This window comes from Dyella sp. LX-66 (genome assembly GCF_018599165.1).
GTDB classification, from domain to species: Bacteria; Pseudomonadota; Gammaproteobacteria; order Xanthomonadales; family Rhodanobacteraceae; genus Dyella_D; species Dyella_D marensis.
This window is the reverse complement of record NZ_JAHFVJ010000011.1, coordinates 1-54,664: the sequence shown is the minus strand read 5'-3', so window position 1 is coordinate 54,664 and position 54,664 is coordinate 1. Positions and strand designations below refer to the sequence as shown.

Annotated in this window: 59 protein-coding genes (1 of these 59 cut by a window edge); 33 read left to right on the top strand and 26 right to left on the bottom strand. The window is 65.6% G+C overall.

The features are described from left to right. The 4 genes from KK141_RS18460 to KK141_RS18445 all read left to right on the top strand — a co-directional run. Positions 1-28: the final stretch of a hypothetical protein gene (locus KK141_RS18460; protein WP_214572578.1), read on the top strand. The gene continues 395 nt to the left of window position 1, outside the view; only the last 28 of its 423 coding nucleotides appear in the window; its start codon lies off the left edge, out of view; the stop codon is at positions 26-28. A gap of 52 nt (positions 29-80) precedes the next feature. Beyond that, on the top strand, positions 81-1,052 hold the full coding sequence (locus tag KK141_RS18455; RefSeq protein WP_214572577.1) for a LysR family transcriptional regulator: 972 nt from the start codon (positions 81-83) through the stop codon (positions 1,050-1,052). A 102-nt stretch (positions 1,053-1,154) separates the two neighbouring features. Continuing rightward, entirely contained in the window at positions 1,155-1,865 is a 711-nt protein-coding gene (locus KK141_RS18450) for an SDR family oxidoreductase (protein WP_214572576.1), read from the top strand. Positions 1,866-1,916: 51 nt separating this feature from the next. Continuing rightward, positions 1,917-2,153, top strand: coding sequence for a 4-oxalocrotonate tautomerase family protein (locus tag KK141_RS18445; RefSeq protein WP_214572575.1), 237 nt, complete (start codon positions 1,917-1,919; stop codon positions 2,151-2,153). Between the two features lie 40 nt (positions 2,154-2,193). On the opposite strand, the gene KK141_RS18440 is transcribed toward KK141_RS18445, so the two are convergent. The 7 genes from KK141_RS18440 to KK141_RS18410 form a co-directional block, all read right to left on the bottom strand. After that, a complete protein-coding gene (locus KK141_RS18440) occupies positions 2,194-2,940 on the bottom strand; it encodes a DNA-binding domain-containing protein (protein WP_250901872.1) in 747 nt (248 codons plus the stop codon). After that, on the bottom strand, positions 2,940-3,785 hold the full coding sequence (locus KK141_RS18435) for a DUF692 domain-containing protein (RefSeq protein ID WP_214572573.1): 846 nt from the start codon (positions 3,783-3,785) through the stop codon (positions 2,940-2,942). Before KK141_RS18435 ends, KK141_RS18440 begins: the two co-directional genes overlap by 1 nt. A gap of 240 nt (positions 3,786-4,025) precedes the next feature. Further along, a complete protein-coding gene (locus KK141_RS18430) occupies positions 4,026-4,310 on the bottom strand; it encodes a hypothetical protein (RefSeq protein WP_214572572.1) in 285 nt (94 codons plus the stop codon). 45 nt (positions 4,311-4,355) lie between these two features. Then, positions 4,356-5,111, bottom strand: a complete 756-nt coding sequence (locus KK141_RS18425; protein WP_250901861.1) for an alpha/beta hydrolase — start codon at positions 5,109-5,111, stop codon at positions 4,356-4,358. A gap of 52 nt (positions 5,112-5,163) precedes the next feature. Beyond that, entirely contained in the window at positions 5,164-5,595 is a 432-nt protein-coding gene (locus KK141_RS18420) for a DoxX family protein (protein ID WP_214572571.1), read from the bottom strand. After that, entirely contained in the window at positions 5,592-5,885 is a 294-nt protein-coding gene (locus tag KK141_RS23005; RefSeq protein WP_250901860.1) for a DUF2282 domain-containing protein, read from the bottom strand. The genes KK141_RS18420 and KK141_RS23005 overlap by 4 nt, the downstream gene beginning before the upstream one ends. Positions 5,886-5,920: 35 nt before the next feature. Next, a complete protein-coding gene (locus tag KK141_RS18410; RefSeq protein ID WP_214572570.1) occupies positions 5,921-6,334 on the bottom strand; it encodes an organic hydroperoxide resistance protein in 414 nt (137 codons plus the stop codon). A gap of 304 nt (positions 6,335-6,638) precedes the next feature. Here KK141_RS18410 and KK141_RS18405 point away from each other — a divergent pair, with 304 nt between their 5' ends. The 4 genes from KK141_RS18405 to KK141_RS18390 all read left to right on the top strand — a co-directional run bounded on the left by KK141_RS18405 (position 6,639) and on the right by KK141_RS18390 (position 10,181). Continuing rightward, positions 6,639-7,178 carry a thioredoxin family protein gene (locus tag KK141_RS18405; protein WP_214572569.1) on the top strand — a complete coding sequence of 180 codons (540 nt, stop codon included), beginning with the start codon at positions 6,639-6,641 and terminating at the stop codon, positions 7,176-7,178. A gap of 26 nt (positions 7,179-7,204) precedes the next feature. Continuing rightward, positions 7,205-7,945 (top strand): response regulator, encoded by a 741-nt coding sequence (locus KK141_RS18400; protein WP_214572568.1) that lies wholly within the window; start codon positions 7,205-7,207, stop codon positions 7,943-7,945. Beyond that, positions 7,942-9,258 (top strand): ATP-binding protein, encoded by a 1,317-nt coding sequence (locus tag KK141_RS18395; protein ID WP_214572567.1) that lies wholly within the window; start codon positions 7,942-7,944, stop codon positions 9,256-9,258. The genes KK141_RS18400 and KK141_RS18395 overlap by 4 nt, the downstream gene beginning before the upstream one ends. Positions 9,259-9,377: 119 nt before the next feature. Beyond that, positions 9,378-10,181 carry an SDR family oxidoreductase gene (locus tag KK141_RS18390; RefSeq protein ID WP_214572566.1) on the top strand — a complete coding sequence of 268 codons (804 nt, stop codon included), beginning with the start codon at positions 9,378-9,380 and terminating at the stop codon, positions 10,179-10,181. A gap of 65 nt (positions 10,182-10,246) precedes the next feature. On the opposite strand, the gene KK141_RS18385 is transcribed toward KK141_RS18390, so the two are convergent. From KK141_RS18385 to KK141_RS18370, 4 genes are all read right to left on the bottom strand, one after another. Then, positions 10,247-11,215 (bottom strand): omptin family outer membrane protease, encoded by a 969-nt coding sequence (locus KK141_RS18385; protein WP_214572565.1) that lies wholly within the window; start codon positions 11,213-11,215, stop codon positions 10,247-10,249. 144 nt (positions 11,216-11,359) lie between these two features. After that, positions 11,360-11,725 (bottom strand): DoxX family membrane protein, encoded by a 366-nt coding sequence (locus tag KK141_RS18380; RefSeq protein ID WP_214572564.1) that lies wholly within the window; start codon positions 11,723-11,725, stop codon positions 11,360-11,362. Positions 11,726-11,813: 88 nt separating this feature from the next. After that, positions 11,814-12,416 (bottom strand): GNAT family protein, encoded by a 603-nt coding sequence (locus KK141_RS18375; RefSeq protein WP_250901859.1) that lies wholly within the window; start codon positions 12,414-12,416, stop codon positions 11,814-11,816. A 114-nt stretch (positions 12,417-12,530) separates the two neighbouring features. After that, positions 12,531-13,046, bottom strand: coding sequence for a hypothetical protein (locus KK141_RS18370; protein ID WP_214572563.1), 516 nt, complete (start codon positions 13,044-13,046; stop codon positions 12,531-12,533). A gap of 143 nt (positions 13,047-13,189) precedes the next feature. Between KK141_RS18370 and KK141_RS18365 the strand changes: the two genes are divergently transcribed. The 5 genes from KK141_RS18365 (at position 13,190) to KK141_RS18345 (ending at position 19,854) form a co-directional block, all read left to right on the top strand. Next, positions 13,190-13,819 (top strand): TetR/AcrR family transcriptional regulator, encoded by a 630-nt coding sequence (locus KK141_RS18365; protein ID WP_214572562.1) that lies wholly within the window; start codon positions 13,190-13,192, stop codon positions 13,817-13,819. Continuing rightward, on the top strand, positions 13,819-14,352 hold the full coding sequence (locus tag KK141_RS23000; protein WP_250901858.1) for an AAA family ATPase: 534 nt from the start codon (positions 13,819-13,821) through the stop codon (positions 14,350-14,352). The genes KK141_RS18365 and KK141_RS23000 overlap by 1 nt, the downstream gene beginning before the upstream one ends. 211 nt (positions 14,353-14,563) lie before the next feature. Beyond that, positions 14,564-17,506, top strand: coding sequence for a GGDEF domain-containing phosphodiesterase (locus tag KK141_RS18355; protein WP_214572561.1), 2,943 nt, complete (start codon positions 14,564-14,566; stop codon positions 17,504-17,506). A 283-nt stretch (positions 17,507-17,789) separates the two neighbouring features. Continuing rightward, positions 17,790-18,416 (top strand): hypothetical protein, encoded by a 627-nt coding sequence (locus KK141_RS18350; RefSeq protein WP_214572560.1) that lies wholly within the window; start codon positions 17,790-17,792, stop codon positions 18,414-18,416. 10 nt (positions 18,417-18,426) lie between these two features. Continuing rightward, the gene (locus KK141_RS18345; RefSeq protein ID WP_214572559.1) at positions 18,427-19,854 is read left to right on the top strand and encodes an XVIPCD domain-containing protein; all 1,428 of its coding nucleotides are present in this window, start codon (positions 18,427-18,429) and stop codon (positions 19,852-19,854) included. A 135-nt stretch (positions 19,855-19,989) separates the two neighbouring features. Here the strand turns inward: KK141_RS18345 and KK141_RS18340 are convergent, their stop codons facing one another. From KK141_RS18340 to KK141_RS18320, 5 genes are all read right to left on the bottom strand, one after another. After that, entirely contained in the window at positions 19,990-21,246 is a 1,257-nt protein-coding gene (locus KK141_RS18340) for a DUF4785 domain-containing protein (RefSeq protein WP_250901857.1), read from the bottom strand. Between the two features lie 6 nt (positions 21,247-21,252). Further along, positions 21,253-22,098 (bottom strand): hypothetical protein, encoded by an 846-nt coding sequence (locus KK141_RS18335; RefSeq protein ID WP_214572558.1) that lies wholly within the window; start codon positions 22,096-22,098, stop codon positions 21,253-21,255. A 372-nt stretch (positions 22,099-22,470) separates the two neighbouring features. Beyond that, positions 22,471-23,097 (bottom strand): DNA-3-methyladenine glycosylase, encoded by a 627-nt coding sequence (locus tag KK141_RS18330; protein WP_345777616.1) that lies wholly within the window; start codon positions 23,095-23,097, stop codon positions 22,471-22,473. Further along, complete coding sequence (locus tag KK141_RS18325; protein ID WP_214572556.1) at positions 23,087-23,590, bottom strand: hypothetical protein; 504 nt, start codon at positions 23,588-23,590, stop codon at positions 23,087-23,089. Before KK141_RS18325 ends, KK141_RS18330 begins: the two co-directional genes overlap by 11 nt. A 5-nt stretch (positions 23,591-23,595) precedes the next feature. Next, positions 23,596-24,204 (bottom strand): PadR family transcriptional regulator, encoded by a 609-nt coding sequence (locus KK141_RS18320; RefSeq protein ID WP_214572555.1) that lies wholly within the window; start codon positions 24,202-24,204, stop codon positions 23,596-23,598. Positions 24,205-24,296: 92 nt separating this feature from the next. Here KK141_RS18320 and KK141_RS18315 point away from each other — a divergent pair, with 92 nt between their 5' ends. Then, positions 24,297-24,884 (top strand): GrpB family protein, encoded by a 588-nt coding sequence (locus KK141_RS18315; protein ID WP_214572554.1) that lies wholly within the window; start codon positions 24,297-24,299, stop codon positions 24,882-24,884. Between the two features lie 11 nt (positions 24,885-24,895). Here the strand turns inward: KK141_RS18315 and KK141_RS18310 are convergent, their stop codons facing one another. Both KK141_RS18310 and KK141_RS18305 read right to left on the bottom strand, forming a co-directional pair. Further along, positions 24,896-25,684, bottom strand: a complete 789-nt coding sequence (locus KK141_RS18310) for a LytTR family DNA-binding domain-containing protein (RefSeq protein ID WP_214572553.1) — start codon at positions 25,682-25,684, stop codon at positions 24,896-24,898. Further along, a complete protein-coding gene (locus tag KK141_RS18305; RefSeq protein ID WP_214572552.1) occupies positions 25,681-26,766 on the bottom strand; it encodes a histidine kinase in 1,086 nt (361 codons plus the stop codon). The genes KK141_RS18310 and KK141_RS18305 overlap by 4 nt, the downstream gene beginning before the upstream one ends. Before the next feature lie 167 nt (positions 26,767-26,933). Between KK141_RS18305 and KK141_RS18300 the strand changes: the two genes are divergently transcribed. The 7 genes from KK141_RS18300 to KK141_RS18270 all read left to right on the top strand — a co-directional run bounded on the left by KK141_RS18300 (position 26,934) and on the right by KK141_RS18270 (position 32,289). Continuing rightward, the gene (locus KK141_RS18300; protein WP_214572551.1) at positions 26,934-27,434 is read left to right on the top strand and encodes a DUF1440 domain-containing protein; all 501 of its coding nucleotides are present in this window, start codon (positions 26,934-26,936) and stop codon (positions 27,432-27,434) included. Positions 27,435-27,483: 49 nt separating this feature from the next. Continuing rightward, a complete protein-coding gene (locus tag KK141_RS18295; protein WP_214572550.1) occupies positions 27,484-28,017 on the top strand; it encodes a tetratricopeptide repeat protein in 534 nt (177 codons plus the stop codon). 137 nt (positions 28,018-28,154) lie between these two features. Next, positions 28,155-28,835, top strand: coding sequence for an AraC family transcriptional regulator (locus tag KK141_RS18290; protein ID WP_214572549.1), 681 nt, complete (start codon positions 28,155-28,157; stop codon positions 28,833-28,835). Then, positions 28,832-29,533 (top strand): DUF4440 domain-containing protein, encoded by a 702-nt coding sequence (locus KK141_RS18285; protein ID WP_214572548.1) that lies wholly within the window; start codon positions 28,832-28,834, stop codon positions 29,531-29,533. Before KK141_RS18290 ends, KK141_RS18285 begins: the two co-directional genes overlap by 4 nt. A gap of 218 nt (positions 29,534-29,751) precedes the next feature. Further along, the gene (locus KK141_RS18280; RefSeq protein ID WP_214572547.1) at positions 29,752-30,171 is read left to right on the top strand and encodes a DoxX family protein; all 420 of its coding nucleotides are present in this window, start codon (positions 29,752-29,754) and stop codon (positions 30,169-30,171) included. A gap of 145 nt (positions 30,172-30,316) precedes the next feature. Then, complete coding sequence (locus tag KK141_RS18275) at positions 30,317-31,225, top strand: LysR family transcriptional regulator (RefSeq protein WP_214572546.1); 909 nt, start codon at positions 30,317-30,319, stop codon at positions 31,223-31,225. Between the two features lie 188 nt (positions 31,226-31,413). Further along, complete coding sequence (locus tag KK141_RS18270) at positions 31,414-32,289, top strand: pirin family protein (protein WP_214572545.1); 876 nt, start codon at positions 31,414-31,416, stop codon at positions 32,287-32,289. A gap of 26 nt (positions 32,290-32,315) precedes the next feature. Here the strand turns inward: KK141_RS18270 and KK141_RS18265 are convergent, their stop codons facing one another. Then, complete coding sequence (locus KK141_RS18265) at positions 32,316-33,296, bottom strand: MBL fold metallo-hydrolase (protein WP_214572544.1); 981 nt, start codon at positions 33,294-33,296, stop codon at positions 32,316-32,318. Positions 33,297-33,565: 269 nt separating this feature from the next. Here KK141_RS18265 and KK141_RS18260 point away from each other — a divergent pair, with 269 nt between their 5' ends. Further along, positions 33,566-34,492: a LysR family transcriptional regulator gene (locus KK141_RS18260; protein ID WP_214572543.1), complete on the top strand. Its 927-nt coding sequence runs from the start codon at positions 33,566-33,568 to the stop codon at positions 34,490-34,492. 119 nt (positions 34,493-34,611) lie between these two features. Then, entirely contained in the window at positions 34,612-35,601 is a 990-nt protein-coding gene (locus KK141_RS18255) for a zinc-dependent alcohol dehydrogenase family protein (RefSeq protein ID WP_214572542.1), read from the top strand. 60 nt (positions 35,602-35,661) lie between these two features. Here the strand turns inward: KK141_RS18255 and KK141_RS18250 are convergent, their stop codons facing one another. Together KK141_RS18250 and KK141_RS18245 are read right to left on the bottom strand one after the other, a co-directional pair. Beyond that, entirely contained in the window at positions 35,662-36,507 is an 846-nt protein-coding gene (locus KK141_RS18250) for a transporter (RefSeq protein ID WP_214572541.1), read from the bottom strand. A 76-nt stretch (positions 36,508-36,583) separates the two neighbouring features. Beyond that, positions 36,584-37,300: a hypothetical protein gene (locus KK141_RS18245; protein ID WP_214572540.1), complete on the bottom strand. Its 717-nt coding sequence runs from the start codon at positions 37,298-37,300 to the stop codon at positions 36,584-36,586. 413 nt (positions 37,301-37,713) lie between these two features. Here KK141_RS18245 and KK141_RS18240 point away from each other — a divergent pair, with 413 nt between their 5' ends. The 7 genes from KK141_RS18240 to KK141_RS18210 all read left to right on the top strand — a co-directional run bounded on the left by KK141_RS18240 (position 37,714) and on the right by KK141_RS18210 (position 47,268). Further along, on the top strand, positions 37,714-38,142 hold the full coding sequence (locus tag KK141_RS18240; RefSeq protein ID WP_214572539.1) for an RcnB family protein: 429 nt from the start codon (positions 37,714-37,716) through the stop codon (positions 38,140-38,142). Between the two features lie 144 nt (positions 38,143-38,286). Next, positions 38,287-38,670 carry a YciI family protein gene (locus tag KK141_RS18235; RefSeq protein WP_214572538.1) on the top strand — a complete coding sequence of 128 codons (384 nt, stop codon included), beginning with the start codon at positions 38,287-38,289 and terminating at the stop codon, positions 38,668-38,670. A gap of 214 nt (positions 38,671-38,884) precedes the next feature. Then, on the top strand, positions 38,885-40,093 hold the full coding sequence (locus tag KK141_RS18230) for an autotransporter domain-containing protein (protein WP_214572537.1): 1,209 nt from the start codon (positions 38,885-38,887) through the stop codon (positions 40,091-40,093). 95 nt (positions 40,094-40,188) lie between these two features. Next, positions 40,189-40,827 (top strand): glutathione S-transferase family protein, encoded by a 639-nt coding sequence (locus KK141_RS18225; protein WP_214572536.1) that lies wholly within the window; start codon positions 40,189-40,191, stop codon positions 40,825-40,827. Between the two features lie 387 nt (positions 40,828-41,214). Next, the gene (locus KK141_RS18220; RefSeq protein ID WP_214572535.1) at positions 41,215-44,418 is read left to right on the top strand and encodes a TonB-dependent receptor; all 3,204 of its coding nucleotides are present in this window, start codon (positions 41,215-41,217) and stop codon (positions 44,416-44,418) included. Positions 44,419-44,479: 61 nt separating this feature from the next. After that, positions 44,480-46,849, top strand: a complete 2,370-nt coding sequence (locus KK141_RS18215) for a GH92 family glycosyl hydrolase (protein ID WP_214572534.1) — start codon at positions 44,480-44,482, stop codon at positions 46,847-46,849. A gap of 233 nt (positions 46,850-47,082) precedes the next feature. After that, entirely contained in the window at positions 47,083-47,268 is a 186-nt protein-coding gene (locus tag KK141_RS18210; RefSeq protein ID WP_214572533.1) for a CsbD family protein, read from the top strand. Between the two features lie 71 nt (positions 47,269-47,339). Here KK141_RS18210 and KK141_RS18205 read toward each other — a convergent pair whose 3' ends face one another. The 3 genes from KK141_RS18205 to KK141_RS18195 form a co-directional block, all read right to left on the bottom strand. Continuing rightward, positions 47,340-47,711 carry a carboxypeptidase-like regulatory domain-containing protein gene (locus KK141_RS18205; RefSeq protein ID WP_214572532.1) on the bottom strand — a complete coding sequence of 124 codons (372 nt, stop codon included), beginning with the start codon at positions 47,709-47,711 and terminating at the stop codon, positions 47,340-47,342. 373 nt (positions 47,712-48,084) lie between these two features. Next, the gene (locus tag KK141_RS18200; RefSeq protein WP_214572531.1) at positions 48,085-49,101 is read right to left on the bottom strand and encodes a zinc-dependent alcohol dehydrogenase family protein; all 1,017 of its coding nucleotides are present in this window, start codon (positions 49,099-49,101) and stop codon (positions 48,085-48,087) included. Positions 49,102-49,141: 40 nt separating this feature from the next. Beyond that, positions 49,142-49,558, bottom strand: a complete 417-nt coding sequence (locus KK141_RS18195; RefSeq protein ID WP_345777615.1) for a cupin domain-containing protein — start codon at positions 49,556-49,558, stop codon at positions 49,142-49,144. Positions 49,559-49,683: 125 nt separating this feature from the next. On the opposite strand from KK141_RS18195, the gene KK141_RS18190 reads away from it, so the two are divergent. From KK141_RS18190 to KK141_RS18180, 3 genes are all read left to right on the top strand, one after another. Then, positions 49,684-50,595 carry a LysR family transcriptional regulator gene (locus KK141_RS18190; protein ID WP_214572530.1) on the top strand — a complete coding sequence of 304 codons (912 nt, stop codon included), beginning with the start codon at positions 49,684-49,686 and terminating at the stop codon, positions 50,593-50,595. Positions 50,596-50,660: 65 nt separating this feature from the next. Next, on the top strand, positions 50,661-50,888 hold the full coding sequence (locus KK141_RS18185; RefSeq protein WP_214572529.1) for a tautomerase family protein: 228 nt from the start codon (positions 50,661-50,663) through the stop codon (positions 50,886-50,888). Positions 50,889-50,942: 54 nt separating this feature from the next. Then, positions 50,943-51,467 carry a YdeI/OmpD-associated family protein gene (locus KK141_RS18180; RefSeq protein WP_214572528.1) on the top strand — a complete coding sequence of 175 codons (525 nt, stop codon included), beginning with the start codon at positions 50,943-50,945 and terminating at the stop codon, positions 51,465-51,467. 95 nt (positions 51,468-51,562) lie between these two features. Here KK141_RS18180 and KK141_RS18175 read toward each other — a convergent pair whose 3' ends face one another. Then, positions 51,563-52,822, bottom strand: a complete 1,260-nt coding sequence (locus KK141_RS18175) for a delta-60 repeat domain-containing protein (protein ID WP_214572527.1) — start codon at positions 52,820-52,822, stop codon at positions 51,563-51,565. 320 nt (positions 52,823-53,142) lie between these two features. Then, positions 53,143-54,030, bottom strand: coding sequence for a hypothetical protein (locus tag KK141_RS18170; protein ID WP_214572526.1), 888 nt, complete (start codon positions 54,028-54,030; stop codon positions 53,143-53,145). Positions 54,031-54,664: the final 634 nt, after the last annotated feature.

Sequence of the window (54,664 nt, the reverse complement as noted above, 5' to 3'; positions counted from 1 at the left end):
GTTGCTCAAGCTTTCCGCCGAGCGTTGAGTCCGGCAACTCGTCATTCCGGCGCAGGCCGCCACGTAGCGAGGCAATCTCCATGGACCGCATCGACGCCATGAAAGTCTTCGTCGCCGCGCTCGACGAAGGCAGCCTCGCCGGGGCCAGCCGAAAGACGGGACGTTCGGCGGCGGCGGTGAGCCGCGCCATTGCGTTTCTGGAAGCGCACGTCGGCGTGCCGCTGCTCCATCGCACCACGCGTTCGCTGAAGCTGAGCGAGGCAGGCGAGCGCTATGCCATGGCCTGCCGCAAGGTGCTGGCGGATCTGGAAGAAGCCGATCGCAACGCGGCAGGCGAGCGCTCGGTGCCACGCGGGACGCTGACCATCTCTGCCACGGTATTTGCAGGCGTGGAAATCCTGAGGCCGATCGTCGATGCGTACATGGACGAATTTCCGACGGTCAGCGTGCGGCTGCATCTGCTGGAGCGGCCGGTGAATCTGGTCGAGGAAGGCATGGACCTGGCGCTGCGTATTACGCATCTGCCGGATTCCACCTTGGTCGCGCATCGCATCGGCGAGGTGCGGCGGGTGGTAGTGGCGTCGCCGCGTTATCTGGCGAAGCATCCGCGCATCGTGGAACCGGCGGACCTGGCCAAGCATCAGCTGATCGCGATGACGCATATGGGACCGGAGTCGTGGAGCTTCCCGCCGCAGGAAGGTTCGTCGGTGCCGCGCGCCGTGGCGTTTACGCCGCGCCTGGTGGTGAACAACGTGCGTGCGGCAATCGATTCGGCGGTCGAAGGGCATGGCGTGACGCGCCTGCTTTCCTATCACGTGGCGCCGCAGATCAGGGAGGGCGCGCTGCGTATCGTGCTGGCGGATGCGGAGCCCGTGCCGATCCCGGTGCATCTGGTTTCGCCGTACGGCCGCCTGGCCGTGCCGAAGGTGCGCGCCTTCGCCGACTTCGCGCTGCCACGCCTGCGCGCGCGTTTCGCCAGCCTTGCCAAGGAAGTGGAGATGGCGCCGGATGCGCCGATTCCACCGCGGCGCGGAAGAATGTCTGCCGGGTGACGGGGATTCGCTAGTTTCAGGTGCGCGCCTAGATTGGAGGCGTCGGGCAGGCAGCCCGATCGGCGATAAGCCGAACCTCCTTTCCCCCAAGAGACGCATCTAATGAACAGCCAACAGAAAGTCGCCATCGTCACCGGCGCATCGCAAGGCATCGGCGCAAGCCTGGTCAAGGCCTTCCGCGACCGTAACTACCGCGTGATTGCCAACTCGCGTTCGATCCAGCCGTCCAGCGATCCGGATGTGATCGCGGTAGCCGGCGATATCGCCGAACGCGCCGTTGCCGAACGCATCGTGGCGGAGGCGCTGGCGCGCTTCGGCCGCATCGACACCCTGGTCAATAACGCCGGCATTTTCACCGCCAAGCCGTTTACCGCATTTACGGCGGAGGATTACGCCGCCAATATCGCGGTCAACCTCACCGGTTTCTTCCATATCACCCAGCTGGCTATCGCGGAGATGGAGAGGCAGGGCAGCGGCCACGTGGTGAGCGTCACCACCAGCCTTACCGATCATGCGATCGACGGCGTGCCGGCGGCGCTGGCTGCGCTGACCAAGGGCGGCCTGAATGCCGCCACCAAGTCGCTGGCCATCGAATATGCCAAGCGCGGCGTGCGCGTGAATGCGGTATCGCCCGGCGTGATCAAGACGCCGATGCATGCGCCGGAGACGCACGGTTTCCTGGCGGCGCTGCATCCGGTGGGCCGGATGGGCGAAGTCGCCGATATCGTCGACGCCGTGCTGTACCTGGATTCGGCGGGCTTTGTCACCGGCGAGATCCTGCACGTCGATGGCGGCCAGAGCGCCGGTCACTGAAACGGATGGGCCGGCCGCAGCCGGCCCTTTCATCACCGCGAGAAAAGCGTCATGCCTTATATCAATATTCAAATTACCCGCGAGGGCAGCGCGCCCGGCCGTAACGCGGCGACCGCTGAAGAGAAGGCTGCCCTGATCAAGGGCGTCAGCCAGCTGATGCTGGATGTCTTGAACAAACCCTTGGATTCCACCTTCGTGGTGATCGACGAAGTGGAGACGGAGAACTGGGGCTGGGGCGGCTTGCCGGCGCTGGAATATCGACGACAGCGCGAAGCGGCGAAGAAATAAGCCGGGAGGCCGCGCGGGCAGTACCGCGCGGCCGTAGCGTTCAGTGGCTTACGCCAACCACGATGCCCGAGCCGATCCAGTCCGCCAGCAGCTGCCCTGCGCGTGCAATGCCTGGTTCTTCGCCGAGGCGTTCGATCAGCGCATCGCACAGCGCGCCGAAGTGCCCGTCTTCCTGCACGGAAAGCAGGGCTGCATGTTCGATCGCATCGACCTGGCGCAGGCGCGACATGAAATCCTGGCGCCAGGCGACGAGGCCCGCCGGTGCTTCGAGCATTTCAGCTTCGGGTGCCGGCGTTTCATCCTGCAGCGCCGACCAGATCGCCATCGCGTTGGTGGTGGCTGCGCGGTGGCGCAGTCCGGGGCTCAGGCGCAGCGTAGCCGTCTCCCAATCGACGCCATCGAGATCGGCAGGCGAAAGCGCCGCCGCATCGGCCGCGACGAAAACCTCCGATAGCGTCCATTCGATCCACGCCAGCTCCTGCAGGTCGGGATTGTGCGGATACAGCGCGTGCAGGCTGTCGGGGAGATCGGCGCCATAGGCATCGAGGGTCCACGAGGAAGGCGGCTGCCGGTCGATGTAATGGATGGCCAGCTGCAGGAAGGCCTCGTCGCCCATGGCCAGCTTCAGCTGCGGATAGCTGGCGCGCAATACGTTGACCAGTTGCGTGCGGTAGTTGTTCTGGTAGGCGGCCAGGCCACGAGTCGCGATCAACCCACGACGCAAACCGTCATCGTCTCCCGCCTGCACCAGCCAGTCGCTGAAATCCCGCTGCATTTCGGCAAGCATCACGCAGCCTCCTTCACCGCTGCATGGCCAACGCGCAGACTGCGGGCGATAGCCAATTCAGCAAGCAGCTCCGGCAGCGGCGGAATGGCGTCGTCGCGCTCGATCATGGTGGCGACCGGGCCGAACATCGCCGTGGCGGCGACATATAGCGACCACACTTCGTCATTGACCGGCTGGTCGTGCGTATCGATCAGCAGATCCTCGCCCTGGGTGTGTCCGGCCAGATGGATCTGGCGCACGCGGTCGGCGGGTATGCCGCGCAGATAGGCTTGCGCATCCCAACCGTGGTTCTGCGCACTGACATAGATATTGTTGACGTCCAGCAGCAGGCCGCAGCCGGTGCGGCGGCTCATCTCGGCGATGAATTCCCATTCGGCCATGGTGGACGCCGCGAAGCTGACATAGCTGGACGGGTTCTCGAACAGCATCGCGCGACCCAGCGCTTCCTGCGCCATGTCGATATTGCGGCAGACCACCGCCAGCGTTTCCTCGGTGTAGGGCAGGGGCAGCAGGTCGTGCGAATTGAAATGGGCGAAGCGCGACCAGCTCAGGTGGTCGGAAACGAACAAGGGCTCGATCGCATCTGCGAGCTTGCGCAGGCGCTTCAGGTAATCGACGCGCAATCCATCCGCGGAACCGATCGACATGGATACGCCATGCAGGATCACAGGATGGCGTTCGCGTATGCGGCGCAGGATGTCCAGTGGCTGGCCGCCGTCGACCATGAAGTTCTCGGAGATCACTTCGACGAAGTCGACCGGCACGTCGGTGTCGAGAAAGTCGCGGTAGTGCTCGCGGCGCAGGCCAAGGCCGTAGCCGTCGAAGGTCGGAATGGCGTGGGACATGGTGTTGCTCCTGCGTTCGCTTGAATAAGAGAAGTTGAATACTCGCCTCAAACCAGCCCCCTCTCCCCTCCGGGGAGAGGGTTGGGGTGAGGGGCCGGGCGGAGCGCGACGTTGAACCTGGAGACAAGCTCAAAAGCTTTTCTCCGCTCCGTTGAAATCTCGTGGCGAGCCCCGGCCCCTCATCCGCCTGCCGGCACCTTCTCCCCGGAGGGGAGAAGGGGGCTCCGACTTGGACCCTATTTACTTCGGCTCCGTCAACGTCCCACCCGCCGCCAGGCACTCCGCCTTCGTCTTCACCACGACGCCCTGACCCTTGCAATCGTTAAGCCCTTTGCAATCGTGCTTCGAAGTAGCGCACAGGCTCTCGCCCTTGCAGCTGTTGACGCCATAGCAGCGCACCGGTTCGCGCTGCTGCGAACCCTGATCGGCCGCCTTGACCGGCGAGATGACGGAAGCCGCGGCAATGGCGACGAGTGCGGCCGCAGCAGCGAGGCCGGAACGGGACTTGGTAGCGATGATGCTCATGAGGTGACTCCTTGAATGGATGGAATGGAATAAGAGAGAAGAAACTCAACGCACGCCGTTGGCGGCGTCCTCGATCACCCTGGCTACGGCCTCGGGCTGCGAGATGTACACAGCGTGGCTGGCCTTGATTTCGGTGACCTTGGAACCGGCGCGCTTGTACATCCAGCGCTGCAGGTCGGGGCTGAGCGCGCGGTCGTCGGTGGTGACCACGGCCCAGCTCGGCTTGCTGTGCCAGGCGGCGACCTGCATGGTGGCGCCGAAGGCGGCGGTGCTGGCGGGCACCTGCGAGACGGCCATGAAGTCGGTGCGGTTCTTGCCGAGGTCGCCGGCGAAGTCGTCGCCGAATTTCTGCGGATCGAAATACAGATGGCCGTCGCGGGTCGGCATCACGTCATTGCTCGGCGAGGGCATCGAGCCCACCACCTGCGACAGGCTCTCGCCCACGTCGGGCTGCACGCCGGCGACATAGACCAGCGCCTTCACCTTGTCGCGGTTGCCGGCCTGGGTGATCACCGCGCCGCCGTAGCTGTGGCCGACCAGCACCACCGGTCCGTCCTGTTCGCGGATCAGTTCGCGCACCTGTTCGGTGTCGTTGGCGAGCGTGTCGATGCGCGGCTGCGCAACGACCACCTTGTAGCCCTTGTGGATAAGGATGTCGTGGACGACGCGCCAGCCGGAGCCGTCGACGAACGCGCCAGGCACGATCACGACGTTCTTGATGGCGGGCGCGGGCGCCTCGGCGGCGGTGGCTGCGCCGGTGGCGGCGGCCATGGCGATGGCAATGCCTAGCAGGGTACGCATGGAAAGGATTCCTGGTTGACGAAGCAGTGGGAGTGGGTTGGCAGAAGGGATTTCAGCGTTGGCGCCGCAGCAGCCGGTCGAGCGACCAGTCGCCGCCGCCGTAGACGATCAGCGGGAGCAGCAGGGCGGCCCAGGTCAGATGGGTGGGCCAGGCCAGCGGGTACACGAAGATCTCGATCACCGCGGTCATGCCCAGCAGCGCCAGCGCCGACCAGCGGGTGAACAGGCCGGCCACCAGCAGCACGGGAAACAGATGCTCCGCGCCGGTGGCGAGCCGGGCCGCCCAGTCCGGCGGAATCACCGGCAGGGCGTACTCGGCGACGAACAGGTCGTAGGTCGACTGCTTGATGGTGAGGAAACCTTCGACCTTGGTGCGTCCGGACTGGAAGAACACCGCGGCGATGGCCAGCCGCCCGATCAGCAGCAGCGCGGCCTCCGGTAGCGCGCGGGTCCACCGCGAGGTGGTCGTTGCCACCGTGTTCATTGCTTGGGCTCCAGCGTGCCGTAGCCCTTGGGCGTCTTGATGGTGGTGCAGGTGCCCTTGTCGACCAGCACCCAGGCATTGCCCTGGTAGTCGGCCTTGGAGGTGCCGGCGCAGGTGGCGCCGGCGCCGGCGGCGCAGTCGTTCTTGCCGGCGAGGGAAACGCCGTAGCACTTCTCCATGGCTTTCTTCTCTGGCGGCTTCTTCTGCGCTTCGTCGGCATGGGCCGAGGCGGCGAAACAGGCGAGGCCGAGGGCGAGGGTGGCGGCGAGCTTGGCGTGCGTGCGGTGCATCGGTGTTCTCCTTGGGATGGTGTGGGTGTGAGGGCTCAGATCAGGTTGATCGCGACGTCGATGTTTCCGCGCGTCGCCTTGGAGTACGGGCAGGTCTGGTGGGCGCCGTCGACGATGGCCTGGGCGGTGTCGCGATCGAGGCCCGGCAGGCTCACGTTGAGCCGCGCCTGCAGGAAGTAGCCGCGCTCGGGCGTATTGCCGAGGTCCACTTCGGCCTGCACTTCGGTGCCGGCCGGCAGGCGCACGCCGATCGACTGCGCGGCGAAGCCCATCGCGCCGATAAAGCAGGCGGACCAGCCGGCGCCGAACAGCTGCTCGGGATTGGTGCCGGCGCCCGGCGCACCCGGCGGGGTCAGCTGGATGTCGAGGCGGCCGTCGTCGCTGCGCGACTGGCCGTTGCGGCCGCCGGTGGTGGTGGTCTTGCCGGTGTAGAGAACGTTGCTGTTCATGGGGATGGTTTCCTGGTGGTTGGCCATCGCGCCGGAATGGCGGCGGCCGGTGGACATAGGAAACCGCGGCGGCGTATCCCGCTTGTGTCGCCGCAGGTGCCCAAAGGCAACGCAATGTGTAGCGGGCGGTGGCGGATACGTTTCGGTACAAAAGCCGCGGCGCGGGCGCCAGTGTGGGCCCGGGCGGCTTGTACATTCGGATACAAAAAGCCGCTTCGGCGGACATGGAGGGGATAAGGCGCGGCGCTTCAATACGCACCTGGGCAGCGCAGGCGCGCTGCATCGCCATCACGAGGAGATCCCCATGCGTTATCTGAAAATCACCGCCGCCGCGCTGTTCCTGGCCGCCGCCTGCGTGGCCGTCTGGCCCGGCACCACGCCAGCCGCCTTGGCGCCGGAGCGCGAGGCGCGCCCCGCACCGGAACTGACCGGCGCCGGCCCCTGGTTCAACTCCGCGCCGCTCACGCTGGCGGGACTGCAAGGCAAGGTGGTGCTGGTGGAGTTCTGGGCGCGCGAATGCATCAACTGCATCCACGTGCTGCCGCATACGCGCGAGCTGCACGACCGCTATGCCGGCGATGGTCTGGTGGTGATCGGCGTGCACACGCCGGAGTACGACGAGGAGCGTGACCCCGCCGCGCTCAAGGCCGCCATCGCGCAGTACAAGATCGACTGGCCGGTGGTGGCCGACAACGACTACAAGCTGTGGAATGCCTATGGCAACCGCTACTGGCCGGCGCTGTATCTGATCGACCGCAACGGAAAGCTGGTCTACAGCCACTTCGGCGAGGGAAACTACGAGCAGATCGAGCAGCGCGTGCGCACGCTGCTCGGCAAGGCCTGATCGGGCGCGTGACAACGGGACAAGGTATGGACCACATCGACAACATCCTGGTCGTGGACGACGACCGCGAGATCCGCAACGGCGTGGTGGACTACCTGCGCAAGAACGGCCTGCGCGCCAACGCAGCAGTGGACGGGCGCGACATGTTCGCCCAGCTCGACGGCTCGGCCTTCGACCTGGTGGTGCTGGACATCATGATGCCGGGCGACGACGGCCTGGTGTTGTGCCGCACGCTGCGCGGCGGCAAGCACCGCGCGCTGCCGGTGGTGCTGCTCACCGCGCGCGACGACGAGACCGACCGCATCGTCGGCCTGGAGATGGGCGCGGACGACTACGTGACCAAGCCCTTCGCGCCACGCGAACTGCTGGCGCGCATCAAGGCGGTGATCCGCCGCACGCGCATGCTGCCGCCCAACCTGCGCGTGACCGAAGCGGCCAGCGAGCTGGCGTTCGGCCGCTGGCGGCTGGACACCACCGCGCGCCACCTGCTCGACGAGCACAGCACCATCGTGCCGCTGAGCGGCGCCGAGTTCCGCCTGCTGCGCGTGTTCCTCGACCATCCGCAGCGCGTGCTGTCGCGCGACCAGCTGCTCAACCTCACCCAGGGGCGCGATGCGGAGCTGTTCGACCGCTCGATCGACCTGCTGGTCAGCCGCCTGCGCACGCGGCTGTCCGACAATGCCAAGGACCAGGCCTACATCAAAACGGTGCGCAGCGAAGGCTATGTATTCAGCATGCCGGTGACCGTGCCGGGCGAGGGCGCATGAGCGCGCAGGCCGCACGCACGCCGCGCTGGCTGCCGCGCAGCATGGCGTCGCGGTTGTACCTGATCATCGTCGCGGGGCTGGCGCTGGCGACCGGCTTGTCCCTGGCGTTGGCGTTCTACGAGCGCTTCGAAAGCGCCACCGCGGTAATGCTCAATACGGTGGAGCACGACGTGGCCACCTCGGTCGCCGTGCTCAATCGCCTGCCGGCAGCGGAACGCGCCGATTGGCTGGGGCGGCTGGAGCGCGACAACTATCACTACGTGCTGGACGCGGGCAAAGCGGGTTTTCCGCTGATCTCGCAGCGTTCGCGCGAGTTGTCGCAGCGCATCGCCAACGAAGTCGGGCCGGCGTATCGCGTGCATGCCGAGGCGATCTCCACCGAACCGGAGCGCTACCAGGTGCACTTCACCCTGGGCGATGGCACGCCGCTGACGTTGGAAGTGACGCCCGCGCTCAAGCCGGTCCAGCCCTGGCTGCCGCTGGTGCTGGTGCTGCAGGTGGCGACAGTGCTGCTGTGCGCGTGGCTGGCGGTGCGGCTGGCGACGCGTCCGCTCAGCCGGCTGGCCAAGGCGGCGGAGGCGATGACGCCGACCGCCGACGGTCCGCGCCTGCATGAGGAAGGCCCCACCGAAGTGGCGCAGGCCGCGGTTGCCTTCAACACCATGCAGGAGCGCATCGCGCGGCATCTGAAGGAGCGCCTGCACATCCTCGCCTCGATCTCGCACGACCTGCAGACGCCGATCACCCGCATGCGCCTGCGCGCCGAAGGGCTGGCCGATGGCGAGGAGCGCGACAAGCTGCTGGGCGACCTGAAGGCGATGGAACACCTGGTGCGCGAAGGCGTGGCCTATGCGCGCAGCGCGCACGGCGGCGCGGAGACGCCGGTGCGACTGGACATGGATGCCTTCCTGGAAAGCCTGGTGTTCGACTACCAGGACATCGGCAAGCCGGTGACGCTGGAGAGCGTGGCCGGCGGCACCGCGATGGTGCGCCGGCAGGCGCTGCAGCGCGTGCTGGGCAATCTGGTCGACAACGCGATCAAGTACGGCGGCTCGGCCGAAGTGTCGTCGTGGCGCGATGCGGGCGGCGCTTTGTGCATCGCGGTGGCCGATCGCGGGCCGGGCATTCCGGAAGACGAACTCGAACAGGTGCTGCAGCCGTTCTACCGGCTGGAGGCTTCGCGCAACCGCGACACCGGCGGCGCGGGCCTGGGCCTGGCGATTGCCGCGCAGTTGGCGTTGGCGATCGGCGGCGCGCTGAAACTTGCCAACCGCGAGGGCGGCGGACTGGTGGCGACGGTCAGCCTGCCTTGAATGGGCGCAGAGTGCGGCATGTCATAAAAGGTGGCATTTTCGACATTTAAGTCGAGGCCCGCCAGGCATACAAAGTTCGCATCTGCCCGGCATCCCGCCGGCGCATGCGGAGCATCGACATGAGCACCCACGCATACGGCACCGCCCTGATCACCGGTGCCTCCACCGGTATCGGCGCCATCTACGCCGACCGCCTGGCCCGCCGCGGCCACGATCTGATCCTGGTGGCGCGCAACCGGCAGCGCCTGGACGAACTCGCCCGCCGCCTCACCGACGAAACCGGCCGTTCGATCCAGGTGTTCCCCGCCGATCTCGGCGATGCGGCCGGCGTCGCTGGCGTGGAGCAACTGCTGCGCGCCGATCGCAGCATCTCGATGCTGGTGAACAACGCAGGCATGGGTGCGGTGTCGCCGCTGCTGGAATCGGACGTGGCGCGCATGACGCAGATGATCGAGCTGAATATCGGCGCGCTTACGCGTCTCACCTATGCGGCGGTGCCGGGTTTCGTCGAGCGCGGGCAGGGCGCGGTGATCAATATCGCTTCGGTGGTGGCCATTGCGCCTGAGCTGCTCAATGGCGTGTACGGCGCCACCAAGGCCTACGTGCTTGCGTTCACCCGTTCGCTGCAACACGAACTCGCCGCGCAAGGCATCCGCGTGCAGGCGGTGCTGCCGGGTGCGACGGCGACGGAGTTCTGGGCGGACTCCGGCAAGCCCGTGAGCGAACTGCCGCCGGCCATCGTGATGACGGCCGAGGCGATGGTCGACGCCTCGCTCGCAGGCTTCGATCAGGGCGAGGTGTTCACCATTCCAGCGCTGCCGGAACTGGGCGACTGGGCTGCCTACGAAGGCGCTCGCGAAAAGCTGCTGCCGCAACTCTCGCGTGCGCAGCCGGCGGTGCGTTATCTGCGTGCGGTGGAGTGACGCTTCAGGCCACGATGAAATCTTTCGTCGCCGGTGGATTGAGCCACCGGCGACGAAAGCTGAGGTCAGAAAGCCAGCTTGGCACCTACGCGGAGGCCCCAGGTCTGGCTGGCGAGGCCGGCCGATCCGGTGGGTGAGAAGCTCGTTCCTTCGGCGCCCCACATGTGCGTATCCGCTTTGGTGTGCGCGTACTTTTCATAGCTGAGCGAGGAGTACAGCGACCAGCGAGGCGTCAGGTGATAGTTGGCGCCAAGTTCCATGCTGAACATGGTCGAGCGCTTGCCGTGTTCGGTGGTCAGCATGCCTCGCTGGACGTGGTTGTCGCGGTCCTTGCCGAAGGTCCACGGACTGACGACGGCCTGGCCGTAGAAGTCGAACTTGCCCGATTCGTAGCGCACCGCCGCACCCAGGTAGCCGCTGCGCCAGGTCTGCTTGTAGGTGATGACCTTGCCTTCGAATTCGCCGACGGTGTCGTGGAACGTGCTGGGGTCCGTCGTATCGGATGAATTGATGACCGAGCCGCCGCTCGCTTCGAACCGCATGGTCTGATAGCGCACGCCCGCCAGCGCGTCCAGCGATACGCCGCCATAGCGGTAGAAGGTAAAGGCGGCGCTGAGATCCGCACCGTAGGACTGGTTCATGCGCGTGGACGAGATGGAGCGGCTGGTCCAATCGTTGATGCCGAGACCGCGCATCTCCCAGTCGTAATCGGTCATTTTTCCGTTGTCGGCGACGACGGTCCAGGCGCGGCCCCGAATGGTCAGCCAGTCCAGCGGGCGATAAGCCAGATCCAGACCCACCGTGCCGGCGCTCTTGATGCGCCAGTTGAGCTGGCTGTTCTTGGCGCCGGTCTCGTCGTCGTAGACGTACTCGCGCGCCGTACCCGCGAGATAACCGGTAAACAGCCCGGCTTCGAACTTGGAGGAATGCACCAGCGGTGCGGCATTCGTCACGGCCGGGTCGGCCGCATGCGCCGCGCCCGCGAGGGCCAGCAGGCTGGCGATACCCAGCGCCAGGGAGGTCTTCTTAAGCATGGCAGTAGCTCTCTTTGATTTTTTGCATGGGGCGATGCGCGCTCGGCGGGACAGGGCCGGAACAGCGCTCGCCAGCATGCTTTTTCAAAGCGGGCATGTGGACTGGAAATATCTGGAGATCGGTCGCTGCCAGCTTCCTTCTGCTCAGCCGCCGGCGATCGCCAGCAGGGCGCCGGTCAGCGCCAGATTCGCCTGCCAGGCGCGGATCGCCGCTTCGCGCGCGGCGCCTTCGGCGCGCCAGAAGTCCAGCATCATCAGCGAGGCCAGCACGGTGAATGCGGCCAGCCCCAGCGCGGCGAGGCGAAGGTGGAGCTGCAATGCGAGCATCGAGCCGGCGACGAGCTGGAAGATCGAGCCGATGGCGAGCGTGGCGCGGGCGCAGGGAATGTGGCGTGCGGACAGCGTGCTGGACAGTCCGGCGAAGTGGCGGAAATGCAAGGCGCCATTCACTGCGTAATAAAGGCCAAGCAGGGCGTAGCCGAGACCGGCCAACCAATGAGGTGCAAGCATGCGGGACGCCTTGGATCGTCGATGGAATCCAAAGTGTGCGCAAGGCGTGGTCGCGGCGCGTTCCCGATCTTGCTGAATCGGCTCAGCCCTATCTCATCCCTTCAAGCTGCGCGGCCAGCCGCAGCTTCAGCGCCGGCCATTCCTCGCTCACGATGCTGTAGAACGCCGTGTCCCTCGGCTTGCCGCTGGCTTCGATCTTGTCCTTGCGCATCACGCCTTCGAAGATTGCGCCGATCTTTTCCAGCGCGCGCCGCGAACGCGCATTGTCGGCCTTGGCGCGGAACTGCACGCGGTTGGCATCGAGGGTTTCGAAGCAGTAAGCCAGCAACAGCAGCTTGCATTCCAGATTAATGCCGCTGCCCCAGAACGCGCTTGCCATCCAGGTGACGCCGATCTCCAGCTTGCGGTCCTGCGGCTGGATCTCCAGGAAGCGCGTGGTGCCGATGATGCGGCCGTCCTCGCGCAGGCGGATCAGGAAGGGATAGGTCTTGCCGAGTTCGCGCTCGCGCAGGGCGGCGGCGAAGTTCGGATAGAAGATCCGCGGATCCGAATAGTCGACCGAGGTGAGCCGCCAGATCTCGCGATCGCGGCCGACCTCGAACAGCTCGTCGAGATGGACTTCTTCCACGGGGCAAAGCTCGACCCGCTGGCCGGCGAGGCTCAGCGGGTGCGCAATCCAAGGAGCGGACAAGGGACACCTGGGCGTCGATAGGGGATCGACGCAGTATGCACGCGCAGGTTCACCGGCCTGCGGACAGCAAAGGCCTTCGCCATGGCGATTCGATGACGGCCGGCTTGCGGCCCGTCAGGCGGCAGCGGTGCGTATCGAGGCTTGCGGAGCCGGTGCGCGCAGCAGCAGATAGAACGCGGCGACGTGGGTGATCATCAGCAGCGGCACGTAGATCACCGGAATCGCATACGCGGCGCGCAGCTCGCCCGCCATGGCGGGAAGACCCGCCTGCACGGCGTGGTAGTAGTCGAGCAGCAGGTCGGCCATGCCGACCGCGTTGAAAGCGAGCACGCAGGCCCAGAACAGCGGGCGTACGCGCACCGTCATCAGGGCCAGCAAGGCCAGTACGCCGGTGGCCAGGTCCGCATAGGCCGCGAAGGCGGCGAAGCTCGGCGGCAGATGCGGACCGATGACGCCGGGCATGATGAAGACCAGGCCGAAGAAGCGGAAACTGTGCAAGGTGGCGATGGCGCGGAGCGCATCGATGCGCTCCATCGAGCGCAGCCAAGGCCACAGATAAGCGCGGAAGCAGAGCAGCCAGGCGACGTAGCCCAGGATCATCTGCGTAAGAAAGATAGCGGCAGGCAACATGTCGGACCCCCATCGGGTGGTGGCTTGCGTCTATGCCGGAAACCCCGCGGGGCGCCGAAGGCGCTGCGGCTCCGTCTGGTACCGATTGGTACCGGTGAAAGTCATGCTACGGTACTGGTCGGTACCAATGCAAGGATCTTTACGTGAAGAAGCCAGCCAGCGTCGAAGCCGGTCCAGCGCCGGCACGCGAGCGGATCCTGCATGCCGCGATGGAGAGCTTCATGGAGCTGGGCTACAACGAGGCAAGCACCTTGAAGATCGCCACGCGCGCCCAGGTCTCCAAGCGCGAGCTGTATGCGCTGTTCGGCAGCAAGCAGGCGATGCTTGCCGCCTGCATCGCCGACCGCGCGGGGCGCATGCGGCTGCCGACCGGCTTGCCGTCACCGCTCCATCGCGAGGAGCTTGCCGCCATGCTGGCCACGCTCGGCGCCACCGTGCTGCGCGAGGTGACGCAGCCTGGCGTCATGGCCGTCTTCCGGCTTGCCATCACCGAAGCGCAGCGCGCGCCGGAAGTGGCCGCAACGCTCGACACCGCCCGTGCCTCGATCCGCACCGCGGTGCATGGCCTCGTCGCCCAGGCGCAATCGTCCGGCCTGCTGGCCGCCGGCGATCCCCACGAGATGAGTGCGCGTTATCTTGCGCTGCTGTGGGGCGACCTGATGATCAGCCTGCTGCTGCGCCTGCGCGAGGCGCCGAAGGCGAAGGAATGCGAACAGCGGGGCGGCCATGCCGCCGCGGATTTTCTGCGGCTCTATCCGGCGGCGAGGAGCTGATGCCGATGCAACTGGCGGAACTGGGCGAACGCATCTGCATCATGGGCCCGTCCAACAGCGGCAAGTCCACGCTGGCCGATGCGATCGCGCGCAAGCGCGGCTTGCCGGCCGTGCATCTGGACCAGCTCTACCATCGGCCGCATACCGATTGGCAACCGCGCCCGTTCGAGGAATTCGTGGCGCTGCACGATGAGGCGATCGCCGCCGCACGCTGGGTGATCGACGGCAACTACACGCGCTGCCTGCCGCAACGGCTGCAGCGCGCCACCGGCCTGATCCTGCTCGACGTGCCGGTATCGCTGAGCCTGCTTCGCTATGTGAGAAGGACGCTGTCCGGAGCCGGGCGCGTGGGCGCCATCGCCGGCGGGCGCGACAGCATCAAGTGGGACATGCTCCATCACATCGCCGTGGTGACGCCGGGCAATCGCAAGCGCTACCTGGCGATCTACCGCGATACCGGGCTGCCGAAGCTGCACTTGCCATCCGCACGGGACATCGAAGCCTGCTATCGCCAATGGCAGCTGGAGCGCTAGCGCCACGCGCTGCGCACCTGTGGTGAGCGTCGCGTCACGGAAGATGCTGCACGAGCACACGGAGCAGCGCCGCCCTATGGCCTGAGCGCAGCGCTCGCGTTATCGTCGCCCCCATGCCATGGGGCTTGCGTGCACGCAGGATGCGCGCCGCGGTCCCTGGCCACCGGGCCGATCCGCGCATACGGCGTCAGGGGGAGGAAGCAGGCAGGTCATGGCGACGACGAGCGGTCCGCCGAAAGGGCCATCCCTGTTGAGCATCTTCGTGTTCGGCAGCCTCACGGCCGTGCTGCTGTTCGCCGTGCTGATGAGCGGCCTGCGCTCGGACCTGCGCGCCCAGCTGGGCGAGAGCAGCCATCGCACGCACGAAGTGGCGGCGCACGTGTCGCAGGCGATGCGCATGCCGCTGCGCTTCAGCGCCAACTCGCTGACCTTCATCGCCGAGGAATCGAGCCGGCTGCATAGCGTGGCGCCGCAGCAGAGCGACGTGCTGCTCAAGGGCATGGTGGCGGAGATCATGCGGCGGCAGCCGCAGATCCTGCATATCGACGTGGTGGATGCGGCGGCTTCGGTATCCGGCACGGTACCGGAAGTGTCGACCGGCACCGTGTGGGCTTCCTGCGGCATGAGCGAGCTGCGCACCGTGGGCGCGCCATGCTTCGGGCCCGTGGAGAAGACGGCGGGCGGCGAAGTGATGTATGTGGCGGCGCCGTTCGACGAGCACCGGCGGATCGTGGCGGACATGCAGGTCGCCGCGCTTGAGCATGCGGTGGTGAACGTGCCGCATGCGAACGACATCTTCTTCGCGCTCGAAGATGCCCAGGGCCGCGCGATCGTGCAGGGCGGCGATGCCAGGGCCGCCGCCGTGGATGCCAACGCCTTGGTTGCGCCATGGTGGGTGCGCCATCTGTTCGGCTGGCAGGGGCCGCTGCCGTTGCGGGCTACCACGGCGATCGAGCCGTATCCGTTCAAGGTCGTCGCCGGCATCAGCTACCGGAAGGCGCTGGCGCCATGGCGCCGCCAGGTGATCGCGGCCACCGCGTTCTATCTGTTCTATCTGTTCGCCTTCGCCAGCCTGCTCGGTGTGATCTACCGCGCGGGGAAAGTGCAGCGCTACTACATCGAACATCTGCAGGCCAAGACGCAGGAGCTGCACACCGCACAGCGCGTGGGACGCACGGCGATCTGGACGTTCCAGCAGGGCCGGCTGGCCTGCACCGACGAAGAGGGTGAGATCTTCGGCCTGCCCGGCGGGCGCAATGCGGCCAGCGTGCGGGAGTTCCTGTCCATGGTGCATCCGCAAGATCGTGCGCCGCTGATCGCCCAGGTCGGCGCCGCCTGGAGAAACCAGGACAACCTGCGCGCCGAATTCCGCATCCGCAAGGCCGATGGAGGGGAGCGTTGCCTCTCGGCGGGCGGCAAGGTGGTGGTCGGTCCGGACGGCGCGCAGTTCATGACCGGCACCATCGTCGACGTCACCGAACAGGCGGAAGCGCATCGGCGCCAGGCGGAGAGCGAGCAGCGCTTCCATTCGCTGTTCGACCGCAACCCGCTGCCGTTCTGGGTGTTCGACGCCGAATCGCTGCGCATCCTGGAGGTGAACGCCGCGGCGGAGCAGGCCTATGGCTATACGCGCGAGGAGTTTCTCGCGATGAGCATTTTCGATCTGCGCGATCCTGGCGAGACGGCCGGCCTGATGGCCCATCTGGCTTCCAGCGATGCGCGCGGCGTGCCGAAGGTGTGGACGCATCGCACCAAGCAGGGCCAGGCGATCGAGGCGCGCATCCACGCCGCCGACATCGTGTTCAACGGCGTTCCCGCGCGGCTGGTGCTGGCCGAGGATGTCGGCCAGCAGCTGGCGGGCGAACGCGAACTGGCGTATCGCGCCTCGCACGACCCGGTGACGAAACTGCCCAACCAGCATGCCTTGCTGGCGAAGCTGGATGCACTGGTCGGCGAAGGCCGGGAGTTCGGCGTCACCTACGTTCAATTGCTCGGCATGGATGCGGTGGCCGATACCTTCGGCATCAACGTTGCCGCCGGCGTGCTGCGCGCGATGACCGCGCGCCTGGTACAGCGGGTAGGAGGCGACGGCTTCCTGGCGGCGGTGAACGACGAGGCCTTCGCCTGGGTGGCGCCGCGCGAGAGCATGAGCGAGGCCGCGCTGCAGGCGGTCGTGCAGTGCGCCGCGGATCCGCTGTATTTCGAGGAAACCCAGCACCAGATGGAGATCGTGCTCGGCGTCGCCAGCTACCCCAAGGATGGCGCCCAGGGCGACGTGCTGTTCGCACGCGCCGCGCTGGCCGCACATGCGCATGTGCGCAGCCACCGCTCGGTGCATTACTTCGAGCCGGCACTGGCGCAGCAGTCGAAGGAGCGCATGCAGTTCTCGGCGAACCTGCGGCGGGCCGTGCGGCGCCACGAGTTCGAGATGTATTTCCAGCCCATCACCGATTTTCCCGACCAGCGCCTGGTCGGCCTGGAGGCGCTGATGCGCTGGCCGCAGGCCGATGGCTCGCTGATACCGCCATCCACCTTCATTCCGGTGTGCGAGGAGTCCGGCCTGATCGTGCCGCTGGGACGCTGGGTGCTGAACCAGGTGGCCAAGGCCAGCCTGCAATTGAAGGAGGCCGGTTTCGACGACCTGCCGATCGGCGTGAACATCTCGCCGGCGGAGCTGCGCGGCAGCGATCTGGTCGCCAACCTGCGCGCGGTGCGCGCGGCCTACGAGCTGGCCGACCACGCCATCCATATCGAACTCACCGAGAGCTGCCTGATCGAGCATCGCGACAAGGCCATCGAGGTGATGCGGCAGCTGCGCGCCGATGGCGTGGCGGTGGCGCTGGACGATTTCGGCACGGGCTTTTCCAGCCTTTCCTATCTGCGCGACCTGCCGATCGACATGCTGAAGATCGACCAGGCCTTTATCCGCAGTGTCGACAGCGACGCGCGCTCGGCGACGATCTGCGACGCCATCATCGCGCTGGGCAAGAGCTTAGGGATCCGCGTGATCGCCGAAGGCATCGAGCGGCCCGCGCAATACCAATGGCTTTACCGGCATGGCTGCGATGGCGCGCAGGGTTTCTACCTGGGCCGGCCCGAACGGCTCGCGGATTTCCTGGCGCAGTGGACGCCGGCCAGGGCGAGGGAGGAATAAGCGGGTGCCAGGCGGTGCTTGCGCCCCTGGCCATTCGGTCTACTTGAAGGCCATCGGGGCCGCGAGTACTTTCCCCCGGCCTCGCGGCTGGGAAGCAATAGTGCGCTGGTCCGCAGTTTTCGCCGGCGCGGCGCCTTAACCTGACGCGCACATTCGGGTTGGCAAACTGATTCATCGAACGTCAGGGACAGGCGCGCCGCGGCCACGCAGGCGACCACGACGAAGCACGGGGCAGCACAAGGGATTGGATGTGCCACAGACACGAAGCGGACAAGGATCTCGCATGCAACATGCAGCTTCGCGCACACCGGCCGCGGGCCGGTTCATGCTGTTCGCCGCCATCGGTATGCTGGGCGCCAGCCCGCTCCTGGCCGCGTCCGGCCAGCCACAAGATCACGTCAAGGAGAAACATGCGATGACCACGGCAGCTACCGGCTCCTCGTCGGGCCTGAGCGCGAGCCAGGCCCTGCAGCGGACGCTCGAACTGATCCGCGCCAGCAAGAGCGTGGCGGATATCACCCCCGAATCGATGCAGGGCGCGTTCGGCGTCGAGGTCAAGAAGGTCGACCCGCAGCAGTTCGGCTACGGCCAGCGCCTGCCGGGCAACTGGGCCTTCAGCATCATGCGCCAGGAAGTGAGCGGCGCCGGACGCGTGGATCTCAACTTCAATCCGCTGCCAGGCACGCAGGCGGCGCTGGAAGACATCTGCGATCCGGATTTCGCCCGCTTCACCGCGGAGCTGGAATCGATGGGCTTCGCGCGCCACTCCGCGCACGGCGAACACAATCGCTGGACCTACGATGCCTTCGAGCGGCCCGGGATGCGGGTCGAGGTGTATCCGGAGGTGGCGCACGCCGACAACGGCGAGCCCACCGGTCCCATCTGCGTGAAGATGGTGCAGGTACGGTAAGGAGACCGACATGGCATTGACCCCACAAGCACAGGCGGTAGTCGACGCGTTCGGCCACCAGCCCGGCGTCACCGCGACCCAGCTGCAGAATCTGCAGAACACCATCAACGCCTCGCCGGCGCTCACCCAGGAAGTCAACGACGCGGTGGCGCAGGGGCATCTGCAGCGCATCGTGGCGCTCAACAATCCGCATGCCGGCGGCGAGTACAGCGCGCCGGACAAGGAAATGCGCCTGCCGCTGACCATGCTGGACAATCCGGCGAGCGGCGCCTACGACAAGGGCGAAGCCACCTTCGTGCTGGGCCACGAGCTGCAGCACGGCTTCAATGCCGCGGACAAGGCGCAGGCCACCGCCAAGTTCGGCCAGGAGCTCACCGCGGTGGCGCAGTCGCCCGGGCAGGAGCACGACTACACCGCGCCGATCGGCAACCTGATCGCCGCCAGCCGACGCGACGAGGCGGGCGCGGAGATCTCCGGCTGGAACGCCATCGTCACCGCCGCGCAGAAAGACGCCACCGACCACCATCGCCCGGCGCCGACGCTGCAGGACATCTACAACCAGCGTCCGTTCCGCATGAACGACTTCATCAACGTGGACAACAGCCACGTGCCGCCCACCTATTCGCTGAAGCCCAATCTCGAGGTGGACGCGAACATGCACATGCCCACCTCGGCGAAGAACCTCGAAGGCATGGGCCAGAATTATTTCGACCGCGTCAGCACGCTGGGCCACAACGGCAACTCGACCTACGCCAACTACTACGCCGCCAACGCCATCAGCGACGCGATCCGCTTCGAGCGCCACTACAATCCGCCGCAGCCGGGCCAGCCGGGCCATGACATCCGCATCGACATGGCCAACCTGCACCTGAGCCCGAGCATCGTGGCGCAGAACGGCATCAACCTGGGCAGCGCCACCGCCGCACCGGTGCCGTATGTGGACAAGAGCACGGGCACGGCGGTGAACGCGCAGTTCCGCCATACCGCGGCCAGCCATACCTACACGCCGATCGCGCCCGCACCCGGCGAAGCCGGCGTCACGCGGCTGGACCAGCCGGCGCATCCCGACAACGGCCTGTATCGCCAGACCCTGGACGCCGTGCACCGCCTGGATGCCCAGGTTGGCCGCCAGCCCGACGTCAGCAGCAACAACCTCGCCGCGGCGGTGGCGGTGCAGGCGCGCCGCGACGGTCTCAACGAGATCAACCACGTCGTGCTGAGCGAGGACAAGAGCAAGGCCTTCGGCGTGCAGGGCGACCTGCATTCGCCCACCAAGCAGATCACCGAGGTGGGCACGGCGCAGGCGGTCAATACCTCGGTCGCGCAGAGCAGCCAGCAGTGGCAGCAGCACCGCGCCGCGCAGCCGGAACAGCAGGGCCAGCATCAGCAGCAGAGCCAGCAGAACCAGCAGCAGGGGCAGCAGGCCCAGGCGCGCTGAACAGCTTGAGGTAGTGCCGACGCGTTTTGCGCGCTGGCAGGACAGCAGACTTATCGAGGTGCCGCTTGCCGGCACCTCTTTTTTTCCGGCTACGCCAAGGCCGGGAATGGACGAGCCATTCCCGGCCTTGTGCAATTACAGCGAGAAACGCAAGGCGCTGGCGCGCCGTTCAACCAGGCCCATCGCCGGCTGGTCCTGCAGGCGCAGGTCGCGCAGTTCGTACGGCGGGGCCACGCCGTGCAGGCTGGCCGGATCGAAATGCAGGCGCAGTTCGCCGCTGCCCGCTTCCAGCCACGCCGCCGATTGCGCATACGCCACCGGAACCTGCTGGCCATTCGCACCGCGTGCGTACAGCACGCCGGATACCGCATAGCGGCTTCCGCTGCGGACATCTACGCCGAGCGCGATATCCACGCCGCCATCGCTGGCGCGCTGCGGTTCGGCGTTGCCGATGAAGCGGGCATCGGGCACCGCTACCGCGATCGCGGTGTTGACGTTGCGGCGCACCTCGCGGCCGTTGGCATCGGTGCCGGTCACGGTGCTCTGCACTTCCCACAGGCCGGGTATCGCTGCCTGCTTCGCGGGGCTGGCCGTGGCGACGAAGCTGCCGTCGGCCTGGCGCTGGAAGCTCAGTGGCGTGGTCTCGCCGTCGGGCGAACGCAGCACGCCGGTGGCTGCGCCCAGCGCGCGTTGCTGTGTGCCGTCGCGCAGGTTCAGCGCCACCTGCAGGTTGCCGCCGAGCAGCAGCTCGGGACGGTTGGCCTGCGCCTCCACCACCAGCGGACTCTGCGGCTCGTAGACATAGACGACGTAGCGGCCGTGTGCCTTCGGCGCCTGCAGCGTGGTGCGGCCGGCGCCGAGTTCCGTGCGCAGCTGCAGCGCCATCGAAGCATCGGTGGCTTCCATGCCGGCGGCCTGCAACTGCGCGGTATCGGCGACGTGGCGCGTGGCCGCGTTGCCATCGAAGCGCTTGCCGCCCACCTGCAGGCGCAGGTCGGCCGGCTGCAGGCGCGTGCCGCCCTGGCCGGGGCTGACGCGGATGATCGCGCCGGGCGCGGTGGTGGAAAGATCGACGCCGCGCTGCAGTTCGGTGTCGCTCACCTCGCGCCAGTATTCGCGGCTTTCGCGGCGCACCGCTTGCGGCGTGGCCTGCAGCGATTCGGTGGCGTTCAGTGCCCAGCTCACCTGGATCGGCTGCCGCTCTTCATGCACCTGCGGCGCGGCCGGCGCGAGCCGGCTCGATACCGCGGCGGCGGGGCTGGCCATGCGGGCATGCACCAGGGTGGGAACCAGGTCGCCGGCCTGCGCGGGCAGCAGGTTCTGCGTGGCGGCGAAGGCGGACAGGGGCAGGGCGCCGGCGAGCAGCGCCAGCATCAACGGTCGAATGCGCATGGCGGCTTATCCCTTGGTGTCGTTGGCGAGGATGGATTCCAGGCCGAAGCAGGCGCGGCGGCTCTGGTTGTGGTTCAGCACCGCGCCTCCGCTGGTGCGCTGCGTATCGCGGAACCACACGCTGCCGGCGGCCGAGGAACTGCTGCAGTTGATGAAGCCGTCCGAACAGCTGTCCAGCCAGTTCTGCGTGATTTCCAGGCCCACGCTCTGCGCATAGCCGCCGCAGTAGCTGTCGCCGTCCCAGACCGCCGAGGTGACGTCGGTGCCGACCACGGCGCGGAAAGCTACTGGCAACGACGGGCGACCCGCGGTGCCCAGCAGGTTCTGCTGGTTGTAGGTGGCCATCCAGCTCACCTGCTGCATGCGCACTGCGTCGTTCTGGTAGCCGAGCAGCCAGCCCAGCGCCGACTCGAACACGTTACCGTTGATCACGGCGTCGGCCAGCGGCGTGCCGGCGCTGGACGGCGCGATCGCATTCACCCGCACGATGCGGCGGATGATGTTCGGATAGCGCGCGTCGTAGGTGGGATTGGACAGGATCCAGCGCATCACGTTGCCGCCGTTGGAATGCGTGATCACGATCAGGCGGTCGATATTGCGGCTGTTGATGAAGTCGGTGAGCTGTTGCGCCAGGCAGCCGGCGGCGCGGTTGTCCCACATGTACTGTTCGAAGTCGCAATTGACGACGAGCAGGTTCTGCTTGTCGGTGAGCCCGTTGCGCACGCCTTCGACCATGGCCGACTGCCAATAGTCGTTCGCCGCGTCGGTCTGCTTGCCGGTGCCGTGCACCAGGGCTACGCCGGTGGCTGCATGGGCCGTGGCGCAGGCCAGGCCGAGCAGCAGGATTCCCATCAAAGTTCCGATCGAACGTCGCACGTCAGTTCCCTCCTTGAGTGGGCGCATGGCGTGCAGCCATGCGCGGGTATGGCGTCCGTGCGGGACGAGCGGTGTCGTCGGGAACGGCGCGCCTGCGAGCCGGGCGCGCATGGAGAGCGATGGCGGCGATGCCTGGTGCCGGCTTCCATGCGGACGTAGGGCTGAGCGCGGGGAATCTAGCGGGCCGATCGCCGCGGATTCTGTGAAGCGGTGCGGCTATCTTCGTTGCAGCAAGGTGTCATGCGTGCGCGGCGCGGCTTTTGCGCGCACGGCGTGAGGAAGCTGTGAGCTGGCGGCGTTGACGTTTCGAACGTTTCGAACGAAACGCTGCCAGCTTCGCGAAGGTTTTCAGGCGCGCTGCGCGGCGGTGCCGGAGACGCAGCGGTTGCCTGGCACATACCAGCGCCACGGGAAATCTTTCGCCACGCTGATGCCGATGCGCGGGCCACCCACGATGTCGGCCGGGGGCGCGACGCCGTCGTCGACAACGGTATAGCCGTCCGTGGCGCTCACCAGGTCGATGCCATCCTGCTTGCCGTCGATGCCCAGTGCTTGCGTGAGGCGCGCGGGGCCGCGGCACAGGTCGCGATCGAGCGCGTTGCGCGGACGCGCCGCGCGCATCTGAGCCAGGCCGTGCAGCGGTTCCAGCGCGCGGATCAGCACGGCGCCGCCGGCACCTTCCGGGCCGCACACGCAGTTGGCGCACCAGTGCATGCCGTAGGTGAAGTACACATACAGATGCCCGGGTGGACCGAACATGGTCGCGTTGCGCGGGGTCTTGCCGCGATAGGTGTGTGCCGCGGGGTCGACGGCGCCGGCGTAGGCTTCCACTTCGACGATGCGGCCGGCGCGGCCATCGGAGGCGGCGAAGATCTTGTTGAGCAGCAGCGGCGCTACGGTGACCGAAGGGCGGTCGAAGAATGCGCGCGGCAGCGTTGTGCCGGGCCAGTGGATCGAGGTTTTTTTACGAGCCACGTGCATGGTCCCTGGCGTGCGCAGCGAAGCGCGCTGCTAGCGCCGCGCCCGAATACGTGCTGTCGTCGGTGATCTCCCTGCCGGCGAAATGCGGAGGAACATAGTCCGCCGCCGCCTGTTCGTTGTCGAAATCGATTTCGAAGATCGCCAGCGCGGGCGACGAAGGATAGATGTCGATGGCGCCGCCTTCCACGGCGTAGCGTTGCTTATGCACGCGCAGGCCGGGCAGGGCGCGGAGCGCCAGATATTCTTCCGGCGACAGGTAGAGGTTGGTGATCGGATTGGCCAGCGCATCGCCGCGGCCGTATTTCTTGCACAGCTTGTAGGCCACCTCGCCATCCGGCGCCTCGATGCGGCGCAGGCGCAGCAGGCTTTGCTCGATGTAGCAGTCTTCGATGTGGCGGCAGGGCAGGTGGGTGAGCTCGGGCAGGCGCGCGGGTTCCACCAGCCAGCGCCGTTCGATTTCCGGCAGCGAATATTTCGGCGGGTTCATGCGCGCTACGGGTCCTGGCCCAGGCCCAGCGAGGCCTTCCAGGTTTGCCAGGTTTCGAGATAGTCGGCGCGATTGAGCGACTCGGCCAGTTCGCTGACATAGCCGTACTCGGCTCGCAGCAGGGCAATCCGGTAGTCCTCTTCGATCAGGAAGATCCACGGCACGTTGTCGCGCCTGGCCTGGTCGAGCATCGACTCGATGGTTTCGATCTGCGCCTGCATGGCGCGTTGCCGCTGCAGCAGCAGCGCCACGGCTTCGCTGGGTTCCATCACGCTCAGCAGCGACAGCGCCACGCCGAACTGCGGGTATTCGTGCTGGGGCGTGGCGGTCCACTCGCGCATCCATGCGTAGAGCTCGTGCCGGCCCAGGGTGGTCAGTGCGTAGACCGTCCGCTCGGGCCGCGAGGTATCGCGCAGGGTTTCGTGCTCGACGATGTAGCCGGCCTTGAGCAACTGCTCCACCACCATGTAGAGCGAGCCGCGGTTGTATTTGATGTTGCGGTCCTTGCCGGTGTCCTTGAGCCGCTTGCCCAGCTCGTAAGGGTGCATCGGACCGGTCAGCAGCCAGGCCATCACAGCCAGGGCCAGCGGATTGGACACTTTTCGACTGCTCACCGGGCCTCCTGTCGCTGCCTTGGGCAGTGTCGGTGGCCTGATGGTTGAGATCAACTAGTCAGCATCAACTATTTGGCCTATAGTGCCGGCCCATGACGCCGAATCCGCCCGTATCCGATGTCCCCGATCTGCTGCGCCGGCGCGTGCTGGTCGAGGCCTACGATCCCGCCTGGCCGCTGCAGTTCGAGCGCTTGCGGGCCGGTATCCAGGCCGCCGTCGGGGACGCCGCCATCGCCATCGAGCATGTCGGCAGCACCTCAGTGCCGGGGCTGGCGGCCAAGCCGATCATCGATATCGACGTGGTCGTGCCGTCCCGCGCCGACATGGCGGCTGCGATCGAGCGGTTGGCCGGGATCGGCTATTTGCATGTCGGCGATCTGGGCATCGAAGACCGCGAGGCGTTCGAACCGCCGCCGGGTTCGCCGCCGCATCACCTGTACGCCTGCGTGCGCGGCTGCGTGGCGCTGGAAAACCATCTGAAAGTGCGCGACTACCTGCGTGCCCATCCGAGCGCCGCGCAAGCCTATGGCGAGCTGAAACTGTGGCTCGCGCAGCAATACCCCTACGAGCCATTCCGCTACAGCATGGGCAAGACGGATTTCCTGCTCACCGTGCTGAGCGACGCAGGGTGCCGCGCCGACGATCTGCGCAAGGTCCGCCGCGCCAACTCAGGCGTCTGACGCAAGGCGCTTCAGACCGAACCCGGCGGCGCAGCGGCAACACCCGCCGCATCCAGCCGCAGCCGATGCCGGAAACGCCGGCTCACCCGCAGCTCGGTACCGTCGGCCAGCGTGAGCAAGGCATCGCGCGTCGGCAGCAGGGCGAACCTGCGCACGCGGTCGAGCGCGACGATGGTCGAGCGATGGATGCGCGTGAAACGCGCGGGATCGAGGCGCTGCTCGATCCCATCCATGCGCGCATGCAGCATGTGCATGCGCGGGCCGCAATGCAGGATCACGTAATCGCCGCTGGCCTCGATCCAGTCGACCTCGTCCGCGGGTATCCACAGCGTCCGGCCGCCCTGCCTGGCCTCGAAGCGGGTCAGCCATGCATCGCCGGGCGAGGTGCCGGCCTGCAACAGCCGCAGCAGCTGGTCGACCTGCTCGCCGGCCCGTTGCTCGTGCAGGCGATGCCGCGCGATGCGCAGCGCTTCGTCGAAGCGGTCGTCGTCGATCGGCTTCATCAGATAGTCCAGCGCATGCACGCGGAACGCCTCCAGCGCATAGGCATCGTAGGCGGTCAGGAAGATCACCAGCGGCAGCTCGGCGGGATCGAGCCTGGACAGCATCTCGAAGCCGTCCATGCCAGGCATCTGCACGTCGAGAAAGAGCAGGGCCGGGCGCAGGGCCTTGATCTGTTCCAGCGCGCTCTCGCCGGAGTCGGCTTCGCCCACGATGTCGACATCGTCGACCCGCCGCAGGCACACCCGCACGCCGCGGCGCGCCAGCGGTTCGTCGTCGACGATAAGCACGCGGATCATGCCGCCGGACCTGTAGCGGCAAGTTGCGGGATCTCGATGAGCGTCTCCCAGCCACCGTCCGGCGTGCCTTGCGCGTCGAAGCGATAGCCATCGCCGTAACGCGCGGCAAGCCGGGCACGTGTGTTCGCCAGCCCCAGGCCACCGCCCTCCGGCCGCTTCTTCAGCATGCCCTCGGCACGGTTGCGGATAAGGATGCGCACGACCTCGCCATCGCCGGTCACGCTGAGCGACAAGCTACCGCCTTCGACGAACGGCGCGATGCCATGGCGGATCGCATTTTCCACCAGCGGTTGCAGCAGCAGATGCGGCACCGGCGTATCGAGCACACCGGCATCGCACTGCACCGTAGCGGCCAGGCGCGCGCCGAGGCGGATCTGCTCGATCTCGATGTACTGCTGCACCTGGGTCAGCTCCTTCGCCATGCTTACGTCGCCTTGCCGCGTGGGCTCCAGGGTCGAGCGCAGGAAGTCAGCAAGGAGGGCGATCATGCGCCGCGCCGCGCTGGTCTCGCCCTCGCCGACCAGGGTGGAGACGCCATTGAGCGTGTTGAACAGGAAGTGCGGCGTGATCTGGTAGCGCAGTGCCTTCAGCTCCGCGTCGCGCGCCAGCGTCTCGGCGAGCAGCCACTGGCGCTCGCGCTGCTGCGCTTCCTGCCAATGCCAGGCACCCCGATAGAGCGCGGCCCACGCCACCAGCATCAGCGTGGGACTGAAGGCGTTGGCGAAGCCGACGAAGGCCACCGCATACCAATGCGCCGACTCCGCCGGCGGATGGCCGAACGCCGTTTCCAGCGCGGCGCCGGTGGTCGAGCACACGATGCCCATCGCATAGGCGCAGGCGATGACGATGCCGAAGGTGCGCGGCCACGACGCCTTCGCCACCGCCAGTCGATGGCTGATGGCGAGGATGACCGGGCTGCACAGAAATGCCATCGCCGTGGTGCCGAGGAAATACATCAGCACCGGAAAAACATTGCGATAGGGCAGCGCGCCCAGCGCACTGACCACGCCATAGCCCAGCCATCCACCGAAGTGGATCAGCCAGAACCGGGGGCGCTGCCTGGGATCGATGGATTCCGTCATGGGTAGAAGAGTTTGCGCCACGCCAGGTATGCGTGGAAGCCATCCACGTACCGGTTGACGGTCGCAAGCGGTCCGCCCACCGAAAAGCGCAACTGCGCCGCGGAATCGGTTGCTAGCCTGCCGGCCGACTCCAGCGAGGAGTCTGGCCTGGAATGCGGGAGCACACGATGGCGAACGATGCATACAACGAGTCGACGCGGCTCATCATCAAGGCGACCTTGATCGCCGGTTTCCTCGACCTGGGCTCGGCCTTCGTCTATGCCATGCTCGAAGGCCACCCGCCGCTCGGCGTGCTGTTCGCCATTGCCTCCGGCGTCTGGCCCGGCGCACGCAACGCGGGCCTGGCGGGAATGCTGGCCGGCGTACTGCTGCATTTCGCCATCATGAGCGTGATGGCCTCGGTCTACATGGTGCTGGCGCGCCAGTGGGCATGGACCGGGCGGCATCCTTTCATCGCCGGCAGCCTGTATGGCCTGAGCCTGTGGTGCGTGATGTACCTGATCGTGCTTCCGCTGCGCTGGCCGTCGATCCTCCAGCGCGTGAACATGATCGGCCTGGGCGAACAATGGTTCAGCCATATCGTGCTGGTGGGCATCCCGATGGCGCTGCTGGCCGCGCGTTACCGGCAGCGGCTGCTGCGCAAGGTCGCCGTGGCGATGGATCGCTGATAGGGTGCCGGCGAATCTGGCGATCGCCAGAAGTTCAGCGGAGTGGCGTATGACGGTTTCCGATCCGGCCGGTATGGATCCCGCATGGGAAGCTCGTATCGAAGACATCTGGCGAAGCGCGCCGTCCATGGCGCCCGCCGAGCTGGTGCAATCGATCGACACGCTGGCGCGGGAACGTCCCGACGGCGATGCGCTGGCGCTTTTCGAGCGGGCCTGCGCGCGTGACACCGCGGGCATGGAAGCACAGGCGGAGCCGCTGTACCGCGCGGCGCTGGCCACCGGTGCACTGGACGAGTACCGGCGGGCGCGCGCGAATATCCAGCTGGGCAGCACCTTGCGCGCGCTCGGCCGGCTGGACGAAAGCGAACGCCTGCTCAAGGCCGAGCTGGACCGCCATCTGGAACCCGGCCATCCCGCCACGCTGCATGACGAAGCCAGGGCCATCATGGCGCTGACCTATCTGGCCCAGGGCCGCGCGATCGACGCCGCGGGCCTGCTGCTGAACACGCTCGGCCCGCATCTCTCCCGCTACCAGCGGACCGTGGCGACACACGCGTCCCGCTGGACCGGCGCGACCTGGTAGCCGCACCACGACGATCCGCACTTCCTGCCGCACGTCAGCGTTGCTATAGAGCGGCGAAACGCGCGAGGTGCGACGCATGGCGACACCACAAGGCTTTCGCATGGCACGGCGCGGCATCGAGCGCCTCGCGCCCGGCTATGCGCCGCCCCGGCACCAGCATTACGAATGCCTATGCCACGGTGCTGTTGCGGGGCTGCTTCGAGCAAGCCAGCTGTGCCGGTCGCATGCGCGTCGCGGCAGGCGACGTACTGGTCCAGCCCACACTCGATTGCCATGCCGATCGGATGCTGAGCGCCGGACTGACCGTGTTGCGCCTTGCCTGGCCGCGCGACGAGGGCTGCGGCGGCGTCCATGCCGGCTGCGACGTGGACATGCTGGCGCGCCTGGCGGAGCGCGACGTGGTGGAAGCGGCGGCAGCCCTGCGCGAGCAGCTTGCGTGCAGGCCGACGCGGCCGTCCCTGATGGAAGACCCCGCCGATATCCTCGCCGCTGCGTTGATGCAACCCGATGCGCCGGCGATCAACGCATGGGCCGAACGCCTGGGCATCGCGCGCGAGACGGTGTCGCGCGGCTTCACTCGGCTGTATGGCGTGTCGCCCAGTCGTTTCCGTGCCGATGCGCGCGCACGTGCCGCGTGGCTGCGCATCACTGGCGAACGCAAACCGCTGGCGGCGATCGCTGGCGATTGCGGTTTTGCCGATCAGGCCCATATGACACGCTCCGTTTCGCGCCTGACCGGCGCAACGCCAACGGCCTGGCGCGCGAGGTCACATTCGTTCAAGACGCCCACCGACAACGGTGCCACGCTGCCGGAATGATCGCTCTCCTGCTCGCTCTCGCCCTGGCCGGCCCCGCCGAAGCCCCGCTCGAAACCACGCTGCGCGCGAAGGACCAGGCGCTGCTCGATGCGATTGCCCCCGGCGACCGCGCACTGTGGGAGCGCACGCTGGCCGACGATGCCATCTATGTCGACGAGAACGGCAGGATCATGGACCGCCAGGCCTTCCTCAAGTCGCTGGTGCCGTTGCCGCATGGCGTCAGCGGTTCCATCGCGATCACCGAATACCGTGTGCAACGGCACGGCGACAGCGCCTTCGTCATCCACCAGGACGAAGAGCACGAGATGTTCCATGGCCAGGCGCTGCTCGCGCATTACCTGATGACCGAAACCTGGCGGCTCGAACGGAACGAGTGGAAGCTGGCCTCCGCGCACGTCTACGTCGTCAACGACGATCCGCCGGCGATCGCCTTGCCGGCGACGAAACTGGCCGAGTACACGGGCCGCTACCAGGCGGCGCCCGATCTGCACTACGTCGTGCGCATCGAGCACGGCATCCTGCTGGGCGGCACCGAGGGCGGCACGCTGCAGCCGCTGCTGGCCGAAGCCGCCGACGTGTTCTTCCTCAAAGGGCAACCGCGCAAGCGCCTGGTATTCCGGCGCGACGGGCAGGGCAAGGTGGTGGCTTTCGCCTTGCGGCGCGAAGGGCATGACGTGAGCTGGGCAAGACTGCCTTAGCCCGAAGCGGTGCGGATTGCACCCATGCGTGGACGAGTGAAATCCCATTCGGGCGTCTAGTGGCGCAATCGCCGCGTGCCTAAATTACCGGCACGCGAATCGCTCCAGGCCAATGCGCGCCGGAGCGGAGCAGGGACGGGCCGCCGATTCAGGCCCGCACCAGGCTCGCATCGCCACTTGTTTCTTCATCCAGATGTCCACTCCTGAGGAGTACCGCCATGTCCACCCAAACCCTGGTTGCCACCGCCGAATCGGCCACGCTGCGCAACAGCGCGGAACTTGCCGGGCGCATCCTGCTCTCGGTGCTGTTCCTGATGTCCGGCGTCGGCAAGATCGCCGCTTATTCCGCCACGGCCGGCTATATGGCTTCCGCCGGTGTTCCCGGTGCGCTGCTGCCGCTGGTGATCCTGGCCGAAGCCGGCGGCGCCATCGCCATCATCGCCGGCTGGAAGACCCGTATCGTGTCGGTGCTGCTGGCCGGCTTCACCCTGCTGACGGCGGCGCTGTTTCACAACCATCTGGCCGATCAGATCCAGATGATCATGTTCATGAAGAACGTGTCCATCGCCGGTGCCTTCCTGCTGCTCGCTTCGCACGGTGCCGGCCGCTACAGCCTGGATGCGCGCAACGGCGGCTGATCCGTCCATGCACGATCATGGCAAGCAATCCGCGGCACCGCCGGTTTCGCAACGGCGGTGCCGTCGGCTGCCTGGTGCGCTCAGTCCCGGTGTTGTGGACAATGGCCTGGTCTCCGCGACGGAGGCTTCCGCGCGGAGGCTGGCCATGGTCGATCTGAACGATATTGCGCTGTTCGTGCAGGTGGTAAAGGCAGGCAGTTTTGCCGAAGCCGCGCGCCGCACCGGCATGCCATCAAACACTGCCAGCCGGCGCATCCAGCAACTGGAAGAACAACTCGGTCTGCGCCTGCTGCACCGGTCGACCCGCAAGCTGGCTCTCACCGACGCCGGCGAATCGCTTTACGCACGCAGCGCCGAGCAGATTGAAGCCCTGTCGGAAGCCACCCTGGAGTTGGCCGAAGGCAGCCAGGTGCCCAGCGGCAAGGTGCGCGTGGCGGCGCCGGCGGATTTCTTCAACTGGTTCGAGCTGGCCTGGATCAACGAGTTTCTGGCCGATTTCCCCAAGGTAAGGGTGGAGTTCGCGCTCAGCGATGCACGCGCCGACCTGGTGGCCGAAGGGATCGACATCGCCATCCGCACCGGTGCGGTCACCGAGCCCACGCTGATCACCCGCCGCGTCGGCAGCAACCGCGCCTGCCTGGTGGCGGGCCGCAGTTATCTGGCGGCGCGCGGGGTGCCGCAGTCGCTGGACGATCTCGCCGACCACGATTGCATTGCCAACCCATCGGCTGCCGGCCGGGTGGTGTGGCATCTAGACGGGCCCGATGGCGCTACCGACGTGGAAGTGCGCGGACGTTTCTGCGCCAATGCGGCATTGGCCTTGCTGAAGGCCTGCGTTGCCGACATGGGTATCGCCTTGCTGCCCGACATCATGACCACGCCCTACCTGCGCGACGGTGAACTGGTGCGTGTCCTGCCCGATTACAGCGTCGAAGGCCTGGAGCTGTTCCTGGTCTACCAGAGCCGCCGCCAGATGCCGCGCGCGGTGAGTGCGTTCATCGATTTCCTGATGAGCCGGATGCTCGCCACGGGACTGGTGCACGTGCCGTCCTGACGCGGCCCGTGCCCGCGCATGGCCGCGCTCCGCGGCCGATTCCTTCCACTGATGGACGAATCAAATCCGCCAGCACCGGCTACTGCCCGCGGCTGGCGAGGTCCACATTGTCGTGGTGGCGCGATCCCGCGCCGGATCGTTCCGCCCACCCCAATGTCACGACCGCCTTTGCAAGGGAGTCCATGCACATGCTCAAGACCATGCCTTATCGCGAAACCCACATCGCCGTGGAAGACAACCTGCACCGCGCGATCGTCTACCGCACTCGCGGCCGCTCGCACGGCCCGATCACCCGCCTGATGAGTCCTTCGGATCTCGGCGAAGAACTCAAGCCCTTCGTGTTCCTCGACCTGATCGACGCCAAGGATCTCTCGCGCAATGCCGCACCGCGGATGGGCCTGCATCCGCACTCGGGCATCGCCACGCTGACCTGGTTGTTCGAAGGCGCGGTCGACTACGAGGACGACCTGGGCCGCAAGGGCAGCATCGAGCACGGCTGGATGGAATGGATGCAGGCCGGCAGTGGAGCCTGGCACGGCGGCGGCTTCGGCGATGCCGATCGCCTGCGCGGATTCCAGCTGTGGGTGGCGCTGCCGCCCGCGAAGGAGCTCGGCCAGCCTTTCAGCGCATACGTCGGCCCCGCTTCGTTGAACAGCGAAGGCCCGGTGACCGTGCTGCTGGGTAGCTATGGGCGCGCCAAGGCCGTGATCGAGGCACCTTCGCCGATCAACTACTTCGCCGTCCGTCTGCGTGCCGGCGAGACCTGGCGCTACCAGCCGCCGGCCGGGCATGAAGTGGCCTGGGCCGCGGTGAGCAGCGGTCAGCTGTGGGTGCCCAATGCGATCGATGCCGGTGAGATGGTGAGCTTCGAGGAAGGCGAGAAAGCCATCGAATTCCTGGCCGTGCGCGATACGGAGTTCGTGTTCGGCTCGGCCGCCAGGCATCCGCATGAGCTGGCGCTGGGCTATTACTCGGTGCACACCAGCGCCGAGGCGCTGGCTCGCGGCGAGGCCCGCATCGCCGAACTCGGGCGCGAACTGCAGCGGCAGGGACGGCTCAAGTAAGCACCGCCGCGCGTCGAAAACGCGGCTTAGTGGATGGCCGAGTACTCGGCAGGCAGCCAGCGATAGCCCTGCCTGCCATCGGCTTGCACATGGCCGATGCCCGGGAACGAAAGATGCGCGGCGGCGATCCAGTATCCCTGCCGCGCGGCCTCGGCCAGCAGCTTCTGGCGCGCGGCCTGCGCCGCCTGGCTGTCCACGTCGAAATGGATCGCGATATCCGGATGGGCGAACTGGATCGGGCCGACGTGGATGACGTCGCCCCAGACCAGCATTTTCTGGCCCTCGCTTTCCAGCAGATACGTGGTGTGTCCGGGCGTATGGCCGGCCAACGGTTGCGCCTTGATGCCGGGCATCAGCTCGGTGGCGCCATAGAAGGGGCGATACCTGCCTGCGTCCATGTAGGGCTTCAGCGCCTGCCGGGCACCTTCGAAGAAGGGCTTTTCATCGGCGGATGCTTTTTCCAGATTCGCACGGCTCAGCCAGAAGTCGCCTTCGGCCTGGTCGATACGAACCACGGCGCGGGGAAATACGGCTTTCCCATCGGACACCAGTCCGCCGACATGGTCCGGATGCAGGTGGGTGATATAGATCTCGTCGATCTGCTCCGGTGCATATCCGGAGGCCTTCAAGGCAGCGGCCATCCTGCCCAGGTCGGGGCCGAACAAGCCGCCGGCTCCCGTGTCGATCAAGACGAGCTTGCTGCCTGTATTGACCAGATAGGCGTTGAAGTTCATTTCGAAAGGAAGGCCGATATGCTGGGCGGCCAGCATCGCTTTCACGTGCTCAGGCGTGGTGTGAGTCAGTAACTGGTCGACCGGCAGGGGCGTGGTTCCGTCGGAGAGCGCGGTTACCTCGAACTTGCCCAGCATGAAGCGATAGTAAGTCGCATCGGTCTTTCCGATCTGCGCGGTAGCGGCTTCGGCGCCATGCCAGGGCGCGACCGTGCCGAGACCCAGTGCAACGGCGAGCAGCCAGTTCGATCGCTTGAAAATGGAAAAGCTGTGCATGGTGAAAATCCGTGGTTTCGCGCAGTGATGAAAAGGCATCGAAGGGAGGGGCGCCGTTGTTGGCCACTTCAATCTATGACCGAAGCCTGCGCGCATAAATACGCGCGCCGATGACTCAGTGTTATTCGGCCGATTAACAATGGCGGGCGCGTTAACGGGCTCGAACGACCGGCACGCGGGAAGCGGTTAATCTATTCGCGCGGCGAAGCCGGGCGCACTCGACCGCCATCGGCGTAGCGCTTACCGACATCCATGGGCGAGGCCAGGTTATGGACCGGCTGCAAGCGATGCGTATCTATGTGCAGATCGTCGAACGCGGCAGCTTCTCGCGCGCCGCGGACAGCATGCAGCTGCACCGGCCGGTGGTCTCCAAGGCGATCCAGGAGCTGGAGCAGGAACTCGGCACCCGCCTGCTCAACCGCAGCACGCGCAAGGTGAGCGTCACCGCCGAAGGGGACGAGTTCTATCGCCGCTGCGTCCAGCTCTTGTCGGGTATCGACGATGCGTTCGCCCACTTCCCGCAAAGCCGGGTCGCGCCCAAGGGCCGTCTGCGGCTGGATATTGCCGTTACCCTGGCCAAGGCGGTGGTGATTCCCGCGTTGCCTGATTTCAGGCGCAGATATCCGCAGATCGAGATCGTGCTCGGCGCCAGCGACCAGCCGGTCGACCTGGTGGGTGAGGGCGTGGATTGCGTAGTGCGGCTCGGCGAATTGAAAGATTCCAGCCTGGTCGCGCGGCGCATAGGCGCGGTGTCCATGGTCACCTGCGCCTCACCCGGATACCTGGCGCAGCACGGCATGCCGGCCACGCTGGAAGAGCTGTCATTGCACAAAGCGGTGAACTTCTACAGCGGCAGGCATCGCCGCATCGTCGATTGGACCTTTCGACGCGATGGAGAAGAAATCCGCTTGAAGCTCGACAGCAGCATGCTGACCGACGACTCCGAGGCGCTATTGGCCTGCGGCCTGGCGGGCCTGGGCCTGGTGCAGGGCGTGCGTCCGGCGCTGGAGCCTTATTTGAACAGCGGGCATCTGGTGGAGGTGCTGCCGCATTTGCCACCTAGCCCCAAGCCTATTTCCGTGATGTATCCCGAGCGCGCTCATCTGCCGGCCAAGACCCGCGTATTCGTCGACTGGCTGACCGATCTTATCGGCCGCACCTGTCCGGGCCACGCTGATTATTCATCGGCGCATTAACAGTCAATCCTGGTTTTGCGCGTTTATCCGCAAGTGTTCGCCGCCTAGAGTTTCAGGCCGTAGCGTCGAGCCGGGCATGCATGCCGCTTCGCCGCGCTTACTCTCGCGGAGGCAGTGTCATGGCAAGGCTAGTGCGTTTTTATCGTGTCGGCGGTCCGGAAGTCCTGCAGATCGAAGAGGCCGGCGTATCCGCGCCCCAAGTGGATGAAGTCCAGATCCGGGTGAAGGCGCTGGGCATCAATCGCGCCGAGGTGATGTACCGCACCGGGCAGTATGTTATCGAGCCGCGCTTCCCGGCCAAGCTGGGTTACGAGGCCGCGGGCGACGTAGTCGCCGTCGGCGCGGGCGTCAGCGGTTTCGCGGTAGGCGACAGGGTGAGCGTGATACCTGCGTTCTCCTTCGCCGATTACGGCATGTACGGCGAGTTGGTGAATGCGCCTGCGCATGCGGTGGTAAGGGTTCCCGACGGCGTGAGCTACGAAGAGGCCGCCGCCACCTGGATGATGTTCACCACCGCCTATGGCGCGCTGATCGACATGGGCGGTCTGCGCGCGGGCGACGCGGTGCTGCTCGGCGCGGCGACCAGCAGCATCGGCCTGGCCTCGATCCAGATCGCCAACATGGTCGGCGCCATTCCCATCGCATTGACCAACAGCCCCGCCAAGATGGAGTCGTTGCGTGCCGCCGGTGCTGCCTTGGCCCTGCAGAGCGATGCGCCGGACCTGGTGGAGCGCGTCATGGAGATCACCAACGGCAAGGGCGCACGCATCGCGTTCGACCCGGTGGGCGGACCGAATGCCAGGACGCTGATGCAGGCGCTTTCCTTCGAAGGCCTGTTCTATCTGTACGGAGCGCTCGACGCGCGCGACCTCGCGGTGCCGGTAATGGACATGCTGTCGCGGCATCTGACGGTGCGCGGCTACGAGCTTTTCGAGATCACCAAGGACGCCAGGAAGATCGAGGGCGCCAAGGCCTTCATCAGCCACGGGCTGGCCAGCAAGGCACTGCGGCCGCTGATCGACAAGGTGTTCCTGTTCGACCGGATCGCGGATGCCCACCGCTATATGGAGGCCGGCCAGCAGGTCGGGAAGATCGTCGTCACCGTATAGGCCGTGCACATCAGCGCGGCATCCGGCTTGTCTTCGACGACAGGCCGGATGCCGCGCGGCTTAGAACGAATACGCCACCGAAGCGCCCACGCCCCAGTCCGGGCTGCCGTCGGTGAAGCCCTTGCTGGCATACACCTGCGCCTTCCATTGGCTGGCGAACTTGTACGAGTAGTAGCCGGTCACTTCGCTGCGCGAGAAGCTCGTGCTGGCGGCTTTCTCGCGGTAGTCGTAGTACGCGCCGATGCTGCTCTGGTTGTCGATCTTGTAGCCGAGGCCGACATTCGCGCCGAACACGTTATTCAGGCGGATGTACTCGGAGCTGCCCAGCCAGGTGTAGCTGGCGCCGCCGAACACGGTCCAACGGCCGAAGCCCTTGTACAGATCCACCGCTGCCGTGTAGTCGTTCTTGCCTGTGCCCAGGCCCTTGTCTTCGTCGGCGGTGCCGAACTTCACCTTGCCGGTGAGATCGATGCCGAAGTTGGCGGCGTCGTTGCGGTAGGCCGAGTACGTGGCCGATGCAATGACATCGCCCAGGCCCGATGCCGAACCCGTAGTGGTGGTGTCGGCGGTGGTCGTCGTGGTGCTGCCCGACTGCCCCTTGCCTTTGCCCTTTCCGCGACCGTTCGGATTGCCGTTCTTTACCGGGCCTACGCCCGGGATCACGTTGTCCGGGCCGGATACGCGGATATACGGCACGACCAGCTTCAGCGACCAGTCGCCGGTGTCGTAGCCGAACGAAACCGGCACCTGGGTGATGTCGGTGGTTTCGGAAGTACCGTACTTGCCTGAGGTGTAGTCGATGCCGGCGCCGACCTTCACGGCGGGCGAGTCTTCGGCGTGCGCCGCCTGGGCCATCAGGCCCAGCACACCGAGGGCGGCGAGCGTGCTTGCATTCTTCAGCTTCATGTTCTTTTCCTTGGGGCAGCAGCAAAAAGGAGGCCCTGTGCGGGCCTCCTCGTCTTGTCGTAGTTATCGGGCAGGCTCAGCGGCCGCCGTGTTCCGGCTTGTCAGGGCGCTCGGGCTTGTCCGGGCGATCGGCCTTGGCCGGGCGGTCGGGCTTATCGGGACGGTCGGCCTTCGCCACTTTGTCGGCTTTGTCAGCCTTGTCGGCCTTAGCGACCTTGTCTGCCTTCGGGCCGTGCTCGATATCGGCGGTCGACGGCACTGGGCCATGCGCCTTGGCCTGGCCCATCACCTCGCCGACTTTGAAGCCGAGCGATTTGGCGATCTCTCCCCAGCCTTCGCCGGACGCGCGCGCGCTGAGCACGCCGGACAACTGCACGGTACCGGTGGAGGTCGTGATGGTGCCGCCGTTGAGCGCGGCCTGCAGATCGGCCGCCGTCGGGTTGGCAATGCCGGCCTTGGTCAGTTCTGCCTGGGCCAGCGCCAGCGCGATGTTGACGTTGCCCCAGCCCATCGGGCCGGTGGCTGGCGTAAAGGTGGTCTGCACGGCTGGCGTGGTCGCCGTGGCCGGCGTCACCAGCACCACCGATGTACCGCCGCGCAGGCCGGTGACCAGTGCGTTGGCGTTGCCGGCGGAGCCGGCGAAGGTGGTGTAGGAGTTACTGATGCGGGTGGATTCCACGGACGTCGTGGTGGTGGTCGTCGTCGTCGTGGCCGTCTGCGCGGTCGCCCCCCCGGCCACGCCGAGGCCGATGGCCGCACACAGTACGGAAAACGCGAGGAAATGTCTTTTCATGATTCGCCCTGGCAACGCATATGGGTTTGATGGGTTCCTCGCGAGGTGCCGCTGCAAAAGCGGCTGATGCACTCCGCACCTTTCATGTGGCATCGCAGCAGAGTTGCGTGCGCCATGGCCTCGGCGGCGGATACTGTCCGAGTGAAGAAAATAAGAAAAGGATGCGTGCATGCGAAGTTCAGCGAGCCGATTGGAACGCTTCAGCCGCGAGTTAGACATCGACAAAAGCCGTGCTTTTCATCACGAAATTGGGGCTATTTTCTTGCGTGAAGCTTTCTGCGCAAGAAGCGATTACCGCTGCCGGAAATCATGAGATGGCGCAGCTTTTTGCGCCGATGCCGGGCGCGAGCTAACGTGACGGACGGTTTTCGAAGACCGCGCTTATCCAATCCACTTATTCCGGGGAAGCCAATATGAAGCGCTTTATTTCTCTCGCCATCGCGATGGTTTTGCTTGCCGGCAGCGGTGTGGCCATGGCGTCTCCGCAAGATGGCCATGGCCGTGGTCATGGCAACGGCAACGGCAATGGCAATGGCAATGGCAATGGCAATGGCAATGGCAATGGCAATGGAAGGCAGTGGGATGACGACGACGGTCCCGGTCGCGGTCACAATCCCAAGAACGAGGGGCGCCATGACAATGGCAGACATCTTGGCTGGTACAAGCGGGGCGATCGCCTGCCGGATCGCTACTACAGCCGCACGTATTACATTACCGACTACGAGCGCTATCACCTGCGCCGTCCGGAACCTGGCTATCGCTGGGTACGCGCCGATGAAGGGCAGTTCTATCTGACGCTGATCTCCAGCGGCGTGGTGATCGATATCGCTACCGGGCTTTGATCTCGATCGGCGTGCCGGGAGAGCGCTTTCTTCCGGCACGCCACGCAATGCCGAAAAAAATTCTCCGGCGGTGTCGATTTTCGGGATTCCCATTCGTCGTTCCCATAAGAGGCCGATCCATTCGGCCCGAACCGGAGAACGACGATGCGCGTGATGGTGCTGGTCAAGGCGACCGAGGACAGCGAGCAGGGCTTCAAGCCCACGCCCGGGAACATGCGGATGCTCGAAGCGATGGACCGCTACAACGACGAACTGGCCAAGGCCGGCATCCTGCTGTCGGCCGATGGCCTCACGCCTTCCTCGGACGGCAAGCGCGTGGCCTTCGACGGCGCGGGCCGCCTGGTCATCGACGGGCCATTCGCCGAGACCAAGGAGCTGGTGGCCGGCTTCTGGCTGTGGAAGGTGAAGGACATGGACGAAGCGGTGGCGTGGGTGAAGCGCTGCCCCAATCCGATGCCGGGGCCGAGCGAGATCGAGATCCGGCCCTTGTACGAGATGGAGGATCTCGGCTTGGGTGCGGACGCCTGACATGTTCAGGTATGTGCATATGGGTTGCGATCGCCCCGGGCCAAATCGGCACGGGGCGTGGTATCGCCGCAGCCATGTATGTACCGCTCCGAAACCGCGAGTGTGTGCCATTGCACGAAGCACGATCGTATCGGCCCCATGCACACATAAATTTGCAAGGCGATGCAGATACTCGGTGGTTGCCACGCCCGGTGGCGATCATCGAGAGCCTTGCATGAATATCTGCAACCGTATTCCCGGCGCGCCGCGGGCTGGCGCCCGGCGCATCCGCCACGCGCTGGCCATCGGCGCTGCATTGGCCGCCGCGCCGTTGACCGCTGCCTTCGCGCAGAGCCAGCCGTTTGTCGCTGCCGGTTCACCGAACCAGGTCGCGGTGGCGAAGGCCTTGCAATCGCTGCCCGCGCGCAGCGCCTTGCGCACTTCGCTGCAAAGCCAATGGCCTGCCGATCCCGCTGCAGCCGGCGCTGCCTACGATCGCCTCTCCGGCGAAATCCACGCCGCGGTGGGCACGCAGATGATCGAGGACAGTCATTTTGCCCGGGACGCCGCTTTTGCACGGCTTTCCTGCGCGGCGGACTGCGCCGACGGCAGCCATCTGTGGGCGCAGGCCGCCGGCGGCTGGAGTCACCAGGGCAACAACGGCAATGCCGGCGCCATCTCGCGCGACATGGGTGGCGTGATGGGCGGCGTCGACACGCTGATCTTCGACAACCGCTGGCGCGTGGGCCTGCTGTTCGGCTACGACCATGCACGCATCGACGCGGACAGCCGCGACTCCACCGCCACCACGCACGACACCACCTACGGTGCCTATGCGGGCACGCAGTGGGGTGCGTTCACGCTCAAGCTGGGCGCTGCTTACGTGCGCCACGACATCGCCACCGACCGCTTCGTGCAGGTGCCGGGGCTCGCCGCGGCGCACCTTGGCACGGATTACTACGGCCATACCGCGCAGGTCTTCGGCGAACTCGGCTACGGCATGCATTGGGGCGGCAGCACCTTGCAGCCGTATCTGCAGCTGGCCCAGGTGCGGCAGAACTTCGAGTCGTTCCGCGAATCCGGCGGCGCCGCGGCGCTGGCCGGCAGCAGCCACGACGCGGACGTGACGTATTCGACGCTCGGCGTGCATTTCGTGGTGGACAGTTTTCAGCTCGGCACGGTGGCGGTGAATGCGCGCGCCGGCCTGGCCTGGCGCCATGCCACGGGCGATGTGGACGTCAACCACGCCTTGGCATTCCGCGCGGGCGGCAGCGCGTATGACCTGCACGGGCTGGTGGTGAGCCGCAACGTCGGTGTGCTCGATGCGGGCGTGGATTTCACGCTGGCGCCCGACGCCGTGTTCTCGCTCAGCTATACAGGCCAGGCCGGCAGCCAGCGCCTGGTGGACCAGAACGTAACAGCAGCCATGTCGGTGCGCTTCTGAGGCGTGTGCATAAGGGCGGTGGCCGGACGACCATCGCCCTTATGCACCACGTGCAAGGTGCACTCACTACAACCTTTGCACGGAGGAAGCCAATCATGAGCATCACGATTACCGCATTCGAGAAGTCGCCCGATGGCGGCAAGGGATTGGCGCGCGATACGCGAGTCCGCTGGGCGCTGGAGGAAGCAGGCTTGCCGTACGAAGTGCGGCTGGTTTCGCCGCGTGCGATGAAGGAGCCGGCGCATCTGCGGCTGCATCCATTCGGCCAGATTCCCACCTACGAGGAAGACGGGCTGGCCTTGTTCGAAACCGGTTCGATCGTGTTCCATATCGCCGAGCATCATGCGCAGCTGCTGCCGCGCGATGCGCATGCCAGGTCGCGTGCGATCACCTGGATGTTCGCGGCGCTCAATTCGGTGGAGCCGCCGATTCTGGATCTGGTCATCGTCAGGATCATCGAAGGCGACAAGCCCTGGGCCAAGGAGCGCACGCCCCTGGTGCAGGAGCGCATTCGCCAGCGGCTGCATCTGCTGGCCGCTCGCCTGGGCGAGGCGGAATGGCTCGATGGCGCATTCAGCGCGGGCGATCTGTTGATGGCCTCGGTGTTGTTGAGGCTCAGGCCGTCGGGAATGCTGGATGAGTTTCCGAGCCTTGCAGCGTATGTCGCGCGGGGCGAGGCGCGGCCGGCGTATCAGCGGGCATTCGCTGCGCAGTTGGCGATCAACGCAGCTTGAGACGCGGTGATCTGCAACTCTCCGTACCGCCAACCCGGCGCAACCGTACAAGACACCATCATTCCGGCGCAGGCCGGAATGACGGGCAAGAGCTCGCTCCGTCGGCCATCTAGCCGCCTGAACCCTTTAACTCCCCGACTTCCTTTTTGCGACGCAGCGTGACAGCTCGCCTGTTCAGCGCCTTAATTGGCGCCCGGGGATTTAGATCGATCCAAATGGAGTGTGATTCAGTTCATGCCGCGGAGACGACAGAACTGACGCTTTTCTGGCGCCGTTAGTTTCAATCGATCCAATTCAGAGGAGGGCAGCTAGCGCATCCGCAGCACGTGATCGAACGGGGGATATCCGCGCCGATGCAAAACGGCGCGCACCATGTAGGGGAGAGCAATGACTTACCAGTCGCAGGTGTTCACTCGTAAACCGCTGTACATCGCACTCGCTTTAGCCACATTAGCCATGGGCAACGCACCCACGGCAGCCTTTGCCACACAGCCGGCCGCCGCTGCCGCGACGCCCGCCGCCACGCCGGCAGCGCAACCGCAACCACAACAGGCCGCCGACGGCGCGCAATCCAGCAACACCGACGAGAAGAAAACCGGCAAGGACAAGAATGGGGACAACCGCAACCCCACCACCTTGCAAACGGTCGTGGTCACCAGCTTCCGCCAGTCGGTCGACCAGAACATGCAGGACAAGCGCGATTCCAATTCCATCGTCGAAGTGATCAATGCGCAGAACATCGCGCAGTTTCCGGCGAAGAACATCGCCGACGCCCTGGCGCACGTGCCCGGCGTGGTGATCAGCCGCGAGTCGGGCGAAGGCAAGACCGTCAGCATCCGCGGCCTCGCGCCCGAGCTGACGCTGACTCAGTTGAACGGCAACTACGTGGCGTCGGCCGACACGTCGGCGGGCCTCTCGCGTTCGTTCAACTACACCTTGTTCCCGGCCAACATGTTCGCGGACATCAAGCTCTACAAGAGCCTTGAAGCGCGCCTGGACGAAGGCGGCATCGGCGGCAACGTCGACCTGCGCACGCGCCGTCCGCTGGAGATGGCGGCGAACGAAGGCTTCATCTCCGGCACCTCCGCGAGCTCCGACACCAGCTCGAAGACGGAGCCGCAGGTCTCCGCGCTGTGGTCGTGGAAGAACAAGGACGAAACCTTCGGCGTCCTCGTCGCGGGCTCCTACCAGAAGCGCCAGGCGACCACCTACGAAGCCGATGCCACCAGCTGGCATTGGTGGTCGGACAACTGCACGGACCACACCACCTGCACCCAGCCGCCGGTGAACGTCAACGGCAGGCCGTATCCGTCCGCGGTCAACAACAACATCGACCTGTGGGGCAATGGCGTCGTCGACCAGGCCGGGCACGTCTCCAACGGCTTCTGGATGCCGCAGCAGTTCGCCACCAGCCGCAACGACCTGACCCTGAAGACCAAGGGCGCCCAGGCCACGATGCAGTTCAAGCCGAGCGACCACTTCCTGCTGACCGGCAACTACTTCCGCTTCCAGCGCCAGCAGACCCAGATCACCAACACTCTGGAAATTCCCGAGTGGGGCCTGCCCAACAACAGCAACTACGCCGACCAGAACGGCCGCCTGCTCGCGCCCAATGGACTGACCTTCGACAAGTCCGGCACGATCGTCACGGGGGCGAACTACGTGTTGCCGCCGGCGGGCGTCGGCTGCAATGCCGCGGTGAACCCGGTCACCGGCGCCGCCCGCCAGGCGGTGGACGTGTGCTCGACGGAAATCCCGTGGCTCAACGGCAATTACTCCGTCGAGAAGGCCACCTCGCAGACTCTCAACCTGGAAGGCGAATGGGATAACGGCGGCAGCCTCAGCGGCTCGTTCAACGTCGGCCGGACCTGGGCCAAGGGCGGTCCTTCCATCGAACTGGGCATGGCGGCCAAGCCGCGCAATTTCGTCAACGGCCAATGGGTGGACGGCAGCACCGGCGCAGCCTGGACCTTCAGCGGCAAGCCGGGCATCGTCGCCGACCAGTCGGTATTGCAGAACATGCTGGCCGGCGCGGGCCAGGTCGACCTGGGTTCGACCGGCTCCAACATGGTCAATACCCGCACCTCGCAGAACTTCGCGCAGGCGGACTTCACCTGGGCGTTCGAGTCGTCGTGGCTGCAGTCGCTGCAGTTCGGCGCCAAGTACAGCGATGCCAATGCCGAGCAGCAGAGCAACGAGGTGCGCTGGTACTGCAAAGGCACCACCTCGCAGTTCCAGACCTGCGATCCGAACGCGGGCCAGCTGCCGGCGAGCTTCCTGCTGCCGAATTACCTCAACGGCGCGAACCATGCCTACGAGGACAGCATCTTCCCGGCGATCAATTTCCCGGCGTACTACAACCATCTCAATTCGACCTACGACCGGGTGATCTACAACAAGCCGCAGAACAAGTCGTCGATCGGCGAGAAGATCGCGGCCGCCTACGTGCAGGCGAACTTCGACACGGGCACCATCCGCGGCAACGTCGGCCTGCGCTTCGTCTCCACCAAGCAGGACCTCACCGTCGCCAACCAGGTCACCACCAACAACGCGGTGTACTACCACGATGCCGGCGGCAACATCCTGATCTGCCCGGCCTCGGGCATCAACGCGGGCGGCGGCAAGTGCGCGCCGGGCGACTTCCAGTACCTGCCGCGCGAAGTGGCGGTGGTGGAGAACTTCACCAACTCGACCACCAACAAGCGCTACAACAAGCTCCTGCCGAGCTTCAACATCGCCTGGACGATCGCCGACCAGTTCGTCCTGCGCGCCGCCGGCTCGCAGGCGCTGGCCCGCGCCAACTACACCGACCTGGCTCAGCTCGGCCAGCTCACCAACAACACGCAGGACTACTACAACGACCGCAAGCAGTTCGGCGCGCCGCTGCCGGGCTGGTACGGTTCCGGCGCCAATGCCGACCTGAAGCCCTTCACCGCCACTCAGTTCGACCTTGCCGGCGAGTGGTACTACGCCCCCCACGGCGTGGTCGGCATCGACCTGTTCCAGAAGAAGGTGAAGAACTTCGTCGTCCCGGTCACCGTCAACAACATCGACGTGAACGTAGGCGGTACCCAGACCAACTTCCGCCAGTACAGCACCAATGCCAACGGCCGCTCCGGCACGTCGAAGGGCATCGAGCTCTACGCGCAGCACACCTGGGACTCGGGCTTCGGCTATATCGCCAACTACACGCTCAACAAGACCAACGAAACCGCGGTGACGCTGGGCGATACGGAGGTGGGCAAGGCGGAGCTGATCGGCAGCGCGAAGTACGCGGCGAATGTCTCGCTGTTCTACGAAAAGAACGGCCTGCTGCTGCGTGCCAGCGAGAACTGGACGGGCCGCACCATGCAGGGCCTGGCCGCGGGTTTGCCGATCTACGCACAGCCGTATCACCAGATCGATCTGAACGGCGACTACGAGATCAACAAACACTTCATGGTCACCGCGTCGGTCATCAACATCAACAAGGCGACGCCGCACACCTACCTCGGTGGCGACACACGCGCGCGCCTGGTCCAGTTGATGTATCCGGGCCGGCAGTACTACCTGGGCGTGACCTACAAGTTCGGTGGAGACAGCAACCGGTAAGAAGAAACGAAGGGGCCGGGTGCATCACCCGGCCCCTGTTCTTTTCCAGAAGGAAAACCGCATGAATACCTCCATGGCACGCCTTCCCCATCGTGCCGTCGCAGCCGCGCTGTCGGTGCTCGCCGTGACTTCAGCGGTAGCCGTACCGGCGAAGGACCCCATGCGTACGGCTCCCGCCACGGCGCCGGTAGACATGGCCAACCCCCTGGTCGGCACTGCTCCGCTGGACCGGCAGGAACTGATCGGCAATGCGCCGCCTCCGGGCGAGCCGCTGTATTCCGGCATGACCTCGCCCGGCGCGAGTCTGCCGCAAAGCTCGACCGAAGCGGCACCGGTCAATATCAATGTCGATCTCAGTTATCCGACCGGCGTGGCCACGTCGTACGGCTATGGACGCCCTACGATGATCGGCTTCACCGGCGGCGGCGGTTCGACCTATGGCGGGCGCGGCACGCCGATGGTCATGCCGGTGGTGGGCGACTGGACCGTGCCGCCGGACTACACGCCCTCGTATTACGACAAGGCCAGCGAGCGAGCCTCGCCCGGCTATTACGCGGTGGACCTGGCCAGCTTCCATACCAAGGCCGAACTGACCGCAACGCAGCGAACCACGCTGATGCGCTTCACCTTCCCGGCGAGCCGCCGGTCCCATGTGGTGATCAATCTGCGCCGCGCTGGCGGTGACGTGGAAGTGGTTGGCGACCGCACGATCCGCGGCGTCAGCACGGATGGCCGTGCGTCGCGCGACCCCAATGGCGCCTGGTTCGTGGCGGAGTTCTCGCGGCCGTTCGCGGCGTTCGGCAGCTTCCATGCAAGCCGGGAGCACGAGGGTTACGGTATCGGTGGGCAGGATGTGGAGGCCGGCGGGCGCAAGATTTCCGGCAGCTATGCCGGTGCCTACGTCACGTTCGATACCCAGGCCGGCGAGCAGGTATTGGTAAAGATCGCGCATGGCCACAGCGCCGAGGAAGCCGAGCAGCGGCTGCGCGCCGAAGATCCTGCCTGGGATTTCGACGGGATCCATGCGCGGGCCCGTGCAGCCTGGGCGCAACTGTTCGACCGCGTCGAAGTCACCGGCGGCACGCCGAAGCAGCGCATGCTGTTCTATTCGACGCTGTACCACTCGTTTGCCAGCCCGCGCCTGGTGGCTCGCAAGGGTGAGCGCTTTATCGACAGCAAGGGCGAGGTGCAGGTCGCCGGCTACGACCGCTACGGCCCCGTGCCGTTCTGGGATACGGGCCGCAACCAGATCGTGCTGCTGATGCTGATGGAACCGAAGGTGGTGCAGGACATCATGCGTTCCGAGCTGGATATGGCGCGCGAGCGGGGTTACATGAATACCTCGTTCCATGGCGACCACGCAGTGTTTCTGTACGACGGAGCGTGGCAGCGCGGCATTCCGTTCGATTACGCCTCCGCTTATACGTATCTGCGCAAGAACGCCACCGACCCGAACGGGCCGCGCGGTTATCTCGCCGAGTACAACAAGAATGGCTGGATCTCCGATATCGTCCCGCCCGGAAATCCCAGCCCGCCTTATGCCGGCGGCAAGGCCGGCGCGGCGACCACGCTCGAATATGCCTGGGACGATCATGCGCTGGCCGATGTGGCCAAGCGGTTGGGCAAGACGGAAGACGCGCAGATGTTCATGCGCCGCGCCGGCAATTATCGCAACGTGTTCGATCCTTCGGTGGGCTTCATTCGCGGTCGCACCGAGGACGGTAAATGGATTTCGCCGTTCGACCCGGGCGAGCCGTACTACAACTTCATGATGAAGGAGGCCTCGGGTTGGTCCACGCTGTGGCTGGTGCCGCACGACGTGCAGGGCCTGATCGAATTGCTCGGCGGCCGCGACGCCTTCAACGCCAAACTCGATGCATTCTTCTCGACGCCTTATCAACCCAAAGGTGTCTGCCGCGATTGCACCGGCCTGATCGGGCAATACGTGCAAGGCAATCAGCCAGATCAGCAGGCTGCCTATCTCTATGCATGGAGCGGGCAGCCGTGGAAGACGCAGGCCCTGGTGCGCCGCATTCTCGAAGACCTTTATGGCAGCGACGCCAGCGGCTATGGCTATCCCGGCATGGACGACCAGGGTTCGACCTCGTCCTGGTATGTGCTGAGTGCGATGGGTTTCTATCCGGTCGATCCGTCGAGTCCGGATTACATCATCGGCAGCCCGATCTTCGACCGGGTACGGCTGCGCATGGGCAATGGCAAGTCGTTCGAGATCGTCGCGCGCAATAACTCGGCGAAGAACCTCTATATCCAGTCCGCAACGCTCAACGGCAAGCCGTGGACAAAACCGTGGTTCAGCCAAGCGGACATAGCGAATGGGGCCACGCTCGTGCTCACCATGGGTCCGGAACCGAATAAGGAGTGGGGCGCCGGCCCTGGCGATGCGCCTGCTTCGATGTCGCCGGCGCATTGAATGCCGGTTGCGGTGCCGGAGATGCAGGCGACGCCGAAGACAGGGCAGATGCGGCTGGTTTTCACCGCATGGCTAAGGCTCACCTCGCCACGAATGTGCAGATTTTCCTCGGCGCCGTGAAATCACCGCCGGGCCGAAATGAAAGTGAAGACGAAGCCCCTATGAACTTCACGACCGTGCCACCACGCGCTTCCTATAACGGTGATGCCGCAGTACGGCGATAGGAGAAGCTTGTGGACAAGAATCGCATCGAAGGCACCAAGCACGAAGTGAAGGGCGCCATCAAAGAAGGCGTGGGCAAGGTCACCGACAATCCGGCCAAGCAGGCGGCGGGCAATCTCGAAAAGAATGCCGGCAAGATCCAGAAGGAGGTCGGCAAGGAGCGTGATCGTCAGCGGGACGAAGAAAAGCATCATTGATCCGCGTGACGCCATGGATCCAAGGCCTCGATGTCATGCCGCGAAGGCATGACACCGAGGCTTGCGTGCGATCAGTGATTGAACACCCCGGCGCACTGGTCGTTCTCGCAGGTGAAATCCACCTGGGACGCGCGGCCCGCGAAAAGCGGAACGCCTCCCACCGTGGCGAGCGTCTTGCCGTCGCGCTCCAGCGACACCTCGTAGGTGCCCGGCGGCAGCGCGGACAGGTTGTAGCGGCCCTTGCTGTTGGGCGAGCCGTGGCGGGTGATGCCCTTGTCGCTGTGCACGGTGACCGAGGCGTCCAGGGGGCTCTTGCCGAGAATGCTGGAGCTGGTCGACTGCGCATAGGCGGCGTTGATGGCGACGATGCCGAACGCGCTCACGGCGATCGCCGTCATGAGCTTGAACGCATGGCGGCGTGCGGTTTTCTGGCTGGTCTTCATGTGGGTTCTCGGAGATGGGGGCACGGCAAACCGGTCGACCGCTTGCGCAGCAGCCGGTTTGCGATCGATGTCAGTTGAAGCGAGGCAGTGGGGACTGCCGAGATCATTATCTTTTAGCGGAAGCGTTTTTTCTTGCGACTTCTTCGCGCCCGATCGCCCGGATCATTTCCTCGAATGGCCCATGGCGAAGGCCCGCCTAAGTTACCTAAGCCGGCTCAGGCCAGGCATGTGAAAGTCGTAATGTATTTTTTCCGCCGCGGACCTCTTCCCACAACCAGCATTTTCTTGATATCGCGCGCCAGCGAGCCATCCATCCTGGCCCGATGTCCACACAAGCATGTGCCCGGCCTGGAGCCGGGCACGACTTGCAGGCTTACACCCGCAACAGCGTCTTGATCGCCCGCCGTTCGTCCATGGCGCGATAGCCCTCGGCCACGTCGGCCAGCGGCAGCTCCTGGTCGAACACCTTGCCGGGGTTGATCTTGCGCGTCAGCACCAGGTCCATCAGCTGCGGCAGGAAGCGGCGCACCGGCGCGGGGCCGCCGAGCATGCCGACCTGCGCGAAGAACAGCGAGCGGCCGTCGAATTCCACGCCATGCGGCACGCCGACGAAGCCGACCATCGAGCCGGGACGCGCGACCTGCAGCGCCTGCTGCATCGATTCCTGCGTGCCCACGCACTCGAGCACGGAGTCGGCGCCGACGCCCTGGGTAAGCGCCTTGATCTGCGCCACGCCGGCATCGCCGCGCTCGGCCACGATGTCGGTTGCGCCATATTCCAGCGCCAGTGCCTGCCGCTGCTTGTGGCGGCTCATGGCGATGATCCGCGCCGCACCCATCTGCCTGGCCGCGAGCACACCCATCAGGCCCACCGCGCCGTCGCCGACCACGACGACGGTCGAACCCGATTGCACCCGGGCCGCATCGGCTGCGTACCAGCCGGTACCGAGCACGTCGGACACGGCGAGCAGGCTGGGAATCAGATCGTCCGCGGGATGTTCGGCGGTCGCCACCAGGGTGCCGTCGGCCAGCGGCACGCGCGCATACGGCGCCTGTGCGCCGCTCATGAATTCCCGTTGCACGCAGGACGATTGAAAACCATGCCGGCAATGCGGACAGCTGTTGTCGGAAAGACAGAACGAACCGACCACGAACTGGCCCGGCTTGACCGTGGTGACTTCGCTGCCTACCTCGACTACCACGCCGCAGTACTCGTGGCCCATGGCGGCCGGGCCGTTCGAGGCCTGCAGCCCGCGGTAGGGCCACAGGTCGGAGCCGCAGATGCAGGTTGCCGAGAGCTTGATGATGGCGTCGGTGGGCTTGAGGATCTTCGGATCGTCGACGTGCTCGAAACGCACATCGCCAGGGCCGTGCAGAACGGTGGCGAGCATGGGTTTTCTCCAATCGTGGCTGGCAGAGGTGAGACGGTGATCAGTCGGGTTCGACGGCAGCGAGGTAATCGGTGTCGGGCACCGGTTCCATCCACTCGACGGGGCTGTCGTTCATCCATTCCTGGATAGCGATATGGCTCATCGCGGTGGTGTCGGTGGCGCCGTGCCAGTGCTTCTGGCCGCAGTTGCAGAACACCACATCGCCGGCGCGGATCTCTTTCTTCGGGCCGCCTTCGCATTGCGTCCAACCCACGCCGGAAAGCACCACCAGGTGCTGGCCCAGCGGATGGCTATGCCAGTTGGTGCGCGCGCCCGGCTCGAAGGTGACCAGGGCGGCGGACACGCGGCCCGGCGCGGCGGGGTCGAACAGGGGATCGATGCGGACGTTGCCGGTAAACCAGCTGGCCGGGCCTTTGACGGAAGGCCGCGACCCGTTGCGGTAGATGCGCATCTGCATGGCAGGACTCCTCGATGCCGATAAGACACCGCCAAGTCTGGCGTGCGATGCGGAGGCGGACTAGATGATGAGTGCTTACATGGTCTATAAATCCAACTAATGAATGGGCATGCCAGACTCCAGCCATGGCCAGGCGCAATCTCAACGATCTGCAGAACTTCGTGATGGTCGCCCGCGAGGGCAGCTTCACCCGCGCCGCGGCACTGCTGGGCCTGACCCAGCCGGCGCTCAGCCAGTCGATCCGCAACCTCGAAGCGCGGCTGGGCATCCGCCTGCTGACGCGCACTACGCGCAGCGTCTCGCCGACCGAGGCGGGCGAGCGGCTGCTGCAGACGGTGGGCCGCCGTTTCGATGACATCGAGGCGGAGCTGGATGCGCTGACCGCGCTGCGCGACAAGCCGGCCGGCACCGTACGCATCACCTGCGGCGACCACGTGCTGCGCAACACCATCCTGCCCAAGCTGATACCGCTGCTGCGGGATTATCCGGACGTGCGCGTCGAGTTCGACATCAACTACGGTTTCAGGGACATCGTGGCCGACCGCTTCGACGCCGGCGTGCGTCTGGGCGAGAGCATCGACAAGGACATGATCGCCATGCCGATCGGGCCGGCGCTGCGGATGGCGGCCGTGGCGTCGCCGGCGTATCTGGCCGGGCGCGTGCTGCCGAAGAAGCCGCGGGATCTGCTTTCGCACATCTGCATCAACCTGCGCCTGCCCACTTATGGCGGCCTTTACGCGTGGGAGTTCGAGCGCCGCGGCCGTCCGATGAACGTGCATGTCGAAGGGCAGCTCACGTTCAACACCTCGCCGCCCATCGTGGAGGCGGCCCTGGACGGCATGGGCGTGGCCTTTCTTCCGGAAGAGGAGTTCATGCCGCATATCGAGGCGGGCCGCCTGGTGCGCATGCTGGAGGACTGGTGTCCGTTCTTCCCCGGCTATTACCTGTATTACCCCAGCCGCCGGCAGCCCTCGCCGGCATTCACCCTGGTGCTCGAAGCGCTGCGCTTGCCGGCGCGCCAGATTGCTGCCACCTAGGCGTTCAAGCCGCCGGCGCACCGTGGCGAAACAGCTTTATTCAAATCAAATCGAGGAAAGAAATCGTGCCGCACGTCATCGTCAAAGCCTGGCCCGGAAAAACCGAGGCGCAGAAGCAGGAGCTTGCACAACGCATTACCCGCGATATCGTCGAGGTGTTCGACTACACGGAAGACGCCGTATCGGTGGCTTTCGTCGAGATCCAGCCGGCGCAATGGGCCAGCGAGGTCTACGGTCCCGACATCAAGGCAAACTGGAACGCGCTGTACAAGAAGCCGGGCTACAGCATGTAAGCGTCGACCCGGCGCATGCCTCAACGACAACACAGCGTTCCGGAGTCAGTTGCGATGGATAGTGCGGGCATCCTGCGTTTTCGATCGACGATCGAGATCAACAACATCAATCCCTACGTGCTGGTCAGCGCCGAGGATGCGCAGCGGCTGAAGCAAGGGTGGCGCAAGCCGATGCCGGTGCGCATCCGCGTGAACGGCGCGCCGGAAGCGTGGTGGCATATCAACATGATGCCGATCGGCGACGGCTCGTTTTATCTGTATCTGCACGCCGAGGTGCGCACGGCGGCCGCGTGCCAGGTCGGCGATGCGGTCGAGGTGGAGCTGGCATTCGACGACGGCTATCGCAGCGGCCCCGCCCATCCCATGCCGCCGGAGTTCGGCGCGGCGCTGGAAAGCAACGCCGTCGCGCGGCAAGCCTGGGAAGCGTTGATTCCAAGCTTGAAGAAGGAAATCCTGCGCTACTTCCATCAGGTGAAATCGGCGGAAGCGAAGGCGCGTCATCTGGAGCGCGCGATGTATGTGCTGTCGGGTGGCAAGGGGCGCTTCATGGCGCGCTCGTGGAACGGCGACGGCGATTGAGCACTGGTGGATCGAGAAACCGAAACCCCTCCCGCACGAGGCGGGAGGGGACTTTCCCGATGCAGCCTTCGAGGCTGGCGATTCAGAGCAGCGGATTACTGGTAACGCGCAACCACGAAGGTCGTCGGCGAGTTGCCATAGCCCGAGACGACGATCTTGCCGTCGCTCTGGATGGCGAGCCCCTGGATCGCGGCATTCGCGCTGCCGATGGCGGTGGTCACCGGACCGAAGCTGTAGTCCTGGTTGCCGAGCTGGTCGTAGCGGTTCAAGGTCAGCTGGCGATAGCTGCCCGCACTGGAGTAGCCGCCGACGATGATGCCGCCGCTGGCGTCGATGGCCACGTCGTTGCCGATCGCATCGCCGCTGCCGATCGCGGTAAGCACCTTGCCCGTGCCGGAACCGAAGCCGCTGTCCAGCGCGCCGGCGGTCGTATAGCGAACCGCGGCAAAGCGGTAGTAGCCGCTGCTGGTACTGTTTGCGTAGCCCGCCGCGACGATCTTGCCGTCGCCCTGGATCGCCAGCGACGTGGCGATGGCCGCGTTGCCGCTGAAGGTGCCGCCCACATTGGTCAGGACCTTGCCGCCGGTACCGAACGTGGTGTCCAGCGCGCCCGTGGTGGTGTAGCGCGTCAATGCGAAGACGGTGCCGCCGCTGGACGCATAGCCGGCCAGCACCGGCTTGCCGTCCGCCTGGATGGCCAGGCCGTTGGCGTAGGCCGAGCTGGTGCCGACCGCCGAGGTGACCATGCCGGTGCCGCTGCCGAAGCTGTAATCCAGGCTGCCGGTGCTGGTAAGGCGTGCCAGCGCAAAGCTGGAGCCCGCATAGCCCGCCACCCAGATCGAGCTGCCCTGTACGGCAACGGCGAAGGCTTCCGAAGCGCCCGCGTAGAAACTGACCGTCGTCTTGCCCGAGCTGCCGAACGTCGTGTCCAGCGAACCATCCGTGTTGTAGCGATAGACGGTGAAGTTGCGGGTGGAGGTGAAGTTCGGGCACGAGGTGCCTGCGACGACGATCTTGCCGTCGGTCTGCAGGGCGAGTGCGCGCGCCTGTCCCGAGCAGGTGCCTGCCGGCGTGGTGGTGACCTTGCCGGTGCCGTTGAAGCTGGTATCCAGCGCACCGCTGGTCGTATAGCGCGCCAGTGCGAAGTCGCCGCCGACGTCCTGGCCGGCGGTGACGATCCGGCCGTCCGGCTGGATGACGACCCGGGCGGCAGAACCGTAGGCGCCAAAGGCGGTGGAGGTGATGCCGGCCGAACCGAACGTCGGATCCAGCGATGCGGCCTGCGCGAGCGTTGCCGCTGCGCTCAGAGCCGTGATGGCGATGCCGAGCGATACCTTCATGGTGTTGCTGATCACTGATGCTTCTCCCTGTTGAATAACGTCAAATCTGTTTGAGGTTCAATTCAAACCACCTTCGCCAGCCGCGTGGCCCCCTGCCAGCGGCGCTCCCCTCCTTGAAGTGAAATCCGATCTTGACGGCTCCCCCCTGCGCTGACCTGACGGCGATCGGCTGATCGGCCGGAAACCCAGGTCCAGAGCGGGTTCGCAAGCACTCGTTGCGACCCGGTAATCATCCAATTTCGCTGTCTCATGGACTGCGCCGATCGAGGTTTTTATTCGTGCAATCGGCACGTGGATGAGGCGTGCCGAGGAGGGCAGTGTTACGACTGCAACGGCTATCCATCCGAAACGGATGCCTTCGGTCCGCGGAAGATCACGATCCCGAAGCGGTCGCCAGCGTCGTTGATGGTGAGCCCGAACCGTTCCGCCAGGGCTTTACGCTCGGCACGGGCCTCTTCCTCTCGACCTTCCGCGGTGGCGCTGATCTGTTGCAAGGCCAGCTCGAATTCCCAACTTCTGGCTTCTGCGGCTGCAGCCTCCGCCTCGCATCGCTTACGTAGGTGATTGAGTTGCCCCTGCACGCACTTGAAGATCGCCTCGACAGCCTCGTGTCCCAGCGGCGTCATGCTGAAAAACGAAGCGTCACGCATGTAGCTGTAGCGATTGAGCAGCGTGCGGGCGCGGTCGAGTAAGTGCTCAATCCGCTCATGTTGCAGAGGCATAGTGGGCGGCTTCTCGCTCATCGACAGTTTTGTGCTGCGATGGGCAATGAAGTTGTCCCGGAACAGCGCTAAGGCGGCAACATCTGGGTCGGTCCGCGCGCACAGTGCAATGTCTGCAGTGACTTGGGCTGGTTCTGGTGCTACTGCGTCATCAGGCAACCACTGCGCGAAGGGGTCGTCCGCCTGGCGTTGCGCCGACGCTCCTTTCCCGAAGTAATGACGGTGGTCACGAGTGAGCATGAGTAACGAACGAAGATGAAGGGTATTAGGCTCTTGGTCGAATACCCGGCACAAGCACGAAAGCGCCGTGCGCTGGTGCGCCTCCAGCGTGTAGAGCCAAAATGCCGGGCCTTCCGCATTTACCTCAGGCCACTGCTCCATTTGTGCCCGCAGAGCCTTCGCCTGATCCCAAAAGATGTGCGCGTCCACCACATCCCTGGCCAGCGCCATGAATAGAGTGCTGAACTGTTCTTCGGTGACCGAGCGGTTCTTGGAGGCCATGGCGATCCGTGCTTGTGGGGTGTGAAAGCACGGCCATCTTAGTCCTCTAAAGCGGCGAGGGGCCTGCGTGAATTGGTGGGGAGCGGACCCACCCTGTTCCGGGAAGAGCGGCGGCGGTCGATGCCTATGAGGGATGCCGTATCGAAGCCTTTGAGAAGGAGCTGTCGGTTCGAGATGCGGTGGAATGGGTTATTGGCAAGCGGGGTGGACGGGTCTGCGGCGGCGAGTCTGTTTTGTGGTGAGTCATTTCCTAGTGGATGAGGCATGTGTATGAGCAAGACAGAGCCATCTACGTTCTGTGTGAGGCGTGAGCTTCTTACTGCAATCCATGAAGTGCTCCGGCCAGAGGGGCCGTTGCTCAGTTTACTGAGGCTGCATTGATCGGGGCCGTAAAGCGTCGCCAAATTCGCCGCGATTTCATCGATCGCGTAATGGCGGCGCGTGATAGGGCGAGGGTAGCAGGGAGCTATGTTGGCGCTGATTAGGTTCTAAACATTCTTGAGAATGTGGTACGCCCCCGATTCCGTAGACACCTGATAGTGTCTATTGAGGATCGGAGGATCTATGACCAGCAAACGTTTCACCGACGAGTTCAAAGCTGAAGCGGTCAAACAAGTTAACGAGCGCGGCTACC

Bases quoted from the DNA above. Each gene is read 5' to 3' on its own strand.
- KK141_RS18445 (WP_214572575.1), top strand. From the start codon at position 1,917: ATGCCTTATATCAATATTCAAATTACCCGCGAGGGCAGCGCGCCCGGC.
- KK141_RS18315 (WP_214572554.1), top strand. From the start codon at position 24,297: ATGACGCCGAATCCGCCCGTATCCGATGTCCCCGATCTGCTGCGCCGG.
- KK141_RS18245 (WP_214572540.1), bottom strand. From the start codon at position 37,300: ATGAAAAGACATTTCCTCGCGTTTTCCGTACTGTGTGCGGCCATCGGC.
- KK141_RS18280 (WP_214572547.1), top strand. From the start codon at position 29,752: ATGTCCACCCAAACCCTGGTTGCCACCGCCGAATCGGCCACGCTGCGC.
- KK141_RS18205 (WP_214572532.1), bottom strand. From the start codon at position 47,711: ATGAAGACCAGCCAGAAAACCGCACGCCGCCATGCGTTCAAGCTCATG.
- KK141_RS18420 (WP_214572571.1), bottom strand. From the start codon at position 5,595: ATGAACACGGTGGCAACGACCACCTCGCGGTGGACCCGCGCGCTACCG.
- KK141_RS18325 (WP_214572556.1), bottom strand. From the start codon at position 23,590: ATGAACCCGCCGAAATATTCGCTGCCGGAAATCGAACGGCGCTGGCTG.
- KK141_RS18200 (WP_214572531.1), bottom strand. From the start codon at position 49,101: ATGCTCGCCACCGTTCTGCACGGCCCTGGCGATGTGCGTTTCGAGCAC.
- KK141_RS18275 (WP_214572546.1), top strand. From the start codon at position 30,317: ATGGTCGATCTGAACGATATTGCGCTGTTCGTGCAGGTGGTAAAGGCA.
- KK141_RS18260 (WP_214572543.1), top strand. From the start codon at position 33,566: ATGGACCGGCTGCAAGCGATGCGTATCTATGTGCAGATCGTCGAACGC.
- KK141_RS18345 (WP_214572559.1), top strand. From the start codon at position 18,427: ATGGCATTGACCCCACAAGCACAGGCGGTAGTCGACGCGTTCGGCCAC.
- KK141_RS18430 (WP_214572572.1), bottom strand. From the start codon at position 4,310: ATGAGCATCATCGCTACCAAGTCCCGTTCCGGCCTCGCTGCTGCGGCC.
- KK141_RS18450 (WP_214572576.1), top strand. From the start codon at position 1,155: ATGAACAGCCAACAGAAAGTCGCCATCGTCACCGGCGCATCGCAAGGC.
- KK141_RS18410 (WP_214572570.1), bottom strand. From the start codon at position 6,334: ATGAACAGCAACGTTCTCTACACCGGCAAGACCACCACCACCGGCGGC.
- KK141_RS18190 (WP_214572530.1), top strand. From the start codon at position 49,684: ATGGCCAGGCGCAATCTCAACGATCTGCAGAACTTCGTGATGGTCGCC.
- KK141_RS18395 (WP_214572567.1), top strand. From the start codon at position 7,942: ATGAGCGCGCAGGCCGCACGCACGCCGCGCTGGCTGCCGCGCAGCATG.
- KK141_RS18215 (WP_214572534.1), top strand. From the start codon at position 44,480: ATGAATACCTCCATGGCACGCCTTCCCCATCGTGCCGTCGCAGCCGCG.
- KK141_RS18310 (WP_214572553.1), bottom strand. From the start codon at position 25,684: ATGATCCGCGTGCTTATCGTCGACGACGAACCGCTGGCGCGCCGCGGC.
- KK141_RS18350 (WP_214572560.1), top strand. From the start codon at position 17,790: ATGCAACATGCAGCTTCGCGCACACCGGCCGCGGGCCGGTTCATGCTG.
- KK141_RS18295 (WP_214572550.1), top strand. From the start codon at position 27,484: ATGACGGTTTCCGATCCGGCCGGTATGGATCCCGCATGGGAAGCTCGT.
- KK141_RS18440 (WP_250901872.1), bottom strand. From the start codon at position 2,940: ATGCTTGCCGAAATGCAGCGGGATTTCAGCGACTGGCTGGTGCAGGCG.
- KK141_RS18235 (WP_214572538.1), top strand. From the start codon at position 38,287: ATGCGCGTGATGGTGCTGGTCAAGGCGACCGAGGACAGCGAGCAGGGC.
- KK141_RS18240 (WP_214572539.1), top strand. From the start codon at position 37,714: ATGAAGCGCTTTATTTCTCTCGCCATCGCGATGGTTTTGCTTGCCGGC.
- KK141_RS18385 (WP_214572565.1), bottom strand. From the start codon at position 11,215: ATGCTTAAGAAGACCTCCCTGGCGCTGGGTATCGCCAGCCTGCTGGCC.
- KK141_RS18250 (WP_214572541.1), bottom strand. From the start codon at position 36,507: ATGAAGCTGAAGAATGCAAGCACGCTCGCCGCCCTCGGTGTGCTGGGC.
- KK141_RS18435 (WP_214572573.1), bottom strand. From the start codon at position 3,785: ATGTCCCACGCCATTCCGACCTTCGACGGCTACGGCCTTGGCCTGCGC.
- KK141_RS18285 (WP_214572548.1), top strand. From the start codon at position 28,832: ATGATCGCTCTCCTGCTCGCTCTCGCCCTGGCCGGCCCCGCCGAAGCC.
- KK141_RS18225 (WP_214572536.1), top strand. From the start codon at position 40,189: ATGAGCATCACGATTACCGCATTCGAGAAGTCGCCCGATGGCGGCAAG.
- KK141_RS18305 (WP_214572552.1), bottom strand. From the start codon at position 26,766: ATGACGGAATCCATCGATCCCAGGCAGCGCCCCCGGTTCTGGCTGATC.
- KK141_RS18195 (WP_345777615.1), bottom strand. From the start codon at position 49,558: ATGCAGATGCGCATCTACCGCAACGGGTCGCGGCCTTCCGTCAAAGGC.
- KK141_RS18355 (WP_214572561.1), top strand. From the start codon at position 14,564: ATGGCGACGACGAGCGGTCCGCCGAAAGGGCCATCCCTGTTGAGCATC.
- KK141_RS18425 (WP_250901861.1), bottom strand. From the start codon at position 5,111: ATGCGTACCCTGCTAGGCATTGCCATCGCCATGGCCGCCGCCACCGGC.
- KK141_RS18265 (WP_214572544.1), bottom strand. From the start codon at position 33,296: ATGCACAGCTTTTCCATTTTCAAGCGATCGAACTGGCTGCTCGCCGTT.
- KK141_RS18380 (WP_214572564.1), bottom strand. From the start codon at position 11,725: ATGCTTGCACCTCATTGGTTGGCCGGTCTCGGCTACGCCCTGCTTGGC.
- KK141_RS18335 (WP_214572558.1), bottom strand. From the start codon at position 22,098: ATGGGAATCCTGCTGCTCGGCCTGGCCTGCGCCACGGCCCATGCAGCC.
- KK141_RS18390 (WP_214572566.1), top strand. From the start codon at position 9,378: ATGAGCACCCACGCATACGGCACCGCCCTGATCACCGGTGCCTCCACC.
- KK141_RS18255 (WP_214572542.1), top strand. From the start codon at position 34,612: ATGGCAAGGCTAGTGCGTTTTTATCGTGTCGGCGGTCCGGAAGTCCTG.
- KK141_RS18400 (WP_214572568.1), top strand. From the start codon at position 7,205: ATGGACCACATCGACAACATCCTGGTCGTGGACGACGACCGCGAGATC.
- KK141_RS18455 (WP_214572577.1), top strand. From the start codon at position 81: ATGGACCGCATCGACGCCATGAAAGTCTTCGTCGCCGCGCTCGACGAA.
- KK141_RS18290 (WP_214572549.1), top strand. From the start codon at position 28,155: ATGCGCCGCCCCGGCACCAGCATTACGAATGCCTATGCCACGGTGCTG.
- KK141_RS18370 (WP_214572563.1), bottom strand. From the start codon at position 13,046: ATGTTGCCTGCCGCTATCTTTCTTACGCAGATGATCCTGGGCTACGTC.
- KK141_RS18170 (WP_214572526.1), bottom strand. From the start codon at position 54,030: ATGGCCTCCAAGAACCGCTCGGTCACCGAAGAACAGTTCAGCACTCTA.
- KK141_RS18300 (WP_214572551.1), top strand. From the start codon at position 26,934: ATGGCGAACGATGCATACAACGAGTCGACGCGGCTCATCATCAAGGCG.
- KK141_RS18180 (WP_214572528.1), top strand. From the start codon at position 50,943: ATGGATAGTGCGGGCATCCTGCGTTTTCGATCGACGATCGAGATCAAC.
- KK141_RS18220 (WP_214572535.1), top strand. From the start codon at position 41,215: ATGACTTACCAGTCGCAGGTGTTCACTCGTAAACCGCTGTACATCGCA.
- KK141_RS23000 (WP_250901858.1), top strand. From the start codon at position 13,819: ATGCCGATGCAACTGGCGGAACTGGGCGAACGCATCTGCATCATGGGC.
- KK141_RS23005 (WP_250901860.1), bottom strand. From the start codon at position 5,885: ATGCACCGCACGCACGCCAAGCTCGCCGCCACCCTCGCCCTCGGCCTC.
- KK141_RS18270 (WP_214572545.1), top strand. From the start codon at position 31,414: ATGCTCAAGACCATGCCTTATCGCGAAACCCACATCGCCGTGGAAGAC.
- KK141_RS18405 (WP_214572569.1), top strand. From the start codon at position 6,639: ATGCGTTATCTGAAAATCACCGCCGCCGCGCTGTTCCTGGCCGCCGCC.
- KK141_RS18230 (WP_214572537.1), top strand. From the start codon at position 38,885: ATGAATATCTGCAACCGTATTCCCGGCGCGCCGCGGGCTGGCGCCCGG.
- KK141_RS18340 (WP_250901857.1), bottom strand. From the start codon at position 21,246: ATGCGCATTCGACCGTTGATGCTGGCGCTGCTCGCCGGCGCCCTGCCC.